Source organism: Pseudoalteromonas gelatinilytica (genome assembly GCF_001641615.1).
Classification (GTDB): domain Bacteria; phylum Pseudomonadota; class Gammaproteobacteria; order Enterobacterales; family Alteromonadaceae; genus Pseudoalteromonas; species Pseudoalteromonas gelatinilytica.
On sequence record NZ_LRRU01000017.1, the window covers coordinates 115,343 to 173,013 of the forward strand.

Here is a 57,671-nt window from a genome sequence, read left to right on the forward strand (position 1 = left end):
TAAGCACCCATGCCCGGCTTCATCATCTTAGATAATGGTCCATCTTCAGTATGCTCAGGGGCAATTTTTAAGTACCCGCCTACGTGATGGGTAACCAACTCTTTAACGTAGCGTGGATCTTCAACGGCTAAGTCATAGCGTACGCCAGACGCGATCAAAATTTTCTTCACACCTTTTACATCACGGGCTTTTTTATAAAGCTCAATGGTTGGAGTGTGATCCGTGTCCATATGCTTACAGATATCAGGATAAACACATGATAAACGACGACACGTGCTCTCTGCCTTTTTGCTCTTACAGCGTAACTTATACATATTCGCTGTCGGTCCGCCTAAGTCAGAGATAACACCTGTAAATCCCGGCACCTTGTCACGAATTTGCTCAATTTCATCAATAATTGATTGCTCAGAACGGCTTTGAATAATGCGTCCTTCGTGTTCTGTAATCGAACAGAAAGAACAACCACCAAAGCAACCACGCATGATGTTCACCGAGGTTTTAATCATTTCATAGGCTGGGATTTTTTCATCACCGTAACTTGGGTGCGGAATGCGCTGATAAGGCAAACCAAATACGCCATCCATTTCTTCGGTTTCAAGTGGAAATGCTGGCGGGTTAACCCAAATAGAACGGTCGCCATGACGTTGAAATAACGCACGTGCACAACCTGGGTTTGTTTCTTGGTGCAAAATACGCGAGGCATGAGCATAAAGCGGTTTATTCACGCTTACTTGCTCATACGCTGGTAGCTTAACGTAGGTCTTTTCCCAAGGCTTAGGGCGCGCAGGCTGAATAGTGATTGGCTTAGCCGCCTCAGCACTTAAATCGATTCCCGCTTGTTTAAATTCAGACTTACTACAACCCACATCATCTGCGCCATATGGGTTTGGAATTGGATCAATCTTACCGATTTTATCGATAGCAGTTGAGTCACTACCACGCCACCCCGGTAATGGCTCCTTACGAATAACCGCGGTACCACGAATATCTTGGATTGTCTCAACCGACTCACCCGCAGCAATACGATGAGCGACTTCAACAAGTGGGCGCTCAGCGTTTCCGTAAATTAAAATGTCAGCTTTGGCATCAAACAACACACTACGGCGTACTTTTTCTTGCCAATAATCATAATGAGCAATACGGCGTAAGCTCGCCTCAATTCCACCAATAATCAGCGGCACATCTTTATAAGCTTCACGACAGCGTTGGCTATATACAACCACCGCACGGTCTGGACGTTTACCACCTATATTACCCGGTGTGTACGCATCATCATGACGCATACGCTTTTCAGCAGTATAACGGTTGATCATCGAGTCCATATTACCCGCTGTAACACCAAAGAATAAGTTAGGCTTGCCTAACGCCATAAAGGCATCTTTTGAGTTCCAATCAGGCTGCGCAATAATACCCACACGAAAACCCTGCGACTCAAGCATACGTCCAATCACAGCCATACCAAAACTTGGGTGGTCAACATACGCATCACCACTAACAATGATCACGTCACAGCTATCCCAACCTAACGCGTCCATTTCTGCACGAGTGGTTGGTAAAAATGGCGCCGTGCCATAGCATTCAGCCCAATACTTAGGGTAAGAAAACAGGCCTCGCTCGGCTTTTAATGCGCTCATAAAGTGTACTCTGCTAACAAAAGGGGCGAATTATACCTCAGTCTTATAGATTATTATAGAAAACAAAACGCCCTACATATTGAAGGGCGCTGTTTAATTAGTATGCTTTTGTCCAAACTAGCTATTGCTTAGCTTGCAGGTAGGTAATTAACTCTTTTTCTGGCATAGGCTTAGCGTACATAAAGCCTTGCACTTCATCACAGCCAAGCTGAGCTAAATAATCTGCTTGCGCTTGGGTTTCGACTCCTTCAGCAATGGTTTTTAAACCTAACCTTGCACCAAGAGAAATAATTAATGCGGCAATCGCCTGACAATCTTGACCCGGTAAGTCTTTAATGAAGGCACGATCAATTTTGAGTCTGTCTAATGGCAGTTTTTGCAAGTAACTCAATGATGAGAAGCCGGTACCAAAGTCATCAATCGCAATCTCGATACCAAACTCTTTGAGCTCTTTTAAAGTTGTGATCACATTCGTAAGCTCATCCATAACCACGCTTTCGGTTACTTCAAGTTCAATATACTGCGGTTCTACATCGTATTTAATAAGCGTGTCTTTTACTTGCTGAGCATAGCCTTTAACTTTAAATTGTGGCACTGAGACGTTTACTGCAATGCTAATTGCAAATCCCATCGCTTCTAGGCGTTTTTGCTGCATACATGCTTGCTCTAGCACCCATTGACCAATTTCAACAATTAAACCAGCATCTTCGGCCATAGGAACGAAAATCGCCGGAGAAATATACTGACCATTTCCTGAGGGCCAACGCAGCAGCGCTTCACAACCTATAATTTCGAGGGTATTTAAATCAAGTTGCGGTTGAAACCACACTTCTAATTTACGTTGCTCAAAATCTTGGCGAAGCTGCCTGATGATCCCCAAACGCCATGCCATCTGCTCTTCCATATCTGGGGTATATGTCACCACCATTTCAGAAGATTGTTTTTTAGCTTGGTTTAACGCAATGTAACCGAGTTTTAAGGTCTCGATCCCGGCTTGTTGGAAATCACCTTGGTAACATAAACCAATTTTAAAGTTGATTGGTAAAATGTGTTCACCAGCATTGAACGGCAAACTTAAATGCTCACGTAGTAACTCAACGTCACATTCGTGTACAGGTAACAACAACCCGAATACGTCGGCACCAATGCGCGAAAGCAGCTCTGCATTTGGGTACTCTTGTTGCAGCCTATCAACAATGGCATTAAGTAATAAGTTACCAATTTCTTGGCCTAAGCCATTGTTAATATCTGAGAATTGCGCAACATCAATTAGTAAAAATACAAAGTCGCTTTTACCCGGCTGATAGTAACGCTCTACTTTGTTCATAAAGTCATTACGATTTGATAAACCAGTTAAAATATCTTTATATGCAGCATCACGCAAACGGTTGAACAACCTAACATTATCAAGACCAACACTGACATTAGTTAAAAAGATTTCTGCAAATTGTAGTTGCGTAGGACTTGGCGTGTGCTCTGTTTCTATGTAAATCGCTGCTTGGCGATTTTTGCTTTTTAATAAGTACGTACTGTCTACATCGGTATGCTGATGCTCACCTTGGGCTAGGCAGTTGTTAACTTGCATGATAATACGGCCATCATCAAGCTGCTCAATACCCTGGCCGATAAACTCATTATATTCAGCACAACCACCTAAAACATAAACCTGGTTATCATCTTCGATTGAGCCACACAGTAACCCCTGCGGTTCGCAATCTAAAATAATTGAGAGCTGTTTAATAACCGCCATCGAAAAAGCTTTAATATCGGTAAAGCCGAGGATGGCTTTTGATGCATACAAAATATTATTTAAAGCACGGCTTTGAAATTCGAGCTGACAGACTTGCTCATAAGAGCGAATAGCAGTAACCAGTGCGGTAATAAGCTTACTACGTGTTAGTTCTGTTTTTGTTTTGTAGTCGTTGATATCGTATTCACGGATCACTTTTTCTTCAGGTGCATAACCGGGTTGTCCGGTACGTAAAATGATGCGCACATTGTGATTATTGAGGCACTCTCTAACCTGCTTAACAACTTGCAAGCCAGCATCATCAGACTCCATAACCACATCAAGTAGAATTACCGAAATCGAGTGGTCATTTTTAAGTAATTCGAGCGCTTCTGCGCCAGAGTAGGCATGGTGGAATCTCAGCCCTTTATCCCAGAATTCAACACCTGAAAGAGCAAGCTTAGTCACTGAATGTATTTCTGGATCATCATCGACAATTAATACGTCCCAAAAATCAGAGACAGTTTCATCCACTAACTGTTCGTCATCTTGGTCACTAAACAAAAAGTCGTTACTCTCTGATGCCATTAATAATTCCTTAGAGTGATCCTCGTAATACTGTAACGATGGTTCCACTCCATTTTACAGCGACGCTCAAAATTCTATCACTTATTTGACTATGATACATTAGTGATAGCTTATATAGTATCAAACAGATTATAGTCTATGTTACGTATAATGTTATGAAAGTTATAAAACAATTGCCTGAGGTGTGATTATTAAAATACTCATTTTTACCCTAAAAGCGATTTTTTTCAGTACGCTAATTGCGCTTGTGATAGGGCTGATGCTTTCACCACAGTATACCGTTCACAAATCAATTAAAGTGAATGCTAGTCGTGCAGAAATTGCCAGCCTTGTTGGTGACTTTAGCCAATGGCCAAAATGGCAACCTTGGCAAGCAGTTGATCCAAGTATTAAATTTACCATTGCAGAGCCTAGCCAAGGTGTGGGTGCGCATCAATTTTGGCAAAGTCGTTTTGGCGAAGGCGAGATGACCATCACGCAACTCGACAACACTCAGCTTTCGTTTAATATTCTATTTAACCAAGAACACATTGCTCAGGGCACAATCCGCTTTACAGGTGCGGGTAATGAGGTAACTATCGAGTGTTCGTTACAAGGAGAGGTAAACACCCCTATCATTGGTGGCTACCTTGCTTTATTAAGCCAATATATTCTCAATAACACGGTGACGTTGGCACTCAATAACATTAAAACCCATGCGCAGTTAGCAACAACAAACAAGGCCATTGTGAGCGATGACAGTGAAAGCGGCTCAAGCGAGAGTTAATCTTGCCAATATCATAGAAAACCAACTCGGCTACCCTATTCATAAAGCCTCATCGATCAGGATTAACCATGCTGGCGATGACAGCTATTCACCACAAGGTCAGCAGCAGCTTGCCTATCAAATTAAAGCACAAGCGACTCTTTTAGAGCGTGCGCACACTCGCCAAGAAATTCAATTTATAAAACGCCAAGAAAATATCGAAACCATTATGGCGATGGCTATGGCTTTTTGCCCGGATGTTACAGGACAACAACAACCGGATTTTGATTGGATAGAGCGTTTTATTAGTTTGTGCGAAGACACAGCAAACTCTTCAATGCAAAAGCTATGGGCAAAAATACTCGCAGGTGAAACCGTGTCACCGGGCACCTTTTCAATTAAAAGCCTACAAACACTTAAACACATGACTCAGCGCGAAGCAGACGCCCTTCAGCGCTGCACATCACTGTGTGGCTTTAATGAAAAAGACAACAGCCACTTAATTTTACTCGGCTTTTACAAGAAACCATCGCTGTTTGATTTGCTTAGAAAAGGCAATAAAGTGTCATTTAACCTAGGGAAAACCCCAGTGAGCTTTCCTGACATTCTTACCCTGATGGACATTAACTTGCTGTACCGAAAAGAAATCGAATCAGCGGTTTTAAAAGCAGGCCAAGAACTGGTACTGAGCTTTATGAATCAACGCTTGGTTTTAAAAGCAAAAAGCAATGACTTAGTACTCAGTTATTATAAATTTACTCAAACGGGTGACGAGTTAAGAAAGCTAATCGCATCGCCCATAAATAAGGCTTATAAACAGATACTTTCAACATCATTAGAAGATGAATTTGAAGTTAGCTGGCAAACTCTAAAATAAAGCAGCCAGCTAAATACCAATCGAAAGGCTCGATTAGAAGTGGATTTGAATACCCGCAAATGGGCCTGACGCATCTAAATCTGTGTAGATGTCATCAATATCATCAAGCTCTAAGGTCATTGAGCGGTAGCCCGCTTTAATGTCCATATCAATTGCTAAGTTATCAAGTAAAGCGTATGCGATACCTGCTTGGTAATCTTGAATTTTGCTATCATCGATAGCCAGTAAACTACCTTCAAAGAATACGCTTAAACCAGTAAATGGTAAGCCAACTTCAGCACGGCCATACACTAACGGTACAAAACCAGAAAAATCAACGCGCTCAGTGGTATTTTGGCCACCGTCTTGCGATGTACCAGTTACAACAATTTCACCATCAAATTGTTTAGCATTCACACCTAAATCAATAGAAACCAAATCATTATCAAAGATTTCGTAATATAGGATGTAGTCGATGTGTGATAAATCACTTACTGTGCCTACTTGTGTACCTACCACATAATCTGAACCGCCAAAGCTAAACGTTTCATCAAGTGTAGTGTCACCATTTAACTCAAGCTCAGTGTATTTTAGTTTAAGGTTTGGTACTAACGGCACTGGGTGCTCAAGTGCTGCGTAGTAGCTCGTAAACGTTTCATCATCAAATTTAAAGCTTTGTAGATTTCCGTCTTGAGCAAAACTACCGCTGTTATCTGATTGCCAGCCATCAACACCTAGGTATAAGCCTAATAATGTATCAGCTTGCGCTGTTGGAGCTAAACAGGCCATTGAAAGGGCAGCTGCTAAACAGTACTTTTTCATCATTTTATCCTTGCGCTAAAAGTTCGCTAAGTTCAATTAGAGCCGCATTGGCTCGAGAAATATAATTCGCCATGACCAATGAGTGGTTAGCTACAAAGCCAAAACCACTGCCATTTAAGATCATTGGGCTCCACACCGTTTCTTGCGTGGCCTCTAATTCACGAATAATTTGTTGCAGACTAACACGGGCGTTTTTCTTTTCTAAGACATCGGCAAAATCATATTCAACCGCTTGTAAAAAGTGCAGTAATGCCCACGTTGCACCACGCGATTCATAAAACACATCGTCAATTTGCCACCAAGATGTTTTCACTTGGTTTTGCAAAGGTGCATAAGTTGCTTGATGAGCCGCAGTATCACCTGCTAAATCAGTGTTTAAACGATCTTGACCAACACTTGCGCTTAAACGCTGGCTTAAACTACCAAGGCGTTTTTCTGCTTCTTTTAACCAGCCACGTAAGTTATCTGCGCGGGCATAAAATTGGCTATCACGATCGTTCTGATCAGCAATTTGAGTACGGTATACGATAAGTAAATCAATACCCTTTTGATACTCAGTTTCAGCGCTTGGCCACGCCCATGCTACCGAGCTAATATTAAATTGCGGCTGGGCTTTTTTAAGTGCTTCGTGCTCAGTTGATTGAGACTGTGAACGGCTGAAATCTTTACGCATCGACAACACCAAATCACGGGTCATCTCAAGCGCGCCATATTCCCATGCCGGCATGTTATCCATCATCACACTTGGTGGCATCATATCGTTAGATAAATAGCCGCCAGGTTTATTTAATAATGTACTTGCTACATTGATTAACGTCGTTGTTGTTGTGTAGCCGGTGACAAATTTTTCGCCGCGCATTTGCGCTTCTTGTTTTGCCTTGCCAACAACATCCATACGAGCTGGTTCACTACTCCAGTAAACAGCAATCGCGTAAAAAACAATTAGTATAATAAGTAATGCACTGGCTATTTTTCCTTTATGCTCAGACATGATACCTCCTAGTGATGTGAGTGCTCTTTACTTTTTTGTGATGCCTGTTCAGACATCTCTTGCAAAGACACAACCTTGGCTTGAGTAAAAACTCGATTGCCATCATTAAAATATAGCGTGAGTTTTCGTTCTTGCCCTGCTTTTAGTTGATCTTCAGGTTCAAACACCATCAAGTGATAACCACCGGGTTTAAACTCAACACTGCTATGACCATCAATCTTTAATGATAAAACCTGTTCCATTTTCATCATGCCATCTACATGAGTGTGCTGATGAATTTCAACGCGTCCTAAACCATCAAGCTCAGCTTTAGTTAATACTGTTGCCTGCTCACTCGGGTTGGTAATAGTTAAATAAGCCACGCTGGCTTTACTGGCTGGTAAAAACTCACGTACCTGCGCGTTGCTTACAGTGACTTCGGCAACATCGCTATGGTCATGACCACTATGGGCAGATGAAAAAGTACTAAAGAATAAACTTGCGGTAAGAAAAGAGAATGCGGGCCACAGTTTCATTATGTTTTAATCCTTGTTAAGACATTAACTTACCCGCTAAATTTAGCATATTTTATGTATTAAGGCAGTTTATTAGTACCTTAAGCTGGCGATTTTTTGTTATCAGCAATCAACCAACACAATGCTGCGATTAGTAATAGTGGCCATGCAATCATTATTGAGCCGAATAAAAACGCAAGCACAACACCAATCAGAGCAACAACACCTGCGCCAAGCAGCCCAATAGTGAATAGCGCAACACCCGCCACAACAGCAATCACAGCTACTATTGCTCCGATGACTTCAAGTCCAGCCCAACTCATATCAGCAATTGATAAAGGTAACTGCCATGAGTCGAACGAGACAAAAGAAACCGCATCAGTACACAGTAAAAGCATTGCCAAGACGATGATAGCTAACGTTTTCATAATCGACTCCTAGTAACCTTTCACTGGTAAAGTGCAATGAGCCACTAAATAACCCACGCCAATTAACAGTGGCATTTGAATAAGCAATATGATCATGACTAAACGTGTTGACCATACAGGGAAGCCCAAGCGCGCAGCCAATCCGCTACACACACCCGATATCTTTTTGTTACTTAGATCTCGGTACCAACGTGTTGATGTATGATAAGTATTCATCATTTACCTCCTAAGCCGACTGCTTCATCGTTGCTTTTAAATCAGCAAGCTCTTTATCGATTGCATCATTTTTCTCAAGAGCCGCAATTTGTGCTGCTGTTGAATTTGCTGCATCACTTTGCGTAAGCTCGTACGCTTCAACTTGTGATTCAATGTTTTCAACGCGCTGCTCTAAGTAGTCAAAACGCGCTAATGCATCTGCAACTTTGCTGCTATGTAGCTGCTCTTTTACTTTTAAACGTGCTGTAACAACGCGCTCTTTTTGCATATAAGTCAGCTGTTTAGCTTTTGCATCTGCAAGCTTATTTTGTAAACGCTGACAATCTTCAGTCAATTTTGCGAGTGACTCTGCCACTTTATCCATTTCAGCTTGTTGCGCTTCGATTTCTGTCGTTATGCGCTGCTTTTCAATCAGTGCAGCTTTAGCAAGATCATCACGATCTTTACTGAGTGCTTTTTCTGCTTTCGCTTGCCAGTCAGCTACTTTTGCTTGTTTGGCTGCAATTTCGCGCTTCATTTGCTTTTCTTGCGTTAAAAATGTCGCAGCGGTTGCACGGCATTCAGTCAGTGCATCCTGCATTTCTTGCACGAGTAGATTAAGTAACTTTTCAGGATCTTCAGCTTTGTCTAGTGCTGCAGAAAGGTTTGCCTGAATAATGTCATTTACGCGATTTAATACACCCATGTGACTCTCCTGTTGATTATTGGGTTAATACAGCTAGGAGATTCCAATTCTTGTGCCAACTAACAAATAAAATAAATTTATTACTTAAATACAATAAGTTGAATAAATAGAATTAAAATTTTGACTGACTAATGGCTGAATGAGAAATAACTAATTTGACTAAAAAATTAACTTTTTCACCAAATTTTAGGATCAAAAAAAGCCACAATATGTGGCTTTTTTAATAGGCTTTGTGATTAGGCTTCTGGGACAAAACTTAAAGCTTTATCCATAACAGATAAGTCAGCCGTTTTACCATGACCTTTTTCTGAAAGATGGCGTCTAAAACCACGCGCGCCAGGTTGGCCTTGGAAAATCCCCAACATATGGCGAGCAATATGCCAAAAGTTAGCGCCTTTACTCATTTCATCTTCAATATAGTCATACATAGAGCGTACAACCTGATGGCGACTCAGCGTAAATGCGTCATCACCATAAATGTTTTCGTCAACCTCAGACAAAATAAACGGATTACTATACGCCTCACGACCAATCATAATGCCATCAACATAATCAAGGTGAGCTACGCTATCAGCAATTGTTTTCACCCCACCATTTAAGCTTAGGTGCAGTTGCGGATAATCTTTTTTCAACTGGTAAACGCGCGGGTAATCAAGTGGTGGGATCTCACGATTTTCTTTCGGGCTTAAACCATTTAACCACGCTTTACGCGCATGAATTATAAAGTCATCACAACCAACATCGTGACTCGCTTCAATTAAAGCACATAAAAACTCATACGAGTCTTGCTCATCAATACCAATGCGCGTTTTAACTGTAACAGGAATAGTCACTTCGGCCTTCATTGCAGCAACGCAGTCAGCAACCAGTTTAGGCTCTGCCATTAAACAAGCACCAAAGCGGCCATTTTGCACGCGATCAGACGGACAGCCGACATTTAAATTTACTTCATGATAGCCACGCTCTGCTGCTAATTTTGCACACTTAGCTAATGCTTCAGGATCTGAGCCACCAAGTTGCAATGCCACAGGGCCTTCATGCTCATTAAAGTGTAGGTAATCGCCTTTACCAAATAAAATAGCGCCGGTTGTCACCATCTCAGTGTACAGCACAGCATGCTTAGTCATTTTACGGTGAAAGGTTCGACAGTGACGATCAGTCCAATCTAACATGGGTGCCACTGAAAAACGGCGGTTTAATGTCGTCGTGCTCATAACATGGCCCCTTTAAAGATCAATGCGTTTACTTGCAACTTAAATTACCTAATACGATTAACGCTAATCAATAGCGCTGACACATCAAAAGTTAGCTATGTGTCGGAATGAAAAATTGGGCTTATTATACCACCGAAGCACGCTCACGGCATGGCTTAATCGAAGATCAAATGATGAAAAGAGGTGAAGAAGTGTACTGCAAACTCACTTCTGTGATTGATACGTTAAAAGTGAAAATACTAAATTTTCACTTCATTCAATAAATTTTCTAGATTTTGTCCTGTGAGTTCAAAAATAATTATTTCTAATTCTTTGAAATCTTTATCTTTTAAGTTAACTAATTTAGCACCTACTGCAATGCGGGCAACTTCTTCTACGGGGTCAATTTCAACAATTTCGACCGATACATGGGTGTCGTGATCTTTGGATTGCACATAATATTCACTAAAGAATGTCGCGTCAGCTCTCACATTAGGGTTACTGTCAGACACTGATTGTAATAACGTGCCCTTTTTAAGATCGCTTTTACGAATTGAAAAACTGTATTCAGCAACATGGCCTCGACCAATAATTAATGTTACGGCACTCTCACCGTTAATTTTAAACTCATGGTCTGTGACTTCAATCACGCGAAGTTTACCGGTATCTTCCGGTGGTGGCTCCGTACAGGCGCCCAAACTAAAAATCAGAAATACTGATATAACTACATTTTTGATTAGCATTCTTTGTTCCTTAAATTTTATATTGCCTTCTTTTAAGTTAGATAAAAGAAGGCAATAATTCAAAGTTTAAATCACTGAAAATGCACTTTAAATTAAACTAAGCAACAACACTCAAACCAAAGTAGTGAGCAATACCACCTAAGATATTATTAACCGCGACTGACGATAAAATTAACCCCATCACTCGACTAATAATACTCGCGCCACTATCACCAATTAACTTATGAACATGTGTCGCCAGTAGCAATAACAGCAATACAATCACTAATACTGAGAGCATGATTGATGAAGTGATAAGTTGCTCATACCACGTGTATTCAGTATTTCGGGTCATCAAAACTGCCGCAAGCATGGCACCGGGGCTGGCAATAGAAGGAATTGCTAATGGAAAAATTGCGGTTTCGGTACTGTTACGAACACTTTTAATCTCAGTTTCTGGCTTACTTTCACCGAAAATCATCGATAAAGCGAAAAGTAATAATACGATCCCCCCGGCAATTTGAAACGCAGAAAGCGGAATATTGATCGCGTTTAAAAGTACTTCACCCGCAAGCACAAAAAATAATAAAACTAATGCCGAAACGCCAACCGCTTTTAGCGCGACTTTGCGTTTGAATTTGGCATCATCCCCGCGTGTAACGGCAATAAAGACAGGCACAGTACCGATAGGATCAATGACAGCGAAAAAGAAAATGAATGCAGCTAGCAATTCACTCATTAAGAAAACTCCCTTGAAAACGTGTTAGCGAATAAAAACACTGCAACTACAATACAGTATGTTAGTATATCACGGTAGCGTAAGGATAAGAGAAGATGAACATAGAATCACTCGTCAGTAAAGCAAAACAAGTATGCGATAATCGTGGTGCACGTTTCACACCTATCCGTGAAAAAGTATTCCGCCTGCTCGCTAGTGCGCAAGGTGGTGTAGGTGCTTATGACTTATTAGAACAACTCAAATTAACTGAGTCAGGCGCAAAACCAGCAACAATTTATCGCGCGCTCGATTTCTTATCGGAACTTGGCTTTATTCACAAAATTGAAAGCACCAACTCATTTATGTTGTGCCATCATTTTGATCACATTCACCCTGTACAATTATTAATTTGTGACAGCTGTGGTTATGTAAAAGAATTACATTCAACAGTAATTTCTCATGAACTTAATAACTTAGCTGCAGAAAGTGGATTTATTGTCTCTGGACAAACAATTGAAGCGCACGGCAAGTGCGAAAAATGCAAAGATTAAGTGCGGTGTTTGAAACAACCACTACACTTAAAGTATGATTAACGGCATTTCTGCAAACCTAAGGGAAAGAAAATAATGAATGTGGAGTTCATCAACCCTTTTTTATCATCATTATTAAATGTATTGAGCACGATGGCTCAAACAGAATTAAAACCGGGCAAACCTAGCTTAAAAAAAGACGAATTAGCCCGTGGCGATGTATCGGGTTTAATTGGTATGGTTGGCCCACAAACTAAAGGTTCACTTTCAATCTCATTCGATGAAAGCCTAGCACTGACTATTATGGAAAGAATGCTCGGTGAGCGTCCAGACTCAGTCAATGAAGAAGTCACTGACATGGTAGGCGAAATTACCAATATGGTAACAGGTGGTGCTAAAAACTTACTCGGCGAAAAAGGCTACGAGTTTGATATGGCAACGCCAGTTGTGGTGTCTGGTAAAGGACATACAATTGCCCATAAATGTGAAGGTGCCAAGGTGTTAATTCCATTCACGTCTGCTGATGGTAACGCCAATATTGAAGTTAGCTTTGATAAACTATGAGCTGGCAGCAAAAAACCATTCAATTAAAGCCTCGCTCGCGAGGCTTTCACATCATTGATGACGAGCTACTTCGTCAACTTCCAGAAATAACGCAATACAAAGTCGGTTTATTACACCTGTTCATTCAGCATACGTCTGCAAGCTTAACAATTAACGAAAATGCCGATCCCACTGTGCGAATGGATATGGAAAGTCACTTCAATCACTTCGTACCAGAACGACAAAGTTATTATCGTCATGATTATGAAGGTGATGACGACATGCCAGCCCACATAAAAAGCAGTACATTAGGTGCTGAACTCACCATACCTATTAACCAAGGCCGCTTAATGCTAGGCACATGGCAAGGCATCTATTTAGGTGAACACCGTGACCATGGTGGCGCTAGACGCATTGTCGCGACGATTCAAGGTCAGATCTAAAACTAACTTTAAGCTGTAAGCAAAACTTGGCTTTAACTAAATTATTTAAGAAAGTGTTTTTGGGATTTTTTAGAGATTGGAGCGGCACACGAGGCTCGAACTCGTGACCTCAACCTTGGCAAGGTTGCGCTCTACCAACTGAGCTAGTGCCGCATCAAATAGTTTCTAGTTACAAGATTCAAGTTACAAGTTTGAATAGCTTGGTGCTTTCAACTCTCCCCTTGAAACTTAAGCCAATTTCTTTTGGTGAGAAATTGGAGCGGCACACGAGGCTCGAACTCGTGACCTCAACCTTGGCAAGGTTGCGCTCTACCAACTGAGCTAGTGCCGCATAAATAAGTTGTAAGCTGCAAGTTTCTAGTTTCAAGCTAATGCTTTCAACTTTTCCCTTGAAACTTAAGCCAATTTCTTTTGGTGAGAAATTGGAGCGGCACACGAGGCTCGAACTCGTGACCTCAACCTTGGCAAGGTTGCGCTCTACCAACTGAGCTAGTGCCGCATAAATAAGTTGTAAGCTGCAAGTTTCTAGTTTCAAGCTAATGCTTTCAACTTTCCCCTTGAAACTTATATCAATTTCTTTTGGTGAAGAAATTGGAGCGGCACACGAGGCTCGAACTCGTGACCTCAACCTTGGCAAGGTTGCGCTCTACCAACTGAGCTAGTGCCGCATTCAAAAGTAGTCAGTAATTTGTCCGTTGTCGCACAACCTGAAGGTTGCGGTGAAACGTTCTGGCAACTGAGCTAGTGCCGCTTTAAAGTAGTCAGTAATTTGTCCGTTGGCGCACAACCTTGAAGGTTGCGGTAAAACGTTCTGGCAACTGAGCTAGTGCCGCAAATTTAAACTATAAAAGTTTAGCTAAAGACACACTAACCCCGCGGGGGTTAACGTCTTAAGCGGGGCAGGATTCTACAATAATCCGATGTGTTTGCAAATGTTTTTTACAAATTAAAGAATTTTTCTTGGTAAACCTTTAATTCCATGATCGAATCTTTGATATCGTCGAGGGCTAGATGTGAACCTTTTTTGTTCACTTGTGCTAACACGTCAGGTTTCCAGCGACGCGCAAGTTCTTTAACTGTGCTTACATCAAGGTTACGGTAGTGGAAGTAGTTTTCCAATTCAGGCATGTACTTATTCATAAAGCGGCGGTCTTGGCCGATAGAATTACCACACATAGGCGATGTACCCGCTGGCACCCATTGCTTTAAAAATGCCAATGTTTGATCAATAGCATCTTGTTCAGTGAAAGTACTTGCTTTACAGCGAGCTGTTAAACCAGATTGACCGTGCTGAGTTGTACACCACTCGTCCATGCCATCAAGCAGTTCATCACTTTGATGAATAGCAATAACAGGGCCTTCAGCCAAGATGTTTAAATCACTGTCGGTGACAACAGTGGCAATTTCGAGTATTTTATCTGTTGCTGGTTCGAGGCCAGTCATTTCCAGGTCGAGCCAGATAAGATTTGATTTATGAAAAGACATAGTTACCTTAGCGGTGCTTTCCTTTAGATCCAACGCATTTAGATATATCATATTAGTATCATCAGTCGACCTAAAGCTTTTTTTTCAAAAAGCCCGACATTTACTCAAGTTATAGGCCAAAAGTGGCAAAACAAAAGAAATTAAGTAAAGGCCAATCGCGTCGAATTAAGGCCAATCATCAAAAACGCCTCTCTAATGCAGACAAAAAGCAAGAGAAAGGGGCAACTGTGCAATGGCAAAATGACAATTTAGGCCCTGCCGAGAATGCGGTTGTGATCAGCCGATTTGGCCAACATGCCGATATCGAAACCGAATCAGGCGAAGTTCTGCGCTGTAATATACGCAGAACCGTATCGAGCCTTGTGTGTGGTGATGAAGTTATTTTTCGCCGTGCAAAAGTTAGCGAAGGCGACTTAGCTGGCGTTATTGAAGCAACCCATGAACGTCGCTCACAATTAACGCGCCCTGATTTTTATGACGGGGTAAAAGTCGTCGCTGCCAATATCGACCAAATTTTAATGGTTTCTGCGGTATTGCCTGAGTTTACACCAAACATTATCGACCGCTATTTAGTTGCCTGTGAAGACATGGGTATTGAGCCTATTTTAGTGCTTAACAAAATAGATTTAATTGACGATGAAGGCCTTGCTTTTATTGATGAAATTCTCGATATCTATCGTGAGCTAGGTTATCAAGTACTGTTAGTCAGTAATAAAACCGGTCAAGGCATTGATGAGCTTAAACAAAAACTGGTTGGTAAAAACAGCATTTTTGTTGGTCAAAGTGGTGTGGGTAAATCAACCTTAGTAAACACTGTACTGCCAGATGCAGACATCCTAACCCAAGAAGTCTCTGAGAATAGCGGTCTTGGTCAACACACAACAACCGTATCGCGATTACACCATTTACCAAGTGGTGGTAACCTAATCGACTCACCGGGAATTCGTGAGTTTGGCTTATGGCATTTAGAGGTTGAGCGCGTTACTTGGTGCTTTAAAGAGTTCCGTGATTTTATTGGTGGCTGTCGTTTTCGCGATTGTAAGCATTTAAACGATCCTGGCTGTATAATTCGCCAAGCTGTTGATGATGGTGAAATTTCAGAACTTCGCTTTGACAGTTACCACCGAATTTTAGAAACTATGGCCGACGGCCGTGCTGGTGCACGCGCTCCTCGCGTATAACTATTTAGGAAATAACAAGTGAGTTTAGATAAATTCAAAATTGCTATGCAATATGCCATGCCAAAACATTTCATTTCGCGCATGGTTGGCAAGTTAGCAGCAGCAAAAGCGGGTGGCTTAACAACGGCCTTAATTAAATTGTTTATCAAACAATACAAAATTGATATGAGTGAGGCTAAATACCCAGATCCAGCTCATTACAAAACTTTTAATGAGTTTTTCACTCGCCCATTAAAAGAAGGTATTCGTCCACTTGCTGAAGAAAGCGACATTATTGCTCACCCAGTTGATGGTGCAATTAGCCAATTAGGCGATGTAGTCGACGGTCAAATCATCCAAGCAAAAGGCCATGACTACAGCTTACAAGCACTCCTTGGTGGCAAAGAAGAAGACACTGCACCGTTTTTAGGCGGTAAGTTTGCAACGATTTATTTAGCGCCTAAAGATTATCACCGTATTCACATGCCTGTTGATGGCACGCTGAGCAAAATGATCTACGTACCGGGTGATTTATTTTCGGTAAACCCGTTAACAGCGCAAAATGTACCTAACCTATTTGCTCGTAACGAACGTGTTGTAGCTATCTTTGAAACTGAAATTGGCCCGCTAGCCATGGTACTTGTTGGTGCAACAATTGTTGCTAGCATCGAGACTATTTGGGCAGGCACAGTAACGCCACCAGCAGGTAAAGATGTATTTAGTTGGAATTACCCAACTGAAGGTGACAATGCGATTACTCTGAAGAAGGGTGAAGAAATGGGTCGCTTTAAATTAGGCTCTACCGTTATTTTAGCCTGGGGCGCAAATCAAGCTGAATTCTTATCAGATCAACACCCAGAAACAGTGACGCGAATGGGCACACCATTTGCGAAAATTAACGACTAATAAGTTCAATTAAGCAAACCACTTGAGCAATAGTGGTTTGCTTAAAATTCATTATAAACCGCGCCTACACCCCACGATTACACTCTGAACATTCACTATCTTTTTGAATATTAAATCGCTGCTGCTGTAGTGTTAGCCCGTCAAATTGAATAAACTCGCTGCCCGTTTTATGGCCAAGCAATATATTGATAGCCAATAAACTTTGCATGCTCCCCATAACACCCAGTAACGGGCTCAATACCCCAGCATTATCACAATTAAGCGCTGTCTGCTCCTCCGTTTGCGGGAATATACAGCCATAGCAAGGGCTTTGTTCATCACGAAAATCAAAACTCATCACCTGCCCCTGCGTTGCAATAGCGGCAGCTGATACAAGTGGGATAGATTTAGCTAAACAATAGCGATTAACCAAATAGCGGGTAGCAAAGTTATCACTGCAATCGAGGATGATGTCAGCACCTTCAAGTAGCTCAGCACAGTTACTTTCATCAAGCTTTTGGCATAGAGGCTTAACCGTAATTTGATTATTTAAACTGCCTAACACCTTGGCAGCCGCCTGTGTTTTTGCCTGCCCCATGTGGTTTACTTTATAGAGTATTTGTCGCTGTAGATTTGAAAGCTCAACTTTATCGTCGTCAATCAAAGTGAGCGTCCCGATTCCTGCAGCCGCTAAATAAAACAATGCCGGTGAGCCAAGCCCACCCGCTCCGACAACCACAATATGTGCAGTTTTTAACTTTTGCTGCCCTGCATGCCCCACCTCTTTGAGTAGCAAGTGGCGGCTATAACGAATTTGCTCTTTGTCGCTTAACGCGCTCATATTATGACTGACCTTCGACCAGCTGTTTTAACTTGACAATGGCTGCTTGGTAGTTTTCGGCTTCAGTAATCGCACGTACTACTGCAACACTGCCAACACCCGTGCTCGCAACTTGCTCAGCACGAGATAAGTCAATTCCACCAATCGCGACCGTTGGATAATCGGCCATCAACGGCACAAATTTTTCGAGCTTTTCTAAGCCCTGAATTTGCCCAGTCATGTCTTTAGTGGTGGTTGGATAAATAGCACCAAACGCCATATAACTTGGTCTGTAATTATGTGCACGCAGCATCTCATAAAAGCCATGAGTCGATACACCTAAGCGTAACCCCGCCTCTTTTATGGCAATTAAATTAGCGGTTTGTAAGTCTTCTTGTCCTAAATGCACACCATAAGCACCGTGCTTAATCGCCAACTGCCAATAATCATTGATATACACCTGCGCATCGTACTTCTGCCCCAGCATAACCGCACTTGCAATCGACTCATCAAGTGCTGCATCGTCTGCATTTTTCATTCTTAATTGAACTGTTTTAACCCCTTCGGCTAAACACTTCTCTAACCAATCAACCGTATCTACAACGGCATACAGCCCAAGCTGTTTAGAGTCGCACTCGGCAAAGCCTGCTGCCATGGTAAAATCAACCGGGCAATCAAAGTCGAGCTCATCACCGAGCCAACTTCCCGCCTCGATGACTTGTGGGTAATCTGCTAGATTTGTTGGAAAGCAAGTGTGTGCAACAGGTCCAATCCCTTCACCATATCGAATGGCTGCTTTTAAACCTTGGTTTATATAGGCTTTCGCTAAAATAAAGGCATCTTTGAGTGGATACTGTTTGGCTAAACACGCAGCAATCACAGAGGCCATACTGCATCCAGTACCATGACAATGCGGAGTTTGAATTTTTTCGTTACCAAGCCAATATTCCTGCTCACCTTGCACGCAGTAATCAATGCAATAGCCACTTGGGTAATCCCAATGACCTCCTTTGATGATCACCGCTTTTGCACCATAGCCTGTTAACTTCTCGGCGGCTTCTTTCACTGCGCTTGGGCCAATCAAATAAACACCGGTTAATAGCTGCGTTTCGTGGGTGTTCGGTGTTACTACATCGACTAATGGTAATAAGCACTCTTTAATGGCACTAACGGTATCTTCTTCTGTTAATAAATCACCACTTGAGGCAATGGCAACCGGATCATAAACAACCAAAGGCGGCTCTGCCCAAGTTGCTTTGTAATGTTTTAAATGCTCACTAATAAGCTGTATTTGCTGCACATTGGCAAGCATGCCAATTTTAATCACACTGGCAGGCATATCACTGGCTAAGGCTAATAGTTGCGACTCAATCACCTCTGTTGAAATCGGGTTCAGCGCTTCTACACCTAAACTATTTTGTGCCGTTAAAGCAGTAATAACCGTACAGCCATGTACATTAAAACTTTGCATTGCCTTGATGTCGGCTTGAATTCCTGCACCGCCGCCCGAATCTGAGCCAGCTATGGTCCATACAACCTGATTCATGTTATTCCTCACATTTTATTCTTGATGCCAAAATGGCATTCCGAGCGTCGGCGTTGACGGGCTTGCGACGTCTTTTTCTGGCATCGCTTTAGCCACATAGCTATATCGCCCCGCCTCTACAGCACTCTTAAACGCTTTACTCATCGTCACTGGGCAACCTGCACCCGCAATTGCCGAATTTAATAATACGGCATCATACCCTAATTCAAGCGCTTGGCAGGCATGAGATGGTAAACCTAAGCCCGCATCAACAATTAACGTATGGTTTGGCAAGCGCTCACGGATCATTTTTAAGTTGTAAGGATTCAGCAAGCCTTTACCCGTACCAATCGGTGCGCCCCAAGGCATTAGTACTTCGCAGCCTAAATCAGCGAGGTGCTGACACAGCACTAAATCATCTGTGCAATAAGGTAAAACTTTAAAGCCATCGGCCAATAAAATTTTAGTGGCTTCGAGCAGTGCGAATGGATCTGGCTGTAAATTATATTCATCACCAATCAACTCTAACTTGATCCAATCAGTGGCAAACACTTCGCGACACATTTGTGCCAACGTCACCGCTTCTTTCACGCTATGACAACCCGCCGTATTTGGCAGCACCTTTAGCCCGGTGTTTTTTATCAATTGCCAAAAATCATCACCCGCAGAAGCGCTTTGCTGACGTCTCAATGAAACAGTGACAATTTCAGCCTGTGAGGCCACTATCGACTGAGTCATAACACTTGGCGAAGGGTACAGTGCTGAGCCAATCAGTAAACGACTCGTAAATTGCTCACCATAAACCGAAAAACTATCCATCTTAGCCTCCTTGAATTGGCGACAATAGCTCAATGCTGTCGCCTTCGTTGAGGGGTTTAGCATCGCATTGGCTGCGAGGTACAAAGTCACCATTAACGGCAACGGCAAATGGAGGTCTTGCACCAAACTGGCTCAACGCCTGAGTGAGCGATGTATTGTCGTTCACTGTAACTGACTGACCATTAATTAAAATATTCATTTTTATCCTTAAGCAATTAAGCTCACTGCATCATCAACCACCTGAGGCGCAAGTAGATAGCCATGACGATACAAGCCATTAATACTGATCACTCGACCTTGTTTTGTGACTTTCGGGCGGTTGTCTGCAAACGCTGGACGAAGCCCCGATTTCAAGCTCTCGATACGCCCTTCAGCAAAGCCGCTATGCACCGTATAAGCAGCAGACAATAACTCCAGCGCCGAGCGCACGGTGACTTTACCGCGGTCTTGCGATTCGATTTCAGTCGCACCAATCACAAATTGATGGTTTGGCTTAGGAGCAATATAAATTGGATAACGCGGATGCATCAGTCGTATCGGTCTGGTTAGGTTCACCTCTGGTGCATATAAACGCGCCACCTCCCCTCTTACTCCACGCAGTAAGGGTTCAGCCTGTTTTGCACCTAAACCGCGACAATCAAATACATAATCAAAGCTTTGGCCATTCACTTGATGAGCGTTCAATTCAACTTTACAGCCAAAGTTAAATTGCACTCCTTGCAAGGTAAGCTTTTTAAAACTAGCGCTATAAAATGCTTGGTTATCGAGTTGCCCTTCACAAGGTAAATACACACCTTGGTGGAACCGCCCAGCTAGTTCTGGCTCAAGGTCTGCGATTTGAGTGCCAACCAATGCCTGTGCCTGATAGCTTTCAAGCGGTTTTAAGCGGCTCACAAAACTTTGTAAATCGCCTTTATCTTGCTGATGAGCAACCACTAAACTGCCTGTTTGTTGAAAATACACAGCGTCATCGAGCTCACTTAAAATTTGCTGCCAACGAATGATGCTATTAAGTCCTTGTAAGGCTAAATCCTGTTCACACAGGACTGACTCAGCAAGGGGTGCCAGCATCGCTGCAGCAACGCTGCCAGCACTGTTACTAGCATGTTCATCATCTTGCTCAAACACACTTAGCTGATGCTCTTTAGCAAGTGTTAATGCAGTTAAACGGCCAGTTAAACCAAAGCCCAATATCGCTATCTTTAATGACATAAACTTTCTAGGCCTAAGCTCTAGGCCCTAGGTAAAAACCCAGAGCCTATCGCTGATGCCTAGCTCCATCAATTAAACTGCTTTGTGGTAAATCTCAGAGCCTGTTTTTTTGAACTCGTCTGATTTCGCTTTCATTTCGGCTTCAACATCGACCATTTTGATTTCGATAGCATCACCTACGTTATTTGGATCGATACCTCTTGCTTCAAGATCTTTGGCGTAATCACGAACTTCTTGAGTGATCTTCATCGAGCAGAACTTAGGGCCACACATAGAGCAGAAATGTGCAATCTTGCCTGATTCTTGTGGCAGTGTTTCATCGTGATATTCGCGGGCGCGTTCTGGGTCTAAACCTAGGTTAAATTGGTCGTGCCAACGGAACTCAAAGCGTGCTTTTGATAATGCGTTGTCACGCTCTTGCGCACCCGGGTGGCCTTTTGCCAAATCGGCAGCATGGGCAGCAATTTTGTAAGTGATTAAACCTTCTTTAACGTCTTCTTTGTTTGGTAAGCCTAAATGCTCTTTAGGGGTTACATAACAAAGCATAGCGCAGCCGTACCAAGCAATTTGCGCAGCGCCAATACCTGATGTGAAATGATCGTACCCCGGTGCAATATCCGTGGTTAATGGACCAAGAGTATAAAACGGTGCTTCTTCACAGTGTTTTAGCTGCTCTTCCATGTTCTCTTTGATCATATGCATTGGCACATGGCCTGGGCCTTCGATGAACACTTGCACATCATGCTTCCAAGCAAGTTTTGTCAGCTCACCTAAAGTACGTAATTCGCTGAACTGGGCTTCGTCATTAGCATCGGCAATAGAGCCCGGACGCAGGCCATCACCTAATGAAAAACACACATCATACTGTTTTAAAATTTCACAGATTTCTTCAAAGTGCGTATATAAGAAGTTTTCTTTATGGTGCGCTAAACACCATTTCGCCATGATTGAGCCACCACGGGAAACAATACCGGTAACACGCTTTGCGGTCATCGGTACATAACGCAGCAATACCCCAGCGTGAATGGTAAAGTAATCAACACCCTGTTCTGCTTGTTCAATCAAGGTATCGCGGAAAATCTCCCACGTTAGGTCTTCAGCTACACCGTTTACTTTTTCAAGCGCTTGATAGATTGGTACGGTACCAATTGGTACTGGTGAGTTACGTACCACCCATTCACGGGTTTCGTGAATATAGCGACCCGTTGATAAGTCCATTACCGTGTCGGCGCCCCAACGAGTCGACCACACCATTTTTTCGACTTCTTCTTCAATTGATGAAGTCACAGACGAATTACCAATATTCGCGTTCACTTTAACTAAAAAGTTTCGGCCAATGATCATCGGCTCGGTTTCTGGATGGTTAATATTGTTAGGAAGCACAGCGCGGCCACGGGCAATTTCATCACGCACAAATTCAGGGGTAATAAAATCAGGAATGCTAGCGCCAAACGATTCGCCTTTATGCTGGGCTGCAAGTAACTCTTCACGAATTTTAGCGCGTCCCATGTTTTCACGAATTGCGACATATTCCATTTCAGGCGTCACAATGCCTTGTCGCGCATAATGCATTTGGGTCACGTTTTTACCCGCTTTTGCACGGCGGATCTTTGGTAAATGTTCAAAGCGGATATGATCTAACCCTTCATCTGCCATTCGCTGTTGAGAAAATTGTGAAGTCACCGAGTCTAAAATTTCAGTATCGCCGCGGCTTTCAATCCACTTTTCGCGGTATTTCTCAAGACCCTTGCGCACATCAAGTTGAAAATCTGGGTCAGTGTATGGGCCCGAGGTATCGTAAACACGAATTGGCGCGTTAGGCTCAAATACTGGGTTTTCTTCTGTACCACCGATGAAGGTATCGCTGAGGGTGATTTCACGCATCCCTACTCGTACATTGTCTTGTGTACCTTCTACATAAACTTTATGAGAATTAGGAAACGGTTGCCCCGTTAAGTTATAAATATAATCTGATGCAGCCGCACGGACTTCGCGGCGAGATGGTTTAGTTGTTGTGTTTGACATGACTTACCTCATTGCTTTAAGGGTTGTCTTGTCAGATATTGCAAATGCAATAGAGAGTGGCAAACGCCATTGGATCGTCAATAAGCTAAGTGCTTACTAGTGCAGCCTGTACCGCTTATGCCCCAAAAATTTGGCGCACAAGCGCCCAGTGAGGCAGCTTGTTCCCTACGCAGGTGTTAGCCTGATCAGGTTCACGGATCCCGCTTTCGCGATCTCAGCCTTGTTAAAGGCACTCCGACAAGTATAAATTCGTTTCTTTTAAAACGCCCTGAGTGTACGTCAGTTAAAAATTTGCTGCAAGCTCAGCTACTTTAGTTTTTTGCAATGAAGGTAAAGTGGTGCTCACCTTGTAGGGTAAGTTGCTCAGCAGTTAAAGTAATGGCCGCACCTTCTTTTAGCGTTGACAGTAATTGCTGCTCAAGCGCATCAACTTGCTCACCACAAGATTTACGCGTCATACCTAACTTATTTACTGTTAGCGTATCTTCGCTGAGCGTACCTTCACCAAAAAATTTATTACAGCCAGCAAAGCCGTTAACCTGCATCGCTTCGATAAAACGCAGCGAGGCTGTTTGGGATACAGGAATGGCTAAACCATTCACTTTTGATAATTGCCACTGTGTATATTTTAATTGCTCACTAGTGACTGTCCCTGTCGATGAGCAGCCCATGCAAAATAATACTAAAAGGAGGGGCAAGGCTACTAACTTCATATTTTTTTACGATTCAAATTTCAATGTGGTAATAATAACAACATTTAACGCAATTGATCGTTAAAAAAACATGTTTTATCTGTAAAAAATTGTTCTAAGTTAGCTTATCAAGGAACAATGCAGACTATTTGAATAAGTTATCGACTTCTTCTGGTAAAAAAGGACGACCTTTTTCGTTAACTGAGGTGCCAATGACCAAAGCTTGCAGCATCACTTTATCGTCATGTTTGCGATACACTGTTTGCCTAAAAGCAAACTTTAAACGGCTGATACGCTCAGGCTCAACGGCAACGTAAAACTCATCGCCCGGCACAAGTGATGCCTTGTAATCCATTTCGCTACGCAGCACGACAAGGTTTACTTTTTCTCTTGCTAGCTTTGCAAAGTCGATACCTTGAGCATGTAAAAACTCATGGCGAGCATGCTCTAGGTAATTAAAATAAACACTGTTATTAACAATGCCTTGTAAATCACACTCATAATCACGCACTTTAAAGTCTACTTTAAAGGTCATAGTCGTATTCCTAATCAATTTACGTATAATTGCCTGCGTTTATACCATAAAAATTGATTTTATAGCCATTTGGCTAGCTAGGTTGCTAGAATAGCAGTCCCGAAAATGGAGTTAAGAATCCGCATGAAACGACGTTTATCATTATTATCTGCTGCTATCCTGCCTTTATTCGCAGCATCTTCGATTGCTTACGCTGAAGACGGCGAGCTGGAAACGATTGAAGTTACCGGTGATTTCAAAAGAGAAAGCATTCAAACCCTTAGTGCCAGCGCAAGCTTATTTTCAGACCATGAAATCAATCAACGTGGTGCAAAATTTTTAGATGAGATGCTTGCTAGTGCAGCGAATGTTAACTTTACCTCAGGGGCATCTCGTGGTCGTTTCGTGCAAATTCGTGGTGTTGGTTTACGCTCACAGTTTGTTGACCCTATTAATCCTTCTGTTGGTTTAGTGATCGACGGTATTAACTACTCTGGTTTAGGCGGCAGTTCACTGTTATTTGATATTGACCAAGTTGAAATTTATCGCGGCCCACAAGGTACTCGCTTTGGCGCTGATGCCTTAGCAGGCATGATTCAAATGGAATCTGCTGCACCGGCCCTTGACCCAAGTGTGAAAATACAATTAGGTGCGGGCAACTACAACAGCTACGAAGCTGGTGTTGCCGCAGGTACGGGTATTACTGACGACACAGCAGTACGCGCTAGCATTTATCAACGTGAATCTGATGGTTATGTAGAAAACCGTTATTTAGGCGAAGATACCCAACAACAAGATGAGCTCGTTTCTCGCTTTAAATTACACAGTCAATTAACCGAGCATCTGCGTACTGAACTGAATGTACATTACATCGATATTAATAACGGCTATGACGCCTTCACATTAGATAACAGCCGTTACAGTGTTGCTGATGAACCAGGTCAAGACAACCAAGAAAGCATTGCGGTTGGCCTAGCAAATATTTATACCGGTTTTGACTTATTTGATGTCAGCTTAAACCTTTCTGGTATCGACAGCGAGCTGTTATACAGCTACGACGAAGACTGGGTGTGTAATGATGAAGCCCAACCTGAATTATGTGCCGCTGGCTTACATGATTGGGGCTATAGCTCAACAGATGCTTACTTTCGCGATCGTCAAGATCAGGCTGCAGAGCTGCAATTTAGCGGTAAATCAGGTGAGTGGGTCGCAGGCATTTATTATCAAGGCCGCGAAGTTGATTTAGAGCGCCAATACACTTGGCTTGCACAGCCATTTACCTCAAATTATGAAACCAGCAATATTGCAGCGTATGGCCAACTAGCAACAGCTATTGGTCCAAAAACAACCTTAATTACGGGTCTGCGTGTTGAGCAGTATCAAGGCGACTACATCGACAATAACGGTTTTATTGAAGAAACGGATGATGTCATGGTGGGCGGTAAGCTTGCACTTGAATACCAAGTGATAGATCGCACTATGATCTACACCAGCATTACTCGTGGCTATAAGGCTGGCGGTATTAACTCTGAAGCTTTAGCAAAAGCTAAAGATGAGGGCTTAAATCTAGATGCTGATTTCTTCGCTAATCACACATCATTTGCCCCTGAATACCTTTGGAGCGGTGAGTTTGGTGTAAAAGGCAGCTCTTTGGATGATAAGTTTGTGTTACGTCTTGCCGCTTTCTACATGTACCGCGAAGATATGCAGCTAAAATCGTGGCAAGTTGAAGGCCAAAAATTCACAGGTTATATCGATAACGCCAGCTCTGGCGAAAACTATGGTTTAGAAGTTGAAGGCAGCTTCCAAGCTACTGACAATTTACTACTAACGGGTAGTGCAGGTTATCTACATACAGAAATCAATGACTTTGTTGCGCAATCAGGCCTAGATCAAGATGGTCGAGATCAAGCACAAGCTCCTAAATACCAATATGCATTCACTGCGCGTTATAACTTTACGCCAGCACTTTACGCATCAGTTGGTATAGAAGGCAAAGACGATTACTACTTCTCTGATAGCCATAACTCACAAGCACCAAGCACTAATTTAGTGAATGCTTCATTTGGTTATGAAAGTGATAATTGGAGCATTAATGCATGGGCACGTAACTTATTTGACGAAGACGTACCAACTCGTGGTTTTGAGTTTGGTAACGACCCATTAGACGGTTACACCACTCATACATACACACAACTTGGCGAACCTATGGTTGCCGGTGTGACATTTATTTACGAGCTATAAGCAATTGGGTGCTAGGTTTTCACCTAGCACCCAAACACCTAGAGCCTAGAGCCTAGAGCCTAGAGCCAAATCAGTTAAGCCCTTTCAACATCAAAGGCAAGTACGTCTTTAATCTTTTGCTTATTCGTTGCCAGCATAATGAGTCGATCAATACCCAGTGCGACACCCGCACATTGTGGTAAACCATGTTCTAGTGCAGCTATTAAGCGCTCATCCATTGGCACTTGCTTTAATCCATTCGCTTCACGATATTGATTATCTTCACTAAAACGAGCTGCTTGCTCTTTACCATTGGTCAGTTCATTAAAGCCGTTTGCCAGTTCCATATTTTTAAAATATAACTCAAAGCGTCCTGCTACTCGCTCATCATGTTGGCAAATTTGGGCAAGAGCGGCTTGTGATGCAGGAAAATGATAAACAAAACAAGGCTTTTCTTGGCCAATCGTTGGTTCAACCTTCATACAAAATAATAGCTGCAACAAGGTATCGCGGTGCGTTTCATTCGCGGCAATATCGGCAAAGCCCTGCTCCGCTGCTAGTTGTTGTAATGTACCCACATCAGCAGTTAAAGGATCTACACCTAAGGCGTTAATGAAGGCTTGCTGATAAGTTAGTCGCTCTGCGCTATCTACGCCAAGCACTAATTGCATAAGCTCATCCATTTCATCCATAAGCGCAAACTCATCAAAGCCTGGGCGGTACCACTCAAGCATTGTAAATTCAGGATTATGATGACTACCCGCTTCTTCATTACGAAAGGCTTTGCACAGCTGGAAAATAGCCCCAGAGCCCGCTGCAAGTAAACGCTTCATGGCAAACTCAGGTGACGTTTGCAAATACAGTGGCAAGCCACCAGCATGACCTGGGCCAACAAACTCGGTACTAAAAGTCGCTAAATGCACATCGGTTACACTGGCAGCACTAAGACTCGGCGTTTCAACCTCCATTACATCCCGTGCATAAAAGAATTCGCGAATACGACGAATGATGGCGGCACGCTCTCGTAAAGTTTCAATATCGGCGCTTGGTTGCCAAAGGACATTAGACATAAAGTGTTTCCCAAAAAAAATCCCAGCAGAAGCTGGGATTTTACAATAATTTCATACCAACTCGCTTAATTAAGTGGTCTATTTTGAGGCAATAAAACCTTGTTGATAGCAAGGCAAAAATCTCTTATTTAGTTGTTCTAAATCAGAAGTTTTTAACGCAGCTAGCGACTGGTTTAATCCCTCAAAATGATTAAGTATTATTGCGAATTGCTATTATATAAGCCTATTACTTAACACGGCTCACGTATTCACCGCTACGTGTATCAACTTTGATCACTTCGCCGATTTGTACGAAAAGAGGAACACGAACAACAGCACCAGTGCTTAATGTTGCTGGTTTACCACCCGTACCCGCTGTATCACCTTTTAGACCTGGATCTGTTTCAGTGATTTCTAGTTCAACGAAGTTTGGTGGAGTAACTGCGATTGGGTTACCGTTCCAAAGCGTGATTGTACATACGTCATTTTCAACTAACCATTTTGCATTGTCGCCAAGTGCTTTTTCGTCAGCAGCGATTTGCTCAAATGTTTCGTTGTTCATGAAATGCCAGAACTCACCGTCAGTGTAAAGATACGCTAAATCTGTATCCATTACGTCTGCACCTTCAACGCTATCGCCTGATTTAAACGTTTTCTCAAGAACTTTGCCTGAAATTAGTTTACGAATACGAACACGGTTAAACGCTTGGCCTTTACCAGGTTTTACCATTTCATTTTCTAAGATGCTGCAAGGTTCGCCGTCTAACATAATTTTTAGGCCGCCCTTGAACTCATTGGTGCTATAATTCGCCATCGTTTCCTCTGTCTAAATAATTTCGAGTAATCTACGTGTCAATGATACAAAGAAATGAAGTAAATTTGCATAAAAACTGGCAAAAAGAATTGGCAAATGTTGTCACTTGTCCTGAACGCTTGCTAGAAATGCTAGGATTATCAAGCAAAGTAGACGAAAAAGACCTCAAAGCACGCAGTCTTTTTCCTGTCCGCGTGCCACTGCCTTTTATCAAAAAAATGCGTTATGGCGACATAAACGACCCTCTTTTGCTGCAAGTGATGCCAAGACACCAAGAGTTTTTAGCAAAAACAGGTTACGACAAAGATCCTCTAAAAGAGCAAGATAACAACCAACCTGGTTTGTTACACAAGTATCGCTCTCGGGTTTTAGTGATGTTTAAAACCGGCTGTGCTGTAAATTGCCGTTATTGTTTTAGACGCCATTTTCCTTATCAAGAAAACCAATTAAACAAACGCAGCTTGATTGACGCACTGGCTTACATTAAAGCCGACAGCAACATCAACGAAGTCATTTTAAGTGGTGGCGATCCATTGATGGCCAAAGACGATGCTGTTAGTTGGTTTATGGATGAGTTAGAGCAGCTACCGCAAATTAAACGCATGCGTATTCACAGCCGCTTACCTGTGGTGATCCCTGCAAGAATTACCGATGAGCTATGTGCACGCTTTGCTGCATCACCGTTAAAAGTAGTGTTTATAAACCATATCAATCACGCTAACGAAATTGATGATGACTTTAAAATGGCCATGCAAAAGTTAAAAGCTGCAGGGGTTACGTTATTAAATCAGGCGGTGTTACTAAAAGATGTGAATGATTCTGTCGAGTCGCAAGTTGCACTTAGTGAGGCTCTGTTTGAGGCAGATATACTTCCTTACTACTTACATCTACTCGATAAAGTTGAGGGTGCTAGCCATTTTGACATAGCTGAGAGTCAGGCACGGGAAATCGTAACGGCTATGCTGGCAGCATTGCCGGGGTTCTTAGTTCCTAAGCTGGTGCGCGAGATCGGCGGCGAAAAAAGTAAAACGCCTATCGATCTAAGGGCGTGTTGACCTTTGTTGATTGAAATTTGTTCACTCTAGGGGCGATTTAATCGCGGCGCGAGATTTGTAACCTAGTGGGCTAAGTAAAAACCGAGCAACAAAGAGTTAATCGCCCCTAGGAAGAACCCGAAGGGCAGCGCGTGTTTGGCATTGATGCTGCGTTATCGCCTATTTATGTGGAACAACCACACTACATAGGCCCTGCCTTGCCTAAATACCAAACACACTGCTGCAAAATTAATCATAAAGGGTCAACACGCCCTATCTAGTTTAACAACTAAACGTATACGTTTACGTTGTTACCTAGTGTCGCAGTTACCGACTTAGCAGGTGTTTGTGCAGCACTGGTATTCATTGCTGCGCCTTCGATAAGTGCAAGTGCCGCAGCACCATCAGCCTTTTGCTGTTTTTTAGCAAGCGATGCGCTGTAAACTTCTGCGCTTTCGCCACCGCCACTCATCGCTGGTAAGCTTGATCCTGATATATTCATAGTTCATTACCTGACTTTTTATGACAATCCACGTACTATATCGGCATTGCAGTCTAAAGCTTTAGGAAAAAAATGGATTCAATTATTGAACAACTCAATGCTAACCTAAAAATCGTTTATCGTCAGGCACTTGATGCTGATAAAAAATTAGATGATTTACAGCAGCAAGGCCATGGCAAATTCACAGCCTTATTTGCAAAAGATGCTGGCTTTGATTTTGAAGCAAAACGCTTTAAACCTTACGTTCTTGATGTTGCTGCTGATGTAGAAAGCTTAAGCAACGACGGTATGGACGAAGAAAAACTGAAAAAAACCGTTATTAAACTGCAGCAGTTACTACAACTGTTAGCGACGTTTAAGTAACGTAGAAGCCTCTATTTATTATAAATAGAGGCTATCGCGCGAAATAAATTTCACGCCTACATGTGGGAGCAGCCTTATCCAAGCATTGTTTTCGGCGTTAAAACGCCTCCCACGTTGCAGGTCTTTTACAAGACCCACAAACATCACAGTTCAACTTTAAACTGACGGCTGACAGCTATCATTCACCCAGATTTAACGACGGCAGTAGCTCGTCTTCAAACCAATCAGTGATTAGGCGCTTGTCGTAGTAATAGGCTTCATCGCGACCCATTTTCATGCGATCCATGAAGCCCATGTCCTTAAGCTTTACATCATTAGCTTCGCTTATCACTTTACCGTCTTTATCGGTAATCGAATAATTTAGGTCGATACGTGGGAAATAAATTGGTTTGATGATGCGCAATTCATTCATCGTACCAAAACGCACATCACCCGCTAGATCAAGCTCCGTCACTTCAACATTGAAGGTGTAGCCTTCAGGTAGTTTTTCAGCAAGCTTGTTAAAGTGTTTTTCAAAATTCTTCGCCACATTTTTATGAAATGAACCTTTCGGTGAGTTGTTGCCAGGTTCAACATCGCGGTAATCGTTAAAGTCATGCCATTTAACTTTTGCCTCTCCTGCGTGAGCAAAAGCAGGTAGTGCAATGATCATTGCTAAGGCAATTTTTTTTACTGTATTCATCTGTTTCTCCACTTAACAGGTATAGCTAATGATTAAATTTTAGCTGCTGACAATTAACTATAGCTTAATATCTAAACACTTAGGTGTAACCAATATGGTGCAAAATGTAATCAAAAACAAGCGATTCATATTTTTGCTTTATTGCTATAAGTCACAATTTATTCATGTAATTTAGGCCGAAATGTGATGAAATAAGGCTAATTCAACCAGGTATAGTTCATGGATATTATATGACCATTTTAGTCACCGGCGGAGCCGGATACATCGGTTCTCACACCGTATTAGAGTTAATACAACAAGGTACTGACGTTGTTGTACTCGATAACTTAAGCAATTCATCAAATGAGTCATTGGCTCGCGTAAAACAAATCACGGGTAAAGACGTCACGTTTTATCAAGGTGACATTTTAGATAGGGCCTGCTTAGACAAAATCTTCAGTGAACACACAATTGATAGTGTTATTCACTTCGCTGGTTTAAAAGCGGTTGGTGAATCGGTTGTAAAACCTATCGAGTATTATCAAAACAACGTACAAGGTACATTGACTCTGGTTGATGCTATGCGTGATGCTGGCGTGTTTAAGTTAGTATTTAGCTCATCAGCAACCGTATACGGTGACCCTGCAAGCCTGCCAATTCGTGAAGACTTCCCAGTTGGCGGTACAACTAACCCGTATGGCACATCAAAGCTTATGGTTGAAATGATGCTGCAAGATATCGCAAAATCAGATGAACGCTTTGCCTTTGTTATCTTACGTTACTTTAACCCTGTCGGCGCTCATGAATCTGGCCTTATCGGTGAAGACCCTAACGGTATTCCTAACAACTTATTACCTTATATTTCGCAAGTCGCTGTGGGTAAGCTAGAAAAGCTAGGTGTATTTGGGGATGACTACGATACTGTAGATGGTACAGGTGTTCGTGACTATATCCATGTCGTCGATTTAGCATTAGGTCACTTAAAAGCACTTAACCGAATTGCAAGTGATACAGGTGCGCACGTATTTAACCTTGGCACAGGTAATGGTTACTCAGTACTACAAATGGTTACCGCTTTTGAGAAAGCCAGCGGTCAAGCTGTACCATACCAAATTTCGCCGCGCCGAGCGGGCGATATTGCAGCTTGCTACGCAGCTCCAGAAAAAGCGCTGAACGAGCTTGGTTGGCAAGCAGAGCGTGGTATCGATGAGATGATGCAAGATACATGGCGCTGGCAAAGCAATAACCCGAACGGTTACAAATAGTCAAAATCATTATAAGGCCGATGTTCACACATCGGCTTTTTAATTTAATGAAGCTTTCTTAAGCTGCGCAATACCCCAGAAAAGTATCCCTGCCCCCGTGCACGATAAGAAAAAGAACAACCCTAAGCCGACAGGCGATCCCCAAAACAAAATACTGTATAAAACTTCCATCTCTATATCCTTTATTATTATTCGAATAGTAAGTTATATAAGTTTTAGGAACAGCTCGTCAAGTTATACCAATCCGCTTAATTAAGTAGTCTATTTTGAGGCAATAAAACCTAGTTGATAACAAGGCAAAAATTTCGTTATTTAGTTGTTCTAAATGATTAAGTATTATTGCGGGTTGGTATTAAAGCGATTCCTTTTATAAAAGCGCTTAGCCAAGGTATGGCGGATTAATATTTCATGCCAGTAAAAATTAAGCCTGCACTATATGCAGGCTTAATTATAAATCACTAACCGCCGGGGCCACCTCGACCACCGCCACCACCTGGGCCAGTTTGCCCTCCTAACTGAGTAACAACATCAGTAAGAGTAAATGACTCTGACAAACTTGCTCCGTCTAATGAGAACTCCCCTGAAGTATACAAACCATTAAAGCTTTCGCCGTCACTCACACTGCCGCCAGCATAAATATCGTAGCTTGCAGACAAGCTCAATTTAGCACTTGAATAGAGTATGGTCGCAACTTGTTTAGGCACTAAAAAAGTAAGCGCTTCGTCTTGTGATTCTGAGCGAATATGTAAAATGCTATCTTTGGCTACCCCATCGAGCACGATGCTATTTTGCGTGCTTTCGGTTGAGCTTGGTAAACTTGTGGTTCCACCGAGCCCAAGAATTGTGCCCCCTGTGAACTTAATCGTGTTGCTATCTGCATCGATCCCTGCTTCTGGTGCACTGCTACCAATCGCTATCAGAACACCACCGGTGATAGTAATTTCGCCATTTGAGTCAACCGAGTCATTTGAACTGCTATACGCGTAGATCTGACCGCCATTAATATAAATCATATCGCCTGCATTTATAGCATCGTCATACGCGTTGATCTCAAATTGCCCATCGTTAATGGTTATTTCACTTTTCGCTTCAATTCCTTCACCTTCTGAGGTTGTTATCGTAAAAGTGCCGCCATTAATCGTTACATTAGGAGTGATTGACTCATCCGGCTCGTCTTCTTCGCTAATATCATAAGATGCAGCAATACCATCATCTAGCACGTCAATATTAAAGACTCCATCATTGATAATAATGTAGCCCTCAGATGCATCAATACCGTCGCTTTGTGCTGCAAGCGTAAAACTACCGCCATCCGCAATAAAATAATCATTGGTATGAATGGCATCTTTTACTGCGTCAGTCACAATAATAGTGCCATCACGTACACGGATATAATCATCACTGACAATCCCGTGCTTGTAATTAGCCGTCACGGTTAACTCACCTGAGCCACTAAAAATCAGTTGCCCTTCACTAAAAAAGGTCGCTTTAGCGTCTTCATCGTCAGGAATATCTGAATACGTTGTACCGTCGATAAGAGAGCTCTCACCTTCTAAAATGACGAACACCGTTTTTTTAGACTGAATATTAATGGCAGGGCCATCACTATTTACAAGCTCAAGATATGATAAACCCAGTTTAAATTTATTATCACTATAGATCTTTAATGAGCCCTCAGTGCTCGAGCCCGCGACGTCATACGCAACTCCCGAGATGGTTGCCACAACAGTCACATCAGCACCATCAACACTAATCTCAACACCATTGTCTTCAAACGGATTTGTTACCGACACGCTGGTATCGGCATAACTAATGATAACAGTGCCATCAAAGCTAGCATTTTCAACGAGGTCGTCTTCATCTTCACCTGTGTTGTCAGTATCTCCTTCTGCGGCTCCTGACGGGTTGTAGTCTAAAATGGTAATGGTATCTGCAGATGATGTACTCGTGGTCGCTGTAATAACTACCGTATCAGCAGTACTATTTTGCGAGCCATCATTAACGATTAATTGAATGGTATAAACACCGTCTAAATCAGTTGTGAATGAGGGGGATACCGTTGTTGCATTCGTTAATTCAGCTTCACTGTCTGTCGGAGTTGATAACAATGACCATTGATAAGTAAGTGTATCGCCGTCTTCATCGCTACTTGATGAACCATCTAAGGTCACCTCAGCTCCAGTTTCAACGCTTTGACTGTCGCCCGCTTCCGCTATGGGCGCGGTATTAGTTGCAGCTGTCGATGAGGCAGTAATTGTCACTGTATCTGCACTGCTCGACTCTGCCCCATCATTCACTATTAACTGTACTTCATAGTCGCCATCGCTATCTGCAGTAAAAGTAGCAGAGACACTCGTTGCATTTGAGAGGGTTGCTTCGCTGCCTGATGGCATACTTACAAAAGACCATTGATAAGTTAATGTGTCATCATCGTCATCACTACTCGACGCGCCATTTAAAGTGACGAGCGTGCCCGTTTCAACAGTTTGATCAGTACCAGCATCGGCTTCAGGTGCTGTATTTTCAACGCTAGTGGTACTTGCCGTGATAGTAACCGTATCTGCACTACTTGTGTCTTCACCATCGCTTACAACAAGCTGTACTTGGTAGCTCCCCACTACATCTGTAGTAAAAGTAGCAGATGCGCTGGTTGCATTTGCAAGACTGGCGGAGCTGTCCGAAGGTACGCTAACAAAAGACCATTGATAGGTTAACGTGTCACCATCTTCATCACTACTTGATGAGCCATCTAACGTAACCAATGTGCCCGCTTCGACACTTTGATCGACCCCTGCAATCGCAATAGGCGCCGAATTCACCGTTTCTTGATTGTCTGAGCCACTGTCACCACAGGCAACTAAGCTCAGCATAATGATCGATAAAAGCAAACATTTCACAACATGTGTCATAAATACTCCCTATATCTCAGTATTGACATAGGTGTATTTTTAGCCAGTTACAGGGCGCTCTACTATAGGTCGGGAGGCATCTTTATTGTATAAGCACAATACTTCCACACTATAAACACAATTTGGCCACCTCAAGTAGCAACGCCGCTCATCAGCGCATCGCTTGAATACTCTCAAGCGCTACAGCTAGCTGTGCTTTTAGTTTTTTATAGCGTACATAAACAGCCAGCATGATAATACCATTTATACCCAGCTGGATGAGCCATAGGCTGTATGTTTTAAACATAACTATATTAAACAAGGCAACGACAAGCAAAGCGCACCAAAGCACAACGCAGCCAATAAAACTCACATGCCAGTAATGAACTTGGTGCTTCAGCTGGTTTTCTTTAAAATTAAGCATTGCATTAACGTCTAGTGTTTCTGCCTGCCAAAGCTTTCGTCTTAAGCGGTATGACCAAATCCCAAAGCCTAAAGGAATAGGCACTAATAGCGCAAACATAATGGTTTCATAGGTATTTTTTGCCTCAAACAACATGGCGTAAATACAAAATACGGTTACCACAACACCTAAAAATGAGTCGATTATCCCTTTTAGTTTTAACTTAGCTCGCGACTTTTGCGTTTGTGCTATTAACGCTGCACTATCCACTTTCGGCGTTGCTTGCACAAATGCCTGCTGCCACTTAGCTAATTGATCATCTGCTTCGAATTTATCCACTTTATTTACTCCATTAGGCTCGCAAGTTGTTGCCTTGCTCTACTTGAACGTTTAGCAACCGCGTCCTCAGACAGCCCCAGCGTTTGAGCTATCTCACTTTGATTAAACCCTTCAAGCTGCAAAGCAAGCACCTGCCTATATTTCAGCGTTAATTTACGAAGGGCAGCCATTAAATCTAAACTGTCGTCTGGTGATTTATGCGCACTTAAGGCTTGGGTGTAATCAATACTTTCAGAGCTTGCCACCTCTTTGCGGTTTTGCTCTTTTATCACATGATCAACCGCTTTATTGTGAGCTATTCGGGCAATATAGGTTTTTATACTGGCATCGCCCCGAAAGGCAACATCGGGTGATGAGTCATTACTTTCAAAAGCGCGCCAAACAGCCAACGACATCTCTTGAACTAGCTCATCTTGTAGCGCTTGATTGATCTCGTAGGTTGCAGCAACACGCGCCAACAGCGGCGCGTATTCATTCAGCAATGTGTTTATTTGAACATCAGTTTTCACTGTACTTCCATGTTTTTATTATTATTTAAACAAACGAGTATAGGCACAAAAGTAGGTACATGCTAACACCGGCCCTACCAACAACATAGGTAAAAGATTATAAGGGGCAGCAAAGGTAACAAGCATATTAATCAAACAAAGCATGCTTAATGGTTTAATCACCTTTAGTGCCGTTGTAATGCTCTCTTTAACAGCTGCACTAAGCGAAGCATTGTTTAAAAGTAATAGAGGAACCACAAACATAAGCAACATATTTACAGGAACAATTGATACAAACATGACCCCAACGCGCCAGCGTTCAACATCAACAAACTGACCAGACAATAATGCCGATAACTGCTCACTACCAATCAAAGTACTCCCTACTGCAAATTGCACCAGCGCCAGTAAAATACCAACAACCGACCACACGGCAACTCGCCCCCACTTCGCCCATGTTGCATTATGCTTAAATGAAAAACCTTGCTGATTATTCAGGTTAAACAACAAAGGCCACACCGTTGCCATTAACATAGGCGCTAACCATTTAGATACGGTTAAACCTGTAGGTGCAGGCAATAGCTGCACTAAACCAGGCAAAATGGCGAACAGCGTCATAAGTAAAAAAAGTTTAAACGGTGCTTTTTTAAATAACCCCCACCCTTCTTTTAACCAAAGAGCCGCATCACTAAATGGTGCATTCGTTGAATCAAGTTTTAGCGTATTCACAGTTGATGTTGTAGTCGTCATGAGTTTGTCCTTTTCGTAAAAAATAGATACACAAGACACTGCCTATTACTACCACCGAATAGAACAACTTCGTGTCATTTGCAGCTATAGACGAGACAAACACAGAAAACCTGACAAAATATTTTTAAAAACTTAAAAATAATTTTATTTCATTGAATTTTAAGGATTAAAAAGAGGTGGAACGCAGCTATAAAAACAGCTGTAAGCTTTAATTTTGGATTTTTACAGTAAGAAAATGGTGGCCCCTCCCAGACTTGAACCGTTATGTGGTATTAAAAGACTTAAAACCAATACTGACTGTAGCTAGCAAACAGTTCTGATGCATTGATTTAAGAAAGATGGGCACGTGTTTCTGAACTAAAGTTAAGTATGCACCAAAAGTGCGTACTTAACTTATAACGTTTGTAATTACCAATTTAATTGCTCACTTCATTAACTAGCAAACTTCTAAGACATTATGTTTTTTGGCTAGTCTAATTGCGCCTAATTTCAATTGCTTTTAGAGAACCAATTTTTCCTTCTGGCGAAATAGCTGTATACCGGGTACAAAAATTACCACTACTACCGGATGTAGTATTTATCATTTTACCTATTTTCCACCCAGAAGTAATAACTAGACCCTCAAGTGCTTTTGATGGCATCTTTAAATCTTCTCCCTGTTATATGCACATGATACATGTGAAGCTTCACATGATGTTTTATTTTCTTCTTTCAAGTAAATAAATTACTTAACAATAGATTTATAAAATATCTGAACACAATTTGCTTATGAAATCGATACATTAATTTTAATAGATTAGCTATCAAACACTATGAACAATTATATTTTTACAATAAGTTGTAATGAAAATATAGAATTGACAAAAGGTTACATCAAGGAAGGAGTAGGTCTAATATGAAAGGTTACTGCTTTTGAGAAGATAAAATTCGTTTATGCTGTAAAGCCATAACGCAGCTTAGTAATAGCACTTTTTATCAATTCACGACCACGAATTGTATGAATAACTGAATATGGTTTATGGCTATTAAATTGAATATGAGGTGTATTCAACCATTGATTCCAAATATCTATGCTATCAAAGTATGAAGTCCCGAAAGCACATAATTTCGCAATTTCCATTAAATTTTCACTTACTTGTTTATCTAATCTATGCTCCATATTAAGTCTTAATTTTCTCTCTTTTGTACCTATAGCCTCAGCAAAAGCTCTTATCTCCCAACCAAGAATGTTGACGAAAGCATTCAGAGCATTCGGAGTGACTCCTAGTTCTACGAAAGCAATTTCAGCAAAGGGATCTGAATTAGCTGTTAATTTACCATCCGAGATTACAGTAATGAAATCTGGTATATTTTCGCAACGAGAATTAACATTCTTCATTTATTTTACCTTTACCAATAAATTATCATTAATGAATATGCGACATATCGAAAATATTAATCAATATTAAACCCATGAATGATCGTTTCTGAACGAGGTAATTTCTTAATTGCTCTTTTGAAAACCTCATACTCACCAACAAAAATTGCACGTTTCTTGCTTCGAGTTAGCGCAGTATAAATCATACTACGCTCCAGAAGCTTAGACTCTTTAACACAACAAATAATAGTATTGTCATACTCTGAACCTTGAGATTTATGAATAGTTATTGCATACGCCAAATTAATCCCTAACTCGAAGCATTGCTCTTTAGACAACGTATAAACTCTATTATTAAACTCTGCAATAATATTTTCTGTATTTTCATGAAATTCAACACCAATGATACTTCCTGTCATTCCATTAAATAGCTCTAATTCGTAATTATTGGAAGTAACAATGATGGGATCATTTTCTTTAAGAATACTACTACCTAGTTTGATGCTTTGATCTTCATCACCTTGATTGCACACGAACTGCATCGACTGATTTATAGCTTTGGTGTTATCAATCATCGAATGAGAAGCATGAGGGCTGATAACTTGACCAATATGAGTTTTAGAAATTTCAATTATTTTCTTTATAAGATCTTTTTGATTCGGCTCGCATGGAACAAAAAATACTCCTTCGTCTTCTTTGTTCCATTTCGGAATATTACTGATAACTCCATTGCGAATTGACATTGACAATTGATGTATTGGGCTACCTTGGGTTTGTCGGTGAACTTCCGTTAAGTTTGAAGTTGGCAATCGGCCTACACAAACGTGAAAGAATAAACCGAATCCAACAGGGCTTAATTGACCTGTATCACCTACTAACAGTAAAGAAAAATTGGTGTTTTCTAAATGTCTTAAAAGTCTACTGGCTAGTGAAATATCAACCATGCTAGCTTCATCAATTATAATGATCGGCTTATGCATTTGCAGAGTTGTATTAGCATTGGCTAATTGTTTGATGAAGCCATGAATTGTAAAAGTTATATCATCACGTCCAGTTGCTTCTCTAGCTCGCTCTTTGGCTTTGCCTGCTAGAGCAAGAATATACACGTTTCGAGAAAATCGTTCAGCAATATCAACAACAGCTTTAAGTACAGTAGTTTTGCCAGTGCCACCATAACCAGTGATAACAGATATCCGGCTAGTTAATGACATTTTCACTGCTGATTTCTGTTCATTTGTCAGCGGATAACCAACATCTCTGTGATTTTGAACACTGTAGAGTTCAATTGCACTCACAAGTTCTTTTACTTTTACTCGTGTTATTAACCTTTGCTTTTTAAGATTACAGATTTGTTCTTCTAACAGGGCTTCAATATATCCAACACCTGCTGTTTGAAAGTACTTTTCTTTATTTTTTGTAAAGAAGCAAACGGCACGGACTTTACATGCTTCATCAATCGCATTTTTACTATTTTCTATGCCTATCAGACTAGATACGTTTGATTGGAGATGGGGCTCTGACATAGCTGTATCGCCATTCATCAAGTGCTGATATAAAACATACTCAACAGCCCCAACTTTTCGCTCTATTGATTCATTGGAGAATCCAAGTTGCAGCGCAGTTTTGTCAATTGCATTCCAGAAGTTTTTTGTAATTGAACCGAAGGCTAATAAACCATAAGGGTTACTCTGAATACGCTCTAAAGAATTGTATTTGCATACTTTAATTATTTTCTTCGCAAGAGAAGGATCTAAATGATTTTCCATGAGGAAATGTGCAAGTTTCATTTCTTCATGCAAGGGATTCCATCTAGAGCAAAGAGCTTTGGCTATAGGCAGGGCTATAGTGTTTGCAATAACGGAGTAATCACCCGCATCCAATAAGCGAACTAACTGACTGGAGCCTATTTTTTCTATTAATTGTTTTACTTTTTTAGGGCCTAAGTGAATACCTCTGAAGTTAGGATGTTTGATTAAAAGGCTACTTAAGTAATTATCTGCAGGAAGTGGAACTATTATGCATTTGCTGACAATGACATTCTTTCCATACTTTTCTGTGCGAATTATTTCACCTTTTATGGACCAAAATTCTCCTGACCCAGGAGTTCTAGTCAGTATTTTGTAATTTGCGCGAAACTTGAGTGGATATTTTCGTCCCAATACTGTTCCTGTAAAAATTGCACCACCAAAACTTCCTGCATAGACACTTCCGATTTGAACTGTTTCATTAAAGGAGCTTCTCATGAAAATGCTCTTCTGCCTGTTTCGAGAAAGTGTTCAAATTTATGTGCATCTTCTTCTTTGCTATTTCTTAATAAGATGATTTCCTTTTGCGCTAACGCCAGCTCTTTTCTTAGCTGTTCAACTTCGGCAGTGGTTCTTTCCAATTCTCTTTCTAATTTCGATGCATTTTGAGTAACCTTCTTGGTTTGAGCCTCAAGCTTAGATTCTGTTTCTTTTGTAGGAGAAACCTCTGTACCAATTCTTTCCAAATCTGATTGAAATTGTCGCCCCATTAAAGATTCTTTATTTTGAATCACTCCTCTTTTAAAACCGCACTCTTTGGCAATAAGAGAAATATTAGCATCACCAAACTGATTAACTGGAAACTTAGTATTTGTTGCCAAGAGATTTGCTACATATGCAGCATAATTATCTCTATTTATTTTAGCCTTTAAGTTTGGGGATAGTCTTTCCTTAGTCATTGCTATACCCCTTGAATACTTGTGAGTCTTTAATTTTAGTCCTTTTTAAAAGTTTGGAATCAACAACTGTTCGATCACTTCCTTGATGTATTACGTTAGCTATACCCTCGTTTTCTAAAATTAGTAATCCTTCAGTAGCTTCAATGATAAACATTATAACTTTATGACAAGCATCAAGAGCTTCCATCTGATTATAATTATTATCTTCGAATATAGCTGAGTTTTCCTTATTTTTTGAAGAAGCAACAAGATTTTGACTATCAGTATTTAAATTTAGATCAATAAATTTATTCAGAGCTTTGATTTCATTTCGAAGATTTACTAACTCAAGCTGCTCAGTTAAAAGCTGAACACTCTGTGAAGTTAAATCACGTTTTTCAGAGTTAACAAAATAGCTATCGAGTAAATATCGATACTTTCCATTTTTTCTCAGCAGAGTAGATCGGTCTATTTTCCCTTCACCTTTTTTTGACATTGATGCTGCATGACTTTCTTCAATATCAATCATAGAATTAAAGGTTTTTACGGTATAGTCTGCCAAGACACTTACGTTATCAAAAACAATATGTGAGCTTTTTAAAGAGCTTAATATTTCCTTAATCTTACTTATTCGATTTTGCACTTTAATATCAACAGATGTCTTGAATCTATTAGTCCCCTTACTTGCCCCCCTAGCCATTTTGTAGATCACTCAGTCGGATGTTGTTTAACTTATGATTTTCAAGTGGCTTTCTCAAATTAATAATTACTTCATCCTTTGATATCCCTTCTTTCTCTGCAATATCTCTGACAAGCCCACGTAATTCATCGATGAGACAAAATGTTTCAGTATTTTGTAAAAGCTGTTCAAATTTCTGTTGGTTTATGAGTATTCGATTTCGAATATGTAAAATTTCAGCTTTCAATGATGGCGTAAAATACTCTTTAAACATCTTTGCATCATTCATTCTTAACAAAAACTCAGTGGCCTGAGGGCTTTTTTCTTTTGTTTTAAGAAAGCTCTTGTGCAGCATAAAAGGTTTAGCAACAACATAATTGCTATTTGAAATGTGAGATTCTTCACTTTTTATGAATTCATCGTACTTAACTTGCAAAATTTGATAAGTATGAATCCAAGCAGCTAATTCCATTGCGACTTCATTTTTTTCGCGATCTAGTTTATCTATGCTCGATTCATCACGCACTGATTCACTATTCAATAGATTAATTTGAGACTGATAACTTTTCACTTCACTATTTAATTTGCGTATCTCAGCTAAAATCCGCGGCATATGATCTATTGTTTTTATTGAGTAATAACATTGACCACACTTATATTTACCACAATCGGAAAGAATGTCCGTAGGACATTGGCCATTAAATGGGCAAATATGTGTAGACATAAAAGACATATTAGAAGTTGGGGTTACATCAATTAAGTTGATACCACTTTTAATTTTTCCTTTATCTGACTCGGAAACCTCACTAAATGAAGTACCACCAAAGACCCGCCTAATTAGACTCGGTTCTGTATCTACAACCTCTTTCAGCTTAGTATTTACTTCGATACTTTTTGTATTTTGAAAATTAAACAGGTCATCACTTGTAGAAATATTGCCACTTCTCAAGCTTTGTGACTGACTCTCTAATATTTCGAGAACATCATCTTTATCGAGCTGCACATAGTGATGTAAAACTGCTAATGATTCATGACCAGAAATAAACTCAGCAATAACCCAAGGCGGCAGTACTTTAATTTTCTCACTAATGACAGATGATCGCGTACCGTGAGGCGTGTAATCTGTTTCATAATGTGTCGCTAAAGAAAAAGAATCTTTGATTAAATCTTTTTCGAGTTGATCAAAGTTATCATCTACAGTAATTTCTTCCAGAAAATTTAAGTCATCTTGATTTTTAGAGTCATTGTATAGCTCTTCATTATTCTTATACTCATCAATAAACGTAGTCATGGATTCTGGCAAAGGGTTAAGAGGCTTAGCATTAACCTTTTTCATCGCAACATGTAAATCAAAAAACAATTGAATATTGCGATACAATGTAACAGTTCTAGAATAACTAAATGGCTTACTATCGCCGACAGAGGCCAAGTGAAACAATGGGCGAATTTTTTTGTAAGGCGAATTTTTATAGCCGTTGTACACCAACTCTGGGACAACAATATCAAGAGAGTCTTGAAAAGACTTCAAGCGCTTTAAAAGCTTAATAACTCTCGAGCTGACGAAAGGTGTCCAGCCAGACTTTTTGACCTTATCTGTAGATACTTCAATAAAATCAGAATCTAAATTTAACTCAGACAAAACACTATCAGTCTCATCTTTTAAATGCTTATCGAAAGTATCTCTATCTAGCCATCTGATATGTCTATGTCTTAGTCCAGTTTCTAATGCGACAGCCAGTAGAAATAACCCTTGAAAACAAGGGTAATCATATAATTTACCGTCACGCTTTGAGACAACATTTGTTAGTAGGCGAGAAGGTATTGCTTTGATCGGTATAATTTTGCCGTCGCTGTCATAGTAAATCGGAGTAAAGCCTAGTTTTTGAGTATCATAGTATGAAAATTGATACGATAACTGTCTTTCATACTTTCCCGAGTCAATTAAATAATAAAAGAACTCACATAGTGCATGCACAAGTGAGTGAATTGCAGCAAAACACCGAGAGGGAAAGATTTTCTTATTCGTTCCCTTATTGTTTTTTTTGCTGAGAGGAAAGTCATGTTTTGAAATAGGGTTAATGAAACCGGATGTATACTCATTTCCTTTTTGCTCTTCGAGCCACTCAAAAAATAAAGAAATTGATTTTAAGTTGTTGTAATACGATGATTCACCATTATTACCTTTGATGCTAGTTAATAATGATGGGATATTTCCACCAAAATCTTGGTTTCCATCAATGAAAATTCGATTAAAACCTATAGGACAGGAAGGTACCGCTTTATCTCCTGCTGATTGAAATAAATCTACAAATAAATATTTATTAAGTAGGCCAAGCGCCCTCGTATCATTGCGTTCAGTAGACATAAAGTTTCTACTTCGATATTTCAAATATGCTCTTTGCAGCTCAATCCAAGTCGAAGCTTTTTCATTGTTATCATTTTTTAGTAAATCATCGATGTTATGAATTGTGAGAGAGCGATTAGTATTTAATAAAAAGCTAATTCTATCTATATCAAAGTTACATCGATCAGGTGCATATCGATATAAAGTTGTTAATACATGATGAAACGGTAGGCTGTAATGTGGTGAATGATATGCAGAATCATTGATTTTCTTTTGATACATAGCTTTTGAAAACGCGATTACCTCATCAATATCGATATCTTCAATTTTATACCATGTCGACGCGATGAAAATCTTATATGCATAATCTCGACAGTAAGTATTATCACTATCTGGTAAATATTCAGATAAGTCATCAATTTTTGAAGATTTATTCATAAAGCAATTTCTGAAAAGCGCTAATAGCTCTGGATAGATCTCTATTGCATGCTCAAACCAAATACGATTTTTACTAGATTTCGGGAATGCGTATGAAGTAGGTAATAAAATAGCTTTTCTAGCATAAAGCGCATAAAAGAAAACTCTCAGCCCTGACTTAATCGGTTTAAAAAAAGCTTTGGTAAATTTAGCTTGATTACTATTAGGAATGTAAGGCAAGAACTTTCTAAAACTATTTAACGAGATTGAGTCTTGAGGTTCATCACTTATAGCAAATACATCATACAGCCATTGCTCAGTAAATAGCTCTGAGTTCAACTCATGGTTGTGGTAAAATTTGTAAATTGCACATCTGCTGTTAGTCTTCGTCGTAATAGAGCTAGCTGAAACTTTCAGATCCCCACGTATAACATTGAAAGTATCTCTAAAAGCTAAATGAATAGCATCTGATAACTCTTTATTAGATAAAAGTAAAATTAACTCATTAGTAGCATTAAACACTTACAGTCTCCTTATTATTTTTTTGGGGTAGGAGCTTTTCTAGTTTTTTTAATTCTTTTTCATGATATTTAATTCTGATTTCATGAATATTAATTTTTTCTCTCGAAAACATTTCTTCATTCGCATAAGCAATTTGGGCTAACAATAGATCCTGATCTGCTTTGGCATATACTTCGGTTGATTTAATTGAAGCATGGCCCATTAAAATTTTTACATAAGATATATTTAAGCCATAGTCACCTTGCGGCAGTGGAAGATAATTCAAAGTATATACACCGTAGCTATGTCTAAGAGAGTGAATTGAAATACCTTCAATATTTCCATCACAAGAGACACTAGCGTGCTTTTTAAATTGTTTTTCTCGACTACTGCGATCTGATAAGAAATAAGGTTTTCCCGTCTTTTGGTTTTGGAAAATAAATTTATGGGGCATCATATTATTTCTTTCATATCTGAGGTACTTCTCAAGGTTTTTAAAAAAGATCGACTTAAAGGGCTCAATTAAAAATGTCATTTTCGTTTGTCTACCTTTCCAGCAAAGTTGCTCGGCTTCTTTTTCTGAAAGCCCTTTTAGCCTGCTCTTATCTGCCCAAGGACTGTTTAGCTCAACTTCATAATTCATTTGATTGATATCTGATATTGTGAGCTGAAGACACTCGTGGACTCGACAACCTGAGGCTGCTAAGAATGCATATATAGTCTTATCTCTGTAACTCGTAGCAGCATCAATAAGCTTTGCGATACAATCAAGAGGAAAGTGTCTGACATTTTTTCTCGACCGGTCTACGACACGCTTTAGAATACCAAGCCTGACTTTTTTAAGCTTATCGGGGCTTTTAGCTATTACACCTCCTAGCAAACTATTTTCCTTTACTTTTTTTGCTTCAAAAGTAGTGACATCACGATATTGAATTTTGAGTATTCTGCTGATTTTTGGGTTTTCGAATGACCCTATTTTTAATTCGTAGTATTGAATAAAACTCGTTAATGCTGCATTTATAACTGAAATCGAAGAATATGCTGTATTTTTATTCTTTTTATTTTCTATAGCAATTTTTTTAGCCAGTTCAATATCTGAATCAACACCGAAAGTCAGGTATGAATTATATGAATATATAATATCTTCAATAATAGAATCTGTTATGGTTCTCTTTACTGACTCTATTTCATAAGCACGATGCAAATAGTTAAGAAAGCGTAATATATGCTCAAGATAAACTTTAATTGTACTTGATGAATAACCTCGACTTTTTAAATCACGAGCATACAAAGCAATTGAAGGATAAACAGTACCACTTTCATCTGTCACAACAGCATCCAGTTTATTTCCAATAAAATAAAATTTTTTACGAAGCATTCTAATTTCTACTCAACACAGAAGACAAAAAGAAATATAACAGCAACTTTTAAATTTGCAACCCTTTGATTAGAAAGAATATTTATGACAAAAAAAGATATTTTCAGATTTTTTAAAGATGTTAATTAATACAAAATTAAGATATAAAACAAAACAACTGCTTATAAAGTAATTTAGTTAACTTAGATGAAAAGGTAAGTGAGATTAGAGTAAAAAATTTCTCGAAATTATTTTAATGAGTAGCTAATTAAGAGAGTATTTTCATGTTATTGACCATATTTTTATAGTTTAAAATGATAATTATAGATTGGGAGGGGGGGAGGAGGTATTAAAAATTAAGAATTCTCTTCTCAATTCATAACATTGAAAAGGTAAGCAAATTAGCTCACCATTATTGTTTGTGAAGATACAGTTAGACAAACCCGCTTTTGAACAAGAGGAAGTTGGCTCACCGACCATTCATCATTTCTCCAACCTTAATAAATGCCGAAAGATTGATTCGTAACGTCTGCTAACCTGAGAAGCGGAACTTAACATCCCGAGTAGCTTCGCCTTGTTTTCAGGTTTTAGGCGTCCTTCGATGTACTCGACGTATAACTCGTGGATCGCTTCATGGTGCTTATTTTGGACCTGTAAGCCTTTATCGTTAATTGCGACGCCTGTCACTAGCTTGGTCTTTTCCGGAGGGCGAGAAAACTCTTTATGATACTGATAACCGTAACCGTGTATTAGCTTCTTAACCTCCCATATAAAAGCCCCTGAGACAGTCTTTCCTGAAAACGTTAAGTCGTCCACATAGACCGTAAAGGTTATCTGATTAGTAGCGGACAACTCGCCTATTTTTTCGAACATCGGCAAAGACGAAAAGAACGCTAAGATCTGACTTAAAGGACTCCCCGTCGGGATATGGCCATTAACACACGCTAGATTTGTAACTATTTTTGATACATCAGGTGAGCAGAATAAACAGGACCTGAAAAACTGATAGACGGCTTCTCGTTTCGTTGACAGGTAATATTTCTTAATATCGAGTTTTACCAGCGCGGAGCCTTCTTCGTGGGCCATGGCATTCGTTATATGAGATTTTTTCTTGACCCCTGAATGTAGGTATTCAGGAGTTTCAATTCGCTGTAAGAGGTTAAATAGCCTCTTGTGGAGCTGCTCTAAGGTTGGCTTCGGGACTTGGACTTCTCGGCTTTTACCATTCTTTTGAATAGTGAATATTCGAAAATTATTTTCGTTTTCGGATAAGCTCCGTAAGGCTTTAAGGTCCATACCGAGTAACTCGGCTAGCTTCTTTTTTGCCTGTAATCTATATAAGGGCGATTGTTCTTTGGGATAACGGTTCCGTGTTCTCAGTTTTTATTCCTCCAACGATATAGTTATCTAGAGGTCCCGAGCCATCACCCTCGACGAGCCACTCCAAAAAGTTGCCTATCGGGTCCTCAACCCATCTATAAAATCTATAGAAAGCCAAGAGTTTAGTAAGCCATTTACATGGCTTGACTAGATGTTTAACGACTTTACGTCGCTTTATTCGGGTCTGTTCTTCTTTGCTTGGGTCGTCTGTATTAGACATAACTTTATCCTCATGGTTACCGGGGCGATTGCCACCGTCTCACTCGTAACTTAAGGACGGGAGAAAAGAACAGTTTTTATCCTCCAGATTCCAAGACCGTTCGTTTCTCACCGAACGGCCTGCACGTCATTCATTGATACATGTCATACGAGTAATACGGCGACACGAAGAACGGATAAGCGCGCAAAGGGTTAGGGTTTTATCCCTTCGGAAACTAACGTTTCCCAATAGTATGAGATTATTCCCGCTTTCCAAGTAACATCATTATGGGGGGCGTTTGTTTATTAATCAATACAAGGGAGTTAAATTTCTCTAACTCATTTTTGGACAAAAATGAGTTAGAGCCAACGGGCGGCTCAATACAATTTCATAAGGTGGTAACGCTCTTATTAGATATTAGACCTCGCCTCTTTTAGGCTTAAGCTGAGTTTACTTGTTAGAAGTTGTACTTTTTTTAACATCCTCTACTAACCTAGGTATCATTTGTTCAACAGAGGCTAGCTGAGTGCCGATATCCAAATTACCTTTCTCTGCTATCACCTCAATATCAGAGAATAACTCTCTTAATTTGTTAGCGCTTATTTCACCACACATCCCTTTTAACGCATGCGCTATTTGACGAACTTCTTCACTATTCCCTTGTTTGTGTTGCTCTATTAGTTCCTGCACTTTAATAGGTGCTTTTACAACAAACACTTCACAAATTTTGTTTAGTAAGACTTCTTTATTTAATAATCGTGCAAGGGCTTGTTCGCGATCCCATAGCTTTTCTTCTTTGAGTTCACTTTCTACTTGAGGTATTGCTCTAGGTTGCTCCTCGTAGCTTGATAAAGACCATTTGACGACCTTTTTTAATACTTTAACTGCTTCAATTGGCTTACTCACATAATCACTCATCCCCACGGCTAAGCATTTTTCCTTTTCACCTGCCATCGCGCTTGCAGTCATTGCAATGATAGGAATATCAATAAAAGACTCTCCAGCTTTTCCTGTGCGTATTTTTTCACACACTTGATAACCATCTAAAATTGGCATTTGGCAATCCATCAGTATGCAGTTTATTTGCTTCTCATTTGTGTTGTAATGATTTAAAAGTTCAATTGCATCCTGTCCATTACTTGCTGTTAAAATATTGATTGGCAGCTCATCTAATGCGCCTTTAGCAACCTCAATGTTTATTTCGTTATCATCGACAATCAATACCGTACACTCTTTTAATTGCTCAGTGATATCACCTGAAAGTTCAAAGCCGCTGGTTTCAGAAAGTAGATATAATGGCTCACTTTTCGGCACTTCGTAGCCCGCTACTTGCACCAGCTCTGTTTGGGTTATCGGTTTGGTGATTTGAGAAACTTTTGATGCAATACCTTTAGGGAGTGGGTTTCCTGGTTGATGAAGTGTTATAAACTGAGCGCTTTGGTTATTTTTGCTTAAAACTTCAATGATTGAACCTATGTTATTAGTAGTATCATCTTCATAGTCTAAGAACACGTAGTCAAAAGCTTTGCTTTTATGTGCACCAAGTTCCGCCATAGAGCATGTGCTGACAATACCTCCCTGTAAACTGATTGCCTTATCTAAAACTTCCCAAATATTCTGATTACTGCTCGCCACCAAAATTGCTTTATTCTCGTAACATTTTACAGGAACCTGAATGCTTTCTGCATTGCAGCGAACTTTAATATTGAAGGTGAAAACACTGCCCTGATTTAAAGTTGAACTGACAGAGATGTCTCCATCCATTAATTGGCATAATTGTTTACAAATAGACAAGCCAAGTCCGGTCCCCCCAAACTTTTCTGATATTGCTGTACTTGCCTGCTGAAACGCATCAAATAATTGTCCTTGTGTACTAGGCGCGATCCCTATTCCAGTATCTTGGACCTTCACTTTTAAATTGTGTGTACCTTCTGATATGCGCTCAGAACTAACAATGACTTTGATATAGCCTTTGTCAGTAAATTTTATCGCATTACTGATTAAGTTATTTAAAATTTGGGTGAGTCTGAGCGGATCTGTTTTAACATTTTCACAGTTTAAGTTACTGGTATCTAAGTATACATTTAACCCTTTATCAAACGCTCGAATAGCACTCGATTCAACTAGCCTTTCAATTAGCAGTTGTAGATTGATTGTTTTAAGATTTAGATCAAGTTTACCTGCTTCGATCTTTGATAAATCAAGTATGTCATTAATTAATAGATTTAAGTTTGACGCACTTAGATCCATCATTTCAACAAGGTTTCGTGATTTATCAGACAATTCTTCTCGTTTTAAAATATTTAAAGTACCAATAACTCCATTTAGCGGAGTACGAAGCTCATGACTGATGTTCGAAATGAATGCACTTTTTATATCGCTATGCTTAATAGCATCATCTTTGGCCTCTGCAAGCGCTTGAGTACGCTTTCGAACTTTCGCTTCTAGTTCTGTATTTAATCGTTTTACTTTTATCTCTGCATCTTTTTCTTTTGTTATATCTCTAATAATTAAAGCAAGTCCTATTAAGGTACTGTGTTCAGAAAAAACGGGGCTAACAGATACAGCGTAATGAAGCGTTGTTTCGCCAAATTGCTCAGATAATTCATCTTTAATTTGTGATTTAGAACTTTGAATATCATTAATGTAGGTGTGGGTGGGTAATTTTGAGAGAAACTCAATGTCTATTGCTGGTTTCCCTAATGCTGTCACTTTAGAAATTGATAACAAACGCTCCGCTGTATTATTTATACTTGTTAACTCCCCCTCTAAATTTAACCCAACGATTGCATCGATAGACCCATCAACTATCGCAGACGCTTCTCTGCGGGCTTCTGCTAGTAACTGACTCCTCGTTGCATTCCTATAAAACATTATAAGCAATATAGAAGTGAAAACACCAATAGCTGCTAGGAAGCTATAAGTAATTTCTCGCTTCTCATTAATTAACATTTCTATGTACTTTTCAGGCACTAAAAGATTAAAGTTGATGTAACCATACTTATTTCTAGGCCTTGTATTCACTTTTGTAGAATGTACATAAAACTGCAGTTCAGGGTTAAGTTTTGAAGTTACCTTATAGAGCCCCTGATATTGAACTTTCTGACTATAAACTTTATCCCACGTTATTTCAGGGTTTAAGTCTCTTGAAAATTGATATTCTTCTACAGGATGGTAAATAAAGTCACCTTCAGAGCTACTAATGACTAACTCCGAGTAATCGAAAACTGTCTGTTTAAGATTATTAATGAGTGAATTCGCATTTACATTCATAATTAAAAATGCATATCGCTTTCCTTTATCACTAAAGATGGGAATAGAAAAACGTAACATTGGCTGGTAAGGAAAAACAATTTCACCAAATTCTTTATTTAAAGTAAGTGGCGACATGTAAATTTGATTCGTTTCAAGCTGAGAGCTTGGTAAAAAGTATGGCTCACCGCTTTTAGCTTGCAATGAGTAATCAGGTACAGCCTCTACAGATGCACCTACCCGTTGCACGCGTATTAACTCTTTACCCTCGGCTGTAACAGCAACAATACGAAGTTGCTCAACTGCAAGGTTATTTTCCATAAAACCAATAAATATGGTTTCTAGACGCTCTTTCCATTGGTTGTATGTAGTACCATCGTATGGATCAATTCCATCATTAAATTCCGCTCTTGGTAAACCAGATATGGGGGGAGTCGAGTATAAAAAGCGGAGATCAGATTTTGACTCAGCAATTGAACTAGTTACTATTTCTTTTAAGCGCTCTTGAGTCTCAGTAAACTCTTGGTCAATTGAGCCTAAAACATCATTTTTAACGTGCCCTTCAAAAAAATAAACTGCGAATAAGCCAAAAGTGCAAAACACAAAGGAAACTACTGTTAAAAATACCTTCGAACCAACAAAACTTGCACCACCTTTATCATGAATATTCATACTATGTCCGTTCGATATTTGTTCTACACCACTTTAGCAAGATAGATCTTAAAGCGTCATACTCGAGTGGCTTTGCGATATAATCATCCATTCCGGCATCAAAACAGCGTTGCTTATCTGCACTTAATACATTAGCAGTTAAAGCAATAATCGGCGTTTGTTTATATGCTGATAACTCTCTGATTTTTAAAGTGGCTTGCGGACCATCTAATACTGGCATTTGCATATCCATAAAAATGATATCAAATACACCTAGTTCACATTGCTCAACAGCTTCCTGACCATTATTTGCCATATTTATAGAGGTGATATTAAATTCATTAAGCATTGCTTCAATCACTATCTGATTAATGTCATTATCTTCAACAACAAGGGCATTAATATTAGATAAATCTATATCTTCTTTAGGTTTAGTTAATAAAACATCTTTGTGATCTAAGTCCATTGAAGATAGTATGCGCTTTGCTTTTAAATCAAAATAAAAGTGAGATCCCTCTCCCAATACACTTTCAACTTTAAGTGGTGCTTCCATCAAATTTAATAATTTATTTGATATAGTAAGGCCCAACCCTGTACCACCAAAACGTCTTGTAATAGACGTATCTGCCTGAGAAAATGCTTCAAAAAGTGTACTCAAGTGCTCACTTGCAATCCCGATCCCTGTGTCTGAGACATTAAACGTAAGCTTTACTTCATCAAGCCCAATCTCTTGTATGTTTACTGTTAACGAAACACTGCCTCTCTCTGTGAACTTTACAGCATTCCCCAGCAGATTAATTAATACCTGCTTTAAACGTGTTTCATCGGCCAAAAACGCCAGCTTTTCAACTTCCGGAGTTGTAGAGATATAAAGCTGAATATTCTTACTATCTGCTTGTTCCTGAAATAGGCGCTCAAGCTCCTCTAAAAGATAGCTTAAATCTACTGGTTCAGACTCAAGTTCAATTTTTGAAGCCTCAATTTTACTCAAATCAAGAATGTCGTTAATAATCACTAATAAGCTAGCACCTGAAGACTGTATGAGGTGTAGCATTTTGCTTTGCTCTTGTGTGAGTGTCGTGCGGCTCATCTGGCGAGCCATGCCTAAAATACCATTCATCGGTGTTCTAATTTCATGGCTCATGTTTGCTAAAAACTCTGACTTAACTTTTGTTGTATGCTCAGCACTTTGCTTCGCTTCAGATAGGTCTTTACTTAGCTCTCTAAACTTATTAGCTGCCTTGGCTAAAATACCAATTTCGTCTTTTCTTTTTAAATCATAAATTTGTGCTTCCAAATCTCCGTCTAAGAAATGTGTGAAGCTATTTGTTAAGCGTTTAATCGCACGTGTAATTTGCAAGTGAAAGAATGCTGATAAAGAGACAATGTAAATAACAACTATCAAAGCAAGTACATTTAAAATGCTTTTTGTCATTGAAACCGTCTTTTGAGCATCCCGTTTTATTTGTTTTAGCTGAGTTAATGAATCTTCCCTTAAGCTATTCGCAAGCGTACTAAATTCAATTGCATCTCCAGCCATTACTACATTTACTAAGCTTAAATAGTTTCGATTAGCCTGAACACTTTTTGAAAAAGTATTTCGATAGCTATTAGACAAATCGATCATATTTTTAAATTTAGATTTATCTGCAACGTTTTTAGATAGCGAGTTCAGTATTTTTTCAACTTCAGCTCTTTTAGCATAATCTTTTTTTGTTAAAAATTGATAAGCATCACGATGCAGCATATGCCATAGGTTAAGGTACTCTGTAACAAACAACTTCTCATTTGTATCAGTAGCCTTCGCTTTTAAATTTTCAAGAAGTGAAATTGCGTTCAAATAAATTTGCGGTAATTCTTTTTCAATTAAGTCATTCCGTCGTGTAAAGCGAAATGTCAGTACTTTTAAATTAGCGCCATAACGACTTACAAGCTCCGTCATACCATCAAGATGAATTTGAATACTTTCTGCGCCTTTTACTACATTAATTTCAGCTAATCGCTTTTCAATACTGTCAAAATTTTCCATGATTTTTTTAAAAACGGGTGCACTACCTGATGCACCATAAACTGAGATATCCCTTTGCATCTCAACAATATCTTTATTAATTTTTAAAATATCTACAGCATAGTTGCTAATCTTACCGATGTTATTAAAAGAGTCCTCAATCGTTTTAAGCCTTTGATTCATAATCAAATAACTCGCGCTCATAGCGACTAAGACAAGCACCATTGCTAGCGACATTTTGACAGCAAGAGATTTTGAAAAAAAACTTAACAATTTACTTCCTTATGCGTTAAGTAGTTCATACCACTTATCTAAACTGTAATCATAATTTGGCATCACAGTATTCCAAACCGCAATATTCGAAAACCGTTTAATATAACTGCCACCATCCCTTATTTCGCCTGCTTTAATAGATACTTTTCCATCTGTTCCCTTCAAGTCAGTTGACGCTTCTTGTCCTTCATACCAATAGTTCCACTCAGGTTTAGACATAAGCGGTTGGCTACGACTAGGGTTAGAAATGTAATATCCTTGCCTTGCTATAAATGCACCTGGGTAGCCAGATAACCACCAGTTCATATACTCATACGCAGCATCTTTAACATGCCCATGGGTATTTTTTGATAAACACATAACTCCATGCCATGCTCTGTAACCTTCTTTTGGCGATGCATAAGTTACTGGAATGCCTTGCCCATTTAGCGCACTGACACCTGGTGAGAACATACTTTGAATGGTCACTCGGTTCATTTTCATAAAATCAACCGATTGCGGTACTGACGTCCAAAAGCCTGAAAAATGACCTTGGCGTTTCTTTTCAAATAAAACGGCAAATAATTGGTCAATCTCGGCAATAGTCATATTGCCGAAATCATTAAATTTCATTAATCCTTTAGCTTGAGCAGCGAGAGCAGCGTCAAAAATGCCTATTGTTGGTGCATTGACTAATGCTACTTTCCCTCTATTCTTTTCATCTAATAACCATGCCCAAGATTCTGTTTCGTAAGGAATGCCTTTTTCAATAACATTCGTGTTATAGCCAAATGAATCGACATTATGTACATAAGGCATGAAGCTAATTAATTTGGATGGTGTTTCTCCTAACGAACCATCCGGCTGTGCATAAAGAAGCTTATTTGGTGAATCGCCTGCACCTAACTTTGCATCCGGTACAATTTTGCCAGTCTTGGTAAGCGGGTTTATTTCATCCCAATAAACGAGTCTATCAACCTCGATTGGCTGGATTGCATCAGCTTGCCACAAAATATTAATAGAGTCAGACCATTGTTCATACAAATCAAAAGAGCTAGGGTCTGCTGCTGCTTTTTGCAAAACTGAGGCACTACCCATAGGTGAAAACTCAATGTTTATACCTAGTTCGCGCATTGCTCTTTGTCTAAGCTCTTCTTGCAACGTAACATGTGTTCCCATTACACGAAGGGTTACTTTGTTCTTTGCAAAAACATAAGGGGCTTTAAACGCAAGTGTTGATGCCGCAGCACCAACACCGAGTGTTTTTAGAAAATCTCGACGCTTTTGGGAATGTTCCATTGTATTTCTTGGTAAGTTAACAATCTCCAAAGTATAGGCTATGTTCCTGAGGTTTCTACAAAAAGCAGTAAAAAAAAACCTAAATCAATCACAAAAACTAAGCCTAAAACAGTTTCGCCCATCACTTTTAGCCGCATAAAGCGCTTTATCTGCGCAATTAATTAGCTCATCAAAGCTCACCTTATTTTGATGCTCATAGATAACCCCACCGATACTGACTGTCGCGCGGCCCCAAATAGACTTAACATGCGGGATATTAATCGTCTCAAGCTCAGTTGATATACGGTCACATATGAATTTAACACCTTCGAAGTCAGTGTATGGCAGTATGATAAGAAACTCCTCGCCACCATATCGTATTGCTATATCTTGAGGTCGTTGAATAGAACGTTCAATAACATCAGCAATTAGTTTCAGGCAAGCATCTCCTTGCGGGTGCCCGTATTGATCGTTGTATAACTTAAAGAAATCTAGATCAAGCATTAGCAAACTGAACGGTTTCTTCTCTCTTGAAGTTTGTTTAAAAACATTAGCAACTTCAAGGTCTAAATAGTGACGGTTAAATAAGCCTGTCAATGAATCTTTATAGGTAAGCTCTATTAGTTTTTCTAATCGAAGTTTATTCTCTAAATGATTTTTCGTGCGGTGTATCAATGTCGATGCAGTAATAGGTTTACCAATAAAATCAGAAGCACCAGCTTCCCAGCATGCATTTTGGTATTCCGTGTCGTAAGTCGAAGTGATGAAAATTATTGGGATATTTTCGAATTTAGCTTTAGCCTTAAGTCGCCTACAAATATCCAGACCACTTATATCCGGCAAATTAATATCTAGTAAAATCAAATCTGGAAGTAAATCCTCACAGGCTTCTAAAACAGCCTGACCAGAAGAGTATGCATCCACGGAAAAATGATCTTCTAAAATAACTCCTAAACTTAGCCTTACCATCTCATCATCGTCAACGATGAATACTTTACATTGTGATAAGGGCTTTAAACTTAAGGGCATAATATTCCTTCAGCTTTACTGGTTTGAATTAGATTACCAGCGTTCTCGAAACTCAATGGCTTACTAAGTAAATAACCTTGGCCTATTTGACAGCCAAGCTCTTGCAATCGTTCTTTTTGCTGTAAAGTTTCAATCCCTTCAGCCACAATTTGGAGCTTTAAAGAATGAGCTAGTTCAATTATAGTCGTTACAATATTGAGCGCTTGCTCATCGTTAAGCATATCATGTACAAAAGACTGATCTATTTTTAGTATATCTAGTGGGAACAACCTTAAATATGAAAGGCTGGAATACCCAGTTCCAAAGTCATCAAGAGCAATACTGACACCCATACTAGAGATAAGCTTTAATTGACTTACAGTATAATCAAAATTTTCAATCAAGGCCGATTCTGTCACTTCTAATTCTAAATAACGGCTAGGTAATTGCGTTCTTTCAAGAATCTCAGCAACAGTATCTACAAGTTTAGTATCTGTGAACTGTTTAGCAGATATGTTTACTGCAACTTTAATAGGGAGACCTTTATCAAGCCAATTTTTTGCAGCAATACAGCTTTTTTCTAGAACTTGTTCTCCTAAGCGAAAAATAAGCCCTGTCTCCTCGGCATATTCAATAAAATGAACTGGAGAAATAAAGCCGCCTTGCCCATCTTTTAAACGAACTAAACTTTCTACACCAATAAGTGTGTCAGTGTTTAAATCATATTTAGGTTGGTAATGAACGTCGAGATCATCTTCATCTAATGCCTTTCTAAGTTTATTTCCAACCTCAAGGCGTCTATTCATTTCAATCTGTAAATCGTCACTAAAGTAAAAGTAACTATTTGCAGATTCATTCTTAGCTTTATACATTGCAGAGTCTGCATGACGAAGCATCTCTTCAACGCTTGAAGCATCGTCGGGATACACACTTATACCTAAACTTGCTGTAAGCACATGTTGTTCACCACCAGACCTGAAAGGTTTGCTAATAACATTGAGAACTTGATTAACAAGAGGCTCTAGGCTTAATGAGTTAGCTGAATGAGGAAC

At 40.0% G+C, this 57,671-nt stretch carries 51 protein-coding genes, 4 tRNA genes and 1 riboswitch (2 of these 56 running past the window's edge); of the genes, 11 read left to right on the forward strand and 44 right to left on the reverse strand.

Annotated elements, in window-relative coordinates:
* Together NH153_RS08190 and NH153_RS08195 are read right to left on the reverse strand one after the other, a co-directional pair.
* Positions 1 to 1,634 carry the 5' portion of a YgiQ family radical SAM protein gene (locus NH153_RS08190; protein WP_063702727.1) on the reverse strand. The gene continues 544 nt to the left of window position 1, outside the view, so 1,634 of the gene's 2,178 nt are visible here — the first part of the coding sequence; its start codon is at positions 1,632 to 1,634; its stop codon lies beyond the left edge, outside the window.
* Between the two features lie 121 nt (positions 1,635 to 1,755).
* Positions 1,756 to 3,951, reverse strand: coding sequence for a bifunctional diguanylate cyclase/phosphodiesterase (locus tag NH153_RS08195; RefSeq protein WP_063702729.1), 2,196 nt, complete (start codon positions 3,949 to 3,951; stop codon positions 1,756 to 1,758).
* 259 nt (positions 3,952 to 4,210) lie between these two features.
* On the opposite strand from NH153_RS08195, the gene NH153_RS08200 reads away from it, so the two are divergent.
* Both NH153_RS08200 and NH153_RS08205 read left to right on the forward strand, forming a co-directional pair.
* Positions 4,211 to 4,717 carry an SRPBCC family protein gene (locus NH153_RS08200; protein ID WP_082874024.1) on the forward strand — a complete coding sequence of 169 codons (507 nt, stop codon included), beginning with the start codon at positions 4,211 to 4,213 and terminating at the stop codon, positions 4,715 to 4,717.
* Positions 4,686 to 5,573: a TIGR03899 family protein gene (locus NH153_RS08205; protein WP_063702731.1), complete on the forward strand. Its 888-nt coding sequence runs from the start codon at positions 4,686 to 4,688 to the stop codon at positions 5,571 to 5,573. The genes NH153_RS08200 and NH153_RS08205 overlap by 32 nt, the downstream gene beginning before the upstream one ends.
* A 33-nt stretch (positions 5,574 to 5,606) precedes the next feature.
* Here the strand turns inward: NH153_RS08205 and NH153_RS08210 are convergent, their stop codons facing one another.
* The 9 genes from NH153_RS08210 to NH153_RS08250 all read right to left on the reverse strand — a co-directional run bounded on the left by NH153_RS08210 (position 5,607) and on the right by NH153_RS08250 (position 11,842).
* A complete protein-coding gene (locus tag NH153_RS08210) occupies positions 5,607 to 6,374 on the reverse strand; it encodes a TIGR04219 family outer membrane beta-barrel protein (protein ID WP_063702733.1) in 768 nt (255 codons plus the stop codon).
* A gap of 4 nt (positions 6,375 to 6,378) precedes the next feature.
* On the reverse strand, positions 6,379 to 7,365 hold the full coding sequence (locus NH153_RS08215) for a DUF2333 family protein (protein WP_063702735.1): 987 nt from the start codon (positions 7,363 to 7,365) through the stop codon (positions 6,379 to 6,381).
* 8 nt (positions 7,366 to 7,373) lie between these two features.
* Positions 7,374 to 7,880: a copper chaperone PCu(A)C gene (locus NH153_RS08220; protein ID WP_063702737.1), complete on the reverse strand. Its 507-nt coding sequence runs from the start codon at positions 7,878 to 7,880 to the stop codon at positions 7,374 to 7,376.
* Between the two features lie 80 nt (positions 7,881 to 7,960).
* A complete protein-coding gene (locus NH153_RS08225) occupies positions 7,961 to 8,287 on the reverse strand; it encodes a hypothetical protein (protein ID WP_063702739.1) in 327 nt (108 codons plus the stop codon).
* Positions 8,288 to 8,296: 9 nt separating this feature from the next.
* On the reverse strand, positions 8,297 to 8,503 hold the full coding sequence (locus NH153_RS08230; protein WP_054554145.1) for a PspC domain-containing protein: 207 nt from the start codon (positions 8,501 to 8,503) through the stop codon (positions 8,297 to 8,299).
* Positions 8,504 to 8,513: 10 nt separating this feature from the next.
* Complete coding sequence (locus NH153_RS08235; RefSeq protein WP_063702741.1) at positions 8,514 to 9,188, reverse strand: PspA/IM30 family protein; 675 nt, start codon at positions 9,186 to 9,188, stop codon at positions 8,514 to 8,516.
* 236 nt (positions 9,189 to 9,424) lie between these two features.
* Positions 9,425 to 10,402: a tRNA dihydrouridine(20/20a) synthase DusA gene (gene dusA / locus NH153_RS08240; RefSeq protein WP_082874018.1), complete on the reverse strand. Its 978-nt coding sequence runs from the start codon at positions 10,400 to 10,402 to the stop codon at positions 9,425 to 9,427.
* 239 nt (positions 10,403 to 10,641) lie between these two features.
* Positions 10,642 to 11,124 (reverse strand): hypothetical protein, encoded by a 483-nt coding sequence (locus tag NH153_RS08245; RefSeq protein ID WP_063702743.1) that lies wholly within the window; start codon positions 11,122 to 11,124, stop codon positions 10,642 to 10,644.
* A gap of 97 nt (positions 11,125 to 11,221) precedes the next feature.
* Positions 11,222 to 11,842 carry a MarC family protein gene (locus NH153_RS08250; protein WP_063702745.1) on the reverse strand — a complete coding sequence of 207 codons (621 nt, stop codon included), beginning with the start codon at positions 11,840 to 11,842 and terminating at the stop codon, positions 11,222 to 11,224.
* Between the two features lie 95 nt (positions 11,843 to 11,937).
* Between NH153_RS08250 and NH153_RS08255 the strand changes: the two genes are divergently transcribed.
* The 3 genes from NH153_RS08255 to NH153_RS08265 all read left to right on the forward strand — a co-directional run bounded on the left by NH153_RS08255 (position 11,938) and on the right by NH153_RS08265 (position 13,337).
* A complete protein-coding gene (locus NH153_RS08255; protein ID WP_063702748.1) occupies positions 11,938 to 12,372 on the forward strand; it encodes a transcriptional repressor in 435 nt (144 codons plus the stop codon).
* Between the two features lie 75 nt (positions 12,373 to 12,447).
* The gene (locus NH153_RS08260) at positions 12,448 to 12,915 is read left to right on the forward strand and encodes a chemotaxis protein CheX (protein WP_063702750.1); all 468 of its coding nucleotides are present in this window, start codon (positions 12,448 to 12,450) and stop codon (positions 12,913 to 12,915) included.
* The gene (locus NH153_RS08265) at positions 12,912 to 13,337 is read left to right on the forward strand and encodes a secondary thiamine-phosphate synthase enzyme YjbQ (RefSeq protein ID WP_063702752.1); all 426 of its coding nucleotides are present in this window, start codon (positions 12,912 to 12,914) and stop codon (positions 13,335 to 13,337) included. Before NH153_RS08260 ends, NH153_RS08265 begins: the two co-directional genes overlap by 4 nt.
* Before the next feature lie 77 nt (positions 13,338 to 13,414).
* Here NH153_RS08265 and NH153_RS08270 read toward each other — a convergent pair.
* From NH153_RS08270 to orn, 5 genes are all read right to left on the reverse strand, one after another.
* Positions 13,415 to 13,490, reverse strand: a tRNA-Gly gene (locus tag NH153_RS08270).
* A gap of 102 nt (positions 13,491 to 13,592) precedes the next feature.
* Positions 13,593 to 13,668: transfer RNA gene (locus tag NH153_RS08275), tRNA-Gly, on the reverse strand.
* 92 nt (positions 13,669 to 13,760) lie between these two features.
* A tRNA-Gly gene (locus tag NH153_RS08280) sits at positions 13,761 to 13,836 on the reverse strand.
* A 93-nt stretch (positions 13,837 to 13,929) separates the two neighbouring features.
* Positions 13,930 to 14,005: transfer RNA gene (locus tag NH153_RS08285), tRNA-Gly, on the reverse strand.
* Positions 14,006 to 14,276: 271 nt separating this feature from the next.
* Positions 14,277 to 14,822, reverse strand: coding sequence for an oligoribonuclease (orn, locus tag NH153_RS08290; protein ID WP_063702754.1), 546 nt, complete (start codon positions 14,820 to 14,822; stop codon positions 14,277 to 14,279).
* A gap of 122 nt (positions 14,823 to 14,944) precedes the next feature.
* Here orn and rsgA point away from each other — a divergent pair, with 122 nt between their 5' ends.
* Positions 14,945 to 16,003 (forward strand): small ribosomal subunit biogenesis GTPase RsgA, encoded by a 1,059-nt coding sequence (gene rsgA, locus NH153_RS08295; RefSeq protein ID WP_063702756.1) that lies wholly within the window; start codon positions 14,945 to 14,947, stop codon positions 16,001 to 16,003.
* A gap of 18 nt (positions 16,004 to 16,021) precedes the next feature.
* The gene (gene asd / locus NH153_RS08300; protein ID WP_171038291.1) at positions 16,022 to 16,888 is read left to right on the forward strand and encodes an archaetidylserine decarboxylase; all 867 of its coding nucleotides are present in this window, start codon (positions 16,022 to 16,024) and stop codon (positions 16,886 to 16,888) included.
* A gap of 64 nt (positions 16,889 to 16,952) precedes the next feature.
* Here asd and NH153_RS08305 read toward each other — a convergent pair whose 3' ends face one another.
* The 8 genes from NH153_RS08305 to NH153_RS08340 all read right to left on the reverse strand — a co-directional run bounded on the left by NH153_RS08305 (position 16,953) and on the right by NH153_RS08340 (position 24,495).
* Positions 16,953 to 17,708 (reverse strand): HesA/MoeB/ThiF family protein, encoded by a 756-nt coding sequence (locus NH153_RS08305; RefSeq protein ID WP_063702758.1) that lies wholly within the window; start codon positions 17,706 to 17,708, stop codon positions 16,953 to 16,955.
* 1 nt (position 17,709) lies between these two features.
* Positions 17,710 to 19,233 (reverse strand): thiamine phosphate synthase, encoded by a 1,524-nt coding sequence (gene thiE / locus NH153_RS08310; RefSeq protein WP_063702760.1) that lies wholly within the window; start codon positions 19,231 to 19,233, stop codon positions 17,710 to 17,712.
* Positions 19,234 to 19,248: 15 nt separating this feature from the next.
* Positions 19,249 to 20,031 (reverse strand): thiazole synthase, encoded by a 783-nt coding sequence (locus NH153_RS08315; protein ID WP_063702762.1) that lies wholly within the window; start codon positions 20,029 to 20,031, stop codon positions 19,249 to 19,251.
* Position 20,032: 1 nt separating this feature from the next.
* Positions 20,033 to 20,230: a sulfur carrier protein ThiS gene (thiS, locus tag NH153_RS08320; protein WP_054554133.1), complete on the reverse strand. Its 198-nt coding sequence runs from the start codon at positions 20,228 to 20,230 to the stop codon at positions 20,033 to 20,035.
* Positions 20,231 to 20,238: 8 nt separating this feature from the next.
* On the reverse strand, positions 20,239 to 21,243 hold the full coding sequence (locus NH153_RS08325) for an FAD-dependent oxidoreductase (protein ID WP_063702764.1): 1,005 nt from the start codon (positions 21,241 to 21,243) through the stop codon (positions 20,239 to 20,241).
* A gap of 72 nt (positions 21,244 to 21,315) precedes the next feature.
* Positions 21,316 to 23,268 carry a phosphomethylpyrimidine synthase ThiC gene (gene thiC / locus NH153_RS08330; protein ID WP_054561127.1) on the reverse strand — a complete coding sequence of 651 codons (1,953 nt, stop codon included), beginning with the start codon at positions 23,266 to 23,268 and terminating at the stop codon, positions 21,316 to 21,318.
* Between the two features lie 145 nt (positions 23,269 to 23,413).
* Positions 23,414 to 23,515, reverse strand: a riboswitch (TPP riboswitch).
* 64 nt (positions 23,516 to 23,579) lie between these two features.
* On the reverse strand, positions 23,580 to 23,939 hold the full coding sequence (locus tag NH153_RS08335; RefSeq protein WP_338052257.1) for an META domain-containing protein: 360 nt from the start codon (positions 23,937 to 23,939) through the stop codon (positions 23,580 to 23,582).
* A 166-nt stretch (positions 23,940 to 24,105) separates the two neighbouring features.
* Positions 24,106 to 24,495, reverse strand: a complete 390-nt coding sequence (locus tag NH153_RS08340) for an acyl-CoA thioesterase (RefSeq protein WP_054561129.1) — start codon at positions 24,493 to 24,495, stop codon at positions 24,106 to 24,108.
* A gap of 123 nt (positions 24,496 to 24,618) precedes the next feature.
* Here NH153_RS08340 and NH153_RS08345 point away from each other — a divergent pair, with 123 nt between their 5' ends.
* Complete coding sequence (locus NH153_RS08345) at positions 24,619 to 26,718, forward strand: TonB-dependent receptor (RefSeq protein WP_063702769.1); 2,100 nt, start codon at positions 24,619 to 24,621, stop codon at positions 26,716 to 26,718.
* 74 nt (positions 26,719 to 26,792) lie between these two features.
* On the opposite strand, the gene epmA is transcribed toward NH153_RS08345, so the two are convergent.
* A complete protein-coding gene (gene epmA / locus NH153_RS08350; protein WP_063702770.1) occupies positions 26,793 to 27,767 on the reverse strand; it encodes an elongation factor P--(R)-beta-lysine ligase in 975 nt (324 codons plus the stop codon).
* Between the two features lie 226 nt (positions 27,768 to 27,993).
* Positions 27,994 to 28,560 (reverse strand): elongation factor P, encoded by a 567-nt coding sequence (efp, locus tag NH153_RS08355; RefSeq protein ID WP_063702772.1) that lies wholly within the window; start codon positions 28,558 to 28,560, stop codon positions 27,994 to 27,996.
* A gap of 41 nt (positions 28,561 to 28,601) precedes the next feature.
* Here efp and epmB point away from each other — a divergent pair, with 41 nt between their 5' ends.
* Positions 28,602 to 29,615: an EF-P beta-lysylation protein EpmB gene (gene epmB / locus NH153_RS08360; RefSeq protein WP_063702774.1), complete on the forward strand. Its 1,014-nt coding sequence runs from the start codon at positions 28,602 to 28,604 to the stop codon at positions 29,613 to 29,615.
* Between the two features lie 268 nt (positions 29,616 to 29,883).
* Here epmB and NH153_RS08365 read toward each other — a convergent pair whose 3' ends face one another.
* Positions 29,884 to 30,096, reverse strand: a complete 213-nt coding sequence (locus tag NH153_RS08365) for a hypothetical protein (RefSeq protein WP_054554124.1) — start codon at positions 30,094 to 30,096, stop codon at positions 29,884 to 29,886.
* Between the two features lie 72 nt (positions 30,097 to 30,168).
* On the opposite strand from NH153_RS08365, the gene NH153_RS08370 reads away from it, so the two are divergent.
* Positions 30,169 to 30,459, forward strand: a complete 291-nt coding sequence (locus NH153_RS08370; RefSeq protein WP_054561134.1) for a hypothetical protein — start codon at positions 30,169 to 30,171, stop codon at positions 30,457 to 30,459.
* Positions 30,460 to 30,637: 178 nt separating this feature from the next.
* On the opposite strand, the gene NH153_RS08375 is transcribed toward NH153_RS08370, so the two are convergent.
* Positions 30,638 to 31,141, reverse strand: a complete 504-nt coding sequence (locus tag NH153_RS08375) for a DUF3016 domain-containing protein (protein ID WP_063702775.1) — start codon at positions 31,139 to 31,141, stop codon at positions 30,638 to 30,640.
* A 230-nt stretch (positions 31,142 to 31,371) separates the two neighbouring features.
* Here NH153_RS08375 and galE point away from each other — a divergent pair, with 230 nt between their 5' ends.
* Positions 31,372 to 32,385, forward strand: coding sequence for a UDP-glucose 4-epimerase GalE (galE, locus tag NH153_RS08380; protein WP_063702777.1), 1,014 nt, complete (start codon positions 31,372 to 31,374; stop codon positions 32,383 to 32,385).
* Positions 32,386 to 32,843: 458 nt separating this feature from the next.
* Here the strand turns inward: galE and NH153_RS08385 are convergent, their stop codons facing one another.
* The 16 genes from NH153_RS08385 to NH153_RS08465 form a co-directional block, all read right to left on the reverse strand.
* Entirely contained in the window at positions 32,844 to 35,294 is a 2,451-nt protein-coding gene (locus tag NH153_RS08385) for a carbohydrate-binding domain-containing protein (protein WP_063702779.1), read from the reverse strand.
* 151 nt (positions 35,295 to 35,445) lie between these two features.
* Entirely contained in the window at positions 35,446 to 36,015 is a 570-nt protein-coding gene (locus tag NH153_RS08390) for a hypothetical protein (RefSeq protein WP_063702781.1), read from the reverse strand.
* A gap of 5 nt (positions 36,016 to 36,020) precedes the next feature.
* The gene (locus NH153_RS08395; RefSeq protein WP_063702783.1) at positions 36,021 to 36,524 is read right to left on the reverse strand and encodes an RNA polymerase sigma factor; all 504 of its coding nucleotides are present in this window, start codon (positions 36,522 to 36,524) and stop codon (positions 36,021 to 36,023) included.
* Between the two features lie 21 nt (positions 36,525 to 36,545).
* Positions 36,546 to 37,253, reverse strand: coding sequence for a hypothetical protein (locus tag NH153_RS08400; protein ID WP_063702784.1), 708 nt, complete (start codon positions 37,251 to 37,253; stop codon positions 36,546 to 36,548).
* Positions 37,254 to 38,184: 931 nt separating this feature from the next.
* Positions 38,185 to 38,631, reverse strand: a complete 447-nt coding sequence (locus tag NH153_RS08405; RefSeq protein WP_063702786.1) for an antitoxin Xre/MbcA/ParS toxin-binding domain-containing protein — start codon at positions 38,629 to 38,631, stop codon at positions 38,185 to 38,187.
* A 56-nt stretch (positions 38,632 to 38,687) separates the two neighbouring features.
* A complete protein-coding gene (locus tag NH153_RS08410; RefSeq protein ID WP_063702788.1) occupies positions 38,688 to 40,853 on the reverse strand; it encodes an AAA family ATPase in 2,166 nt (721 codons plus the stop codon).
* Entirely contained in the window at positions 40,850 to 41,314 is a 465-nt protein-coding gene (locus NH153_RS08415) for a hypothetical protein (protein ID WP_063702790.1), read from the reverse strand. Before NH153_RS08415 ends, NH153_RS08410 begins: the two co-directional genes overlap by 4 nt.
* Positions 41,307 to 41,993 (reverse strand): hypothetical protein, encoded by a 687-nt coding sequence (locus NH153_RS08420; RefSeq protein WP_063702792.1) that lies wholly within the window; start codon positions 41,991 to 41,993, stop codon positions 41,307 to 41,309. Before NH153_RS08420 ends, NH153_RS08415 begins: the two co-directional genes overlap by 8 nt.
* Positions 41,986 to 45,255: a hypothetical protein gene (locus NH153_RS08425; RefSeq protein ID WP_063702794.1), complete on the reverse strand. Its 3,270-nt coding sequence runs from the start codon at positions 45,253 to 45,255 to the stop codon at positions 41,986 to 41,988. Before NH153_RS08425 ends, NH153_RS08420 begins: the two co-directional genes overlap by 8 nt.
* Entirely contained in the window at positions 45,248 to 46,612 is a 1,365-nt protein-coding gene (locus NH153_RS08430; RefSeq protein ID WP_063702796.1) for a tyrosine-type recombinase/integrase, read from the reverse strand. The genes NH153_RS08425 and NH153_RS08430 overlap by 8 nt, the downstream gene beginning before the upstream one ends.
* 462 nt (positions 46,613 to 47,074) lie before the next feature.
* On the reverse strand, positions 47,075 to 47,887 hold the full coding sequence (locus tag NH153_RS21840; RefSeq protein WP_063702798.1) for a reverse transcriptase family protein: 813 nt from the start codon (positions 47,885 to 47,887) through the stop codon (positions 47,075 to 47,077).
* Positions 47,888 to 48,620: 733 nt separating this feature from the next.
* The gene (locus NH153_RS08445; RefSeq protein ID WP_063702802.1) at positions 48,621 to 52,094 is read right to left on the reverse strand and encodes an ATP-binding protein; all 3,474 of its coding nucleotides are present in this window, start codon (positions 52,092 to 52,094) and stop codon (positions 48,621 to 48,623) included.
* Position 52,095: 1 nt separating this feature from the next.
* Positions 52,096 to 54,354: a hybrid sensor histidine kinase/response regulator gene (locus NH153_RS08450; protein WP_082874019.1), complete on the reverse strand. Its 2,259-nt coding sequence runs from the start codon at positions 54,352 to 54,354 to the stop codon at positions 52,096 to 52,098.
* 9 nt (positions 54,355 to 54,363) lie between these two features.
* Complete coding sequence (locus NH153_RS08455; protein WP_063702804.1) at positions 54,364 to 55,632, reverse strand: ABC transporter substrate-binding protein; 1,269 nt, start codon at positions 55,630 to 55,632, stop codon at positions 54,364 to 54,366.
* Positions 55,633 to 55,716: 84 nt separating this feature from the next.
* A complete protein-coding gene (locus NH153_RS08460) occupies positions 55,717 to 56,640 on the reverse strand; it encodes a GGDEF domain-containing response regulator (protein WP_063702806.1) in 924 nt (307 codons plus the stop codon).
* Positions 56,631 to 57,671 carry the 3' end of a two-component system response regulator gene (locus tag NH153_RS08465; RefSeq protein WP_063702808.1) on the reverse strand. The gene runs 1,071 nt beyond the window's last position, so 1,041 of the gene's 2,112 nt are visible here — the last part of the coding sequence; its start codon lies beyond the right edge, outside the window; the stop codon is at positions 56,631 to 56,633. Before NH153_RS08465 ends, NH153_RS08460 begins: the two co-directional genes overlap by 10 nt.

Coding starts and splice junctions, on each gene's coding strand:
- NH153_RS08195 (WP_063702729.1), bottom strand. CDS start 3,951: ATGGCATCAGAGAGTAACGACTTTTTGTTTAGTGACCAAGATGACGAA.
- NH153_RS08200 (WP_082874024.1), top strand. CDS start 4,211: ATGCTTTCACCACAGTATACCGTTCACAAATCAATTAAAGTGAATGCT.
- NH153_RS08205 (WP_063702731.1), top strand. CDS start 4,686: ATGACAGTGAAAGCGGCTCAAGCGAGAGTTAATCTTGCCAATATCATA.
- NH153_RS08210 (WP_063702733.1), bottom strand. CDS start 6,374: ATGAAAAAGTACTGTTTAGCAGCTGCCCTTTCAATGGCCTGTTTAGCT.
- NH153_RS08215 (WP_063702735.1), bottom strand. CDS start 7,365: ATGTCTGAGCATAAAGGAAAAATAGCCAGTGCATTACTTATTATACTA.
- NH153_RS08220 (WP_063702737.1), bottom strand. CDS start 7,880: ATGAAACTGTGGCCCGCATTCTCTTTTCTTACCGCAAGTTTATTCTTT.
- NH153_RS08225 (WP_063702739.1), bottom strand. CDS start 8,287: ATGAAAACGTTAGCTATCATCGTCTTGGCAATGCTTTTACTGTGTACT.
- NH153_RS08230 (WP_054554145.1), bottom strand. CDS start 8,503: ATGAATACTTATCATACATCAACACGTTGGTACCGAGATCTAAGTAAC.
- NH153_RS08235 (WP_063702741.1), bottom strand. CDS start 9,188: ATGGGTGTATTAAATCGCGTAAATGACATTATTCAGGCAAACCTTTCT.
- dusA (WP_082874018.1), bottom strand. CDS start 10,402: ATGAGCACGACGACATTAAACCGCCGTTTTTCAGTGGCACCCATGTTA.
- NH153_RS08245 (WP_063702743.1), bottom strand. CDS start 11,124: ATGCTAATCAAAAATGTAGTTATATCAGTATTTCTGATTTTTAGTTTG.
- NH153_RS08250 (WP_063702745.1), bottom strand. CDS start 11,842: ATGAGTGAATTGCTAGCTGCATTCATTTTCTTTTTCGCTGTCATTGAT.
- NH153_RS08255 (WP_063702748.1), top strand. CDS start 11,938: ATGAACATAGAATCACTCGTCAGTAAAGCAAAACAAGTATGCGATAAT.
- NH153_RS08260 (WP_063702750.1), top strand. CDS start 12,448: ATGAATGTGGAGTTCATCAACCCTTTTTTATCATCATTATTAAATGTA.
- NH153_RS08265 (WP_063702752.1), top strand. CDS start 12,912: ATGAGCTGGCAGCAAAAAACCATTCAATTAAAGCCTCGCTCGCGAGGC.
- orn (WP_063702754.1), bottom strand. CDS start 14,822: ATGTCTTTTCATAAATCAAATCTTATCTGGCTCGACCTGGAAATGACT.
- NH153_RS08305 (WP_063702758.1), bottom strand. CDS start 17,708: ATGAGCGCGTTAAGCGACAAAGAGCAAATTCGTTATAGCCGCCACTTG.
- thiE (WP_063702760.1), bottom strand. CDS start 19,233: ATGAATCAGGTTGTATGGACCATAGCTGGCTCAGATTCGGGCGGCGGT.
- NH153_RS08315 (WP_063702762.1), bottom strand. CDS start 20,031: ATGGATAGTTTTTCGGTTTATGGTGAGCAATTTACGAGTCGTTTACTG.
- thiS (WP_054554133.1), bottom strand. CDS start 20,230: ATGAATATTTTAATTAATGGTCAGTCAGTTACAGTGAACGACAATACA.
- NH153_RS08325 (WP_063702764.1), bottom strand. CDS start 21,243: ATGTCATTAAAGATAGCGATATTGGGCTTTGGTTTAACTGGCCGTTTA.
- thiC (WP_054561127.1), bottom strand. CDS start 23,268: ATGTCAAACACAACAACTAAACCATCTCGCCGCGAAGTCCGTGCGGCT.
- NH153_RS08335 (WP_338052257.1), bottom strand. CDS start 23,939: ATGGGCTGCTCATCGACAGGGACAGTCACTAGTGAGCAATTAAAATAT.
- NH153_RS08340 (WP_054561129.1), bottom strand. CDS start 24,495: ATGACCTTTAAAGTAGACTTTAAAGTGCGTGATTATGAGTGTGATTTA.
- NH153_RS08345 (WP_063702769.1), top strand. CDS start 24,619: ATGAAACGACGTTTATCATTATTATCTGCTGCTATCCTGCCTTTATTC.
- epmA (WP_063702770.1), bottom strand. CDS start 27,767: ATGTCTAATGTCCTTTGGCAACCAAGCGCCGATATTGAAACTTTACGA.
- efp (WP_063702772.1), bottom strand. CDS start 28,560: ATGGCGAATTATAGCACCAATGAGTTCAAGGGCGGCCTAAAAATTATG.
- epmB (WP_063702774.1), top strand. CDS start 28,602: ATGATACAAAGAAATGAAGTAAATTTGCATAAAAACTGGCAAAAAGAA.
- NH153_RS08365 (WP_054554124.1), bottom strand. CDS start 30,096: ATGAATATATCAGGATCAAGCTTACCAGCGATGAGTGGCGGTGGCGAA.
- NH153_RS08370 (WP_054561134.1), top strand. CDS start 30,169: ATGGATTCAATTATTGAACAACTCAATGCTAACCTAAAAATCGTTTAT.
- NH153_RS08375 (WP_063702775.1), bottom strand. CDS start 31,141: ATGAATACAGTAAAAAAAATTGCCTTAGCAATGATCATTGCACTACCT.
- galE (WP_063702777.1), top strand. CDS start 31,372: ATGACCATTTTAGTCACCGGCGGAGCCGGATACATCGGTTCTCACACC.
- NH153_RS08385 (WP_063702779.1), bottom strand. CDS start 35,294: ATGACACATGTTGTGAAATGTTTGCTTTTATCGATCATTATGCTGAGC.
- NH153_RS08400 (WP_063702784.1), bottom strand. CDS start 37,253: ATGACGACTACAACATCAACTGTGAATACGCTAAAACTTGATTCAACG.
- NH153_RS08405 (WP_063702786.1), bottom strand. CDS start 38,631: ATGAAGAATGTTAATTCTCGTTGCGAAAATATACCAGATTTCATTACT.
- NH153_RS08410 (WP_063702788.1), bottom strand. CDS start 40,853: ATGAGAAGCTCCTTTAATGAAACAGTTCAAATCGGAAGTGTCTATGCA.
- NH153_RS08415 (WP_063702790.1), bottom strand. CDS start 41,314: ATGACTAAGGAAAGACTATCCCCAAACTTAAAGGCTAAAATAAATAGA.
- NH153_RS08420 (WP_063702792.1), bottom strand. CDS start 41,993: ATGGCTAGGGGGGCAAGTAAGGGGACTAATAGATTCAAGACATCTGTT.
- NH153_RS08430 (WP_063702796.1), bottom strand. CDS start 46,612: ATGCTTCGTAAAAAATTTTATTTTATTGGAAATAAACTGGATGCTGTT.
- NH153_RS21840 (WP_063702798.1), bottom strand. CDS start 47,887: ATGGACCTTAAAGCCTTACGGAGCTTATCCGAAAACGAAAATAATTTT.
- NH153_RS08445 (WP_063702802.1), bottom strand. CDS start 52,094: ATGAATATTCATGATAAAGGTGGTGCAAGTTTTGTTGGTTCGAAGGTA.
- NH153_RS08455 (WP_063702804.1), bottom strand. CDS start 55,632: ATGGAACATTCCCAAAAGCGTCGAGATTTTCTAAAAACACTCGGTGTT.
- NH153_RS08460 (WP_063702806.1), bottom strand. CDS start 56,640: ATGCCCTTAAGTTTAAAGCCCTTATCACAATGTAAAGTATTCATCGTT.